Source organism: Nocardia sp. NPDC046763 (genome assembly GCF_040645495.1).
GTDB lineage: Bacteria > Actinomycetota > Actinomycetes > Mycobacteriales > Mycobacteriaceae > Nocardia.
Genome location: NZ_JBEYYI010000003.1, coordinates 284,391 through 340,666 on the forward strand (window position 1 = coordinate 284,391; position 56,276 = coordinate 340,666).

General features: G+C 68.7%; 58 protein-coding genes (1 of these 58 only partly in view). 33 read left to right on the top strand and 25 right to left on the bottom strand.

Annotated elements, in window-relative coordinates; genetic code table 11:
* Window positions 1-307, bottom strand: partial view of a RecB family exonuclease gene (locus tag ABZ909_RS06365; protein ID WP_356996582.1) — the 5' end (the start) only. Its footprint begins 551 nt before the window's first position; only the first 307 of its 858 coding nucleotides appear in the window; the start codon lies at window positions 305-307; its stop codon lies beyond the left edge, outside the window.
* 103 nt (window positions 308-410) lie between these two features.
* Between ABZ909_RS06365 and ABZ909_RS06370 the strand changes: the two genes are divergently transcribed.
* Entirely contained in the window at window positions 411-1,244 is an 834-nt protein-coding gene (locus ABZ909_RS06370; protein ID WP_356996583.1) for a tRNA (adenine-N1)-methyltransferase, read from the top strand.
* Window positions 1,245-1,360: 116 nt separating this feature from the next.
* Here the strand turns inward: ABZ909_RS06370 and ABZ909_RS06375 are convergent, their stop codons facing one another.
* Window positions 1,361-1,786, bottom strand: coding sequence for a hypothetical protein (locus tag ABZ909_RS06375; protein WP_356996584.1), 426 nt, complete (start codon window positions 1,784-1,786; stop codon window positions 1,361-1,363).
* Window positions 1,787-1,820: 34 nt separating this feature from the next.
* A complete protein-coding gene (locus ABZ909_RS06380; protein WP_356996586.1) occupies window positions 1,821-2,267 on the bottom strand; it encodes a hypothetical protein in 447 nt (148 codons plus the stop codon).
* 243 nt (window positions 2,268-2,510) lie between these two features.
* On the opposite strand from ABZ909_RS06380, the gene arc reads away from it, so the two are divergent.
* The gene (arc, locus tag ABZ909_RS06385) at window positions 2,511-4,271 is read left to right on the top strand and encodes a proteasome ATPase (protein WP_356996587.1); all 1,761 of its coding nucleotides are present in this window, start codon (window positions 2,511-2,513) and stop codon (window positions 4,269-4,271) included.
* A 67-nt stretch (window positions 4,272-4,338) separates the two neighbouring features.
* On the opposite strand, the gene ABZ909_RS06390 is transcribed toward arc, so the two are convergent.
* From ABZ909_RS06390 to ABZ909_RS06400, 3 genes are all read right to left on the bottom strand, one after another.
* On the bottom strand, window positions 4,339-4,752 hold the full coding sequence (locus ABZ909_RS06390; protein WP_356996589.1) for a hypothetical protein: 414 nt from the start codon (window positions 4,750-4,752) through the stop codon (window positions 4,339-4,341).
* Window positions 4,753-4,869: 117 nt separating this feature from the next.
* Entirely contained in the window at window positions 4,870-5,310 is a 441-nt protein-coding gene (locus ABZ909_RS06395) for a nuclear transport factor 2 family protein (protein ID WP_356996590.1), read from the bottom strand.
* Between the two features lie 89 nt (window positions 5,311-5,399).
* Window positions 5,400-6,812: an aminotransferase class I/II-fold pyridoxal phosphate-dependent enzyme gene (locus tag ABZ909_RS06400; protein ID WP_356996591.1), complete on the bottom strand. Its 1,413-nt coding sequence runs from the start codon at window positions 6,810-6,812 to the stop codon at window positions 5,400-5,402.
* 124 nt (window positions 6,813-6,936) lie between these two features.
* Between ABZ909_RS06400 and ABZ909_RS06405 the strand changes: the two genes are divergently transcribed.
* The 7 genes from ABZ909_RS06405 to ABZ909_RS06435 are packed head-to-tail and all read left to right on the top strand — an operon-like array spanning window position 6,937 to window position 14,031.
* Window positions 6,937-7,773, top strand: a complete 837-nt coding sequence (locus ABZ909_RS06405; protein ID WP_356996592.1) for a nitrilase-related carbon-nitrogen hydrolase — start codon at window positions 6,937-6,939, stop codon at window positions 7,771-7,773.
* Entirely contained in the window at window positions 7,770-9,191 is a 1,422-nt protein-coding gene (gene hydA, locus ABZ909_RS06410; protein ID WP_356996593.1) for a dihydropyrimidinase, read from the top strand. The genes ABZ909_RS06405 and hydA overlap by 4 nt, the downstream gene beginning before the upstream one ends.
* Before the next feature lie 30 nt (window positions 9,192-9,221).
* The gene (locus tag ABZ909_RS06415) at window positions 9,222-10,259 is read left to right on the top strand and encodes a TIGR03842 family LLM class F420-dependent oxidoreductase (RefSeq protein WP_356996594.1); all 1,038 of its coding nucleotides are present in this window, start codon (window positions 9,222-9,224) and stop codon (window positions 10,257-10,259) included.
* Entirely contained in the window at window positions 10,256-11,224 is a 969-nt protein-coding gene (locus ABZ909_RS06420; RefSeq protein WP_356996595.1) for an ABC transporter permease subunit, read from the top strand. The genes ABZ909_RS06415 and ABZ909_RS06420 overlap by 4 nt, the downstream gene beginning before the upstream one ends.
* A 37-nt stretch (window positions 11,225-11,261) precedes the next feature.
* Window positions 11,262-12,119, top strand: coding sequence for an ABC transporter ATP-binding protein (locus ABZ909_RS06425; RefSeq protein WP_356996596.1), 858 nt, complete (start codon window positions 11,262-11,264; stop codon window positions 12,117-12,119).
* Entirely contained in the window at window positions 12,116-12,889 is a 774-nt protein-coding gene (locus ABZ909_RS06430) for an ABC transporter permease subunit (protein ID WP_356996597.1), read from the top strand. Before ABZ909_RS06425 ends, ABZ909_RS06430 begins: the two co-directional genes overlap by 4 nt.
* Window positions 12,886-14,031 carry an ABC transporter substrate-binding protein gene (locus ABZ909_RS06435; RefSeq protein WP_356996599.1) on the top strand — a complete coding sequence of 382 codons (1,146 nt, stop codon included), beginning with the start codon at window positions 12,886-12,888 and terminating at the stop codon, window positions 14,029-14,031. Before ABZ909_RS06430 ends, ABZ909_RS06435 begins: the two co-directional genes overlap by 4 nt.
* Before the next feature lie 352 nt (window positions 14,032-14,383).
* Here the strand turns inward: ABZ909_RS06435 and ABZ909_RS06440 are convergent, their stop codons facing one another.
* A complete protein-coding gene (locus ABZ909_RS06440; RefSeq protein ID WP_356996601.1) occupies window positions 14,384-14,902 on the bottom strand; it encodes an NUDIX domain-containing protein in 519 nt (172 codons plus the stop codon).
* Between the two features lie 131 nt (window positions 14,903-15,033).
* On the opposite strand from ABZ909_RS06440, the gene ABZ909_RS06445 reads away from it, so the two are divergent.
* Window positions 15,034-15,414, top strand: a complete 381-nt coding sequence (locus ABZ909_RS06445) for a nitroreductase family deazaflavin-dependent oxidoreductase (protein WP_356996603.1) — start codon at window positions 15,034-15,036, stop codon at window positions 15,412-15,414.
* Window positions 15,415-15,439: 25 nt separating this feature from the next.
* Here the strand turns inward: ABZ909_RS06445 and ABZ909_RS06450 are convergent, their stop codons facing one another.
* The gene (locus ABZ909_RS06450) at window positions 15,440-15,943 is read right to left on the bottom strand and encodes a nitroreductase/quinone reductase family protein (RefSeq protein WP_356996604.1); all 504 of its coding nucleotides are present in this window, start codon (window positions 15,941-15,943) and stop codon (window positions 15,440-15,442) included.
* Between the two features lie 153 nt (window positions 15,944-16,096).
* On the opposite strand from ABZ909_RS06450, the gene ABZ909_RS06455 reads away from it, so the two are divergent.
* On the top strand, window positions 16,097-17,641 hold the full coding sequence (locus ABZ909_RS06455) for a glycosyltransferase family 39 protein (protein ID WP_356996863.1): 1,545 nt from the start codon (window positions 16,097-16,099) through the stop codon (window positions 17,639-17,641).
* Window positions 17,642-17,963: 322 nt separating this feature from the next.
* Here ABZ909_RS06455 and ABZ909_RS06460 read toward each other — a convergent pair whose 3' ends face one another.
* Together ABZ909_RS06460 and ABZ909_RS06465 are read right to left on the bottom strand one after the other, a co-directional pair.
* Window positions 17,964-20,012: a CocE/NonD family hydrolase gene (locus tag ABZ909_RS06460; RefSeq protein ID WP_356996605.1), complete on the bottom strand. Its 2,049-nt coding sequence runs from the start codon at window positions 20,010-20,012 to the stop codon at window positions 17,964-17,966.
* A gap of 229 nt (window positions 20,013-20,241) precedes the next feature.
* Window positions 20,242-21,453: a helix-turn-helix domain-containing protein gene (locus ABZ909_RS06465; protein ID WP_356996606.1), complete on the bottom strand. Its 1,212-nt coding sequence runs from the start codon at window positions 21,451-21,453 to the stop codon at window positions 20,242-20,244.
* 337 nt (window positions 21,454-21,790) lie between these two features.
* Between ABZ909_RS06465 and glnA the strand changes: the two genes are divergently transcribed.
* Window positions 21,791-23,227, top strand: a complete 1,437-nt coding sequence (gene glnA, locus ABZ909_RS06470; protein ID WP_356996608.1) for a type I glutamate--ammonia ligase — start codon at window positions 21,791-21,793, stop codon at window positions 23,225-23,227.
* A gap of 110 nt (window positions 23,228-23,337) precedes the next feature.
* On the opposite strand, the gene ABZ909_RS06475 is transcribed toward glnA, so the two are convergent.
* The 6 genes from ABZ909_RS06475 to ABZ909_RS06500 form a co-directional block, all read right to left on the bottom strand.
* Entirely contained in the window at window positions 23,338-23,496 is a 159-nt protein-coding gene (locus ABZ909_RS06475; protein WP_356996609.1) for a hypothetical protein, read from the bottom strand.
* Between the two features lie 19 nt (window positions 23,497-23,515).
* Entirely contained in the window at window positions 23,516-23,842 is a 327-nt protein-coding gene (locus ABZ909_RS06480; RefSeq protein WP_356996610.1) for a DUF3467 domain-containing protein, read from the bottom strand.
* Between the two features lie 98 nt (window positions 23,843-23,940).
* Window positions 23,941-24,453, bottom strand: a complete 513-nt coding sequence (locus tag ABZ909_RS06485; protein WP_356996612.1) for a hypothetical protein — start codon at window positions 24,451-24,453, stop codon at window positions 23,941-23,943.
* A gap of 368 nt (window positions 24,454-24,821) precedes the next feature.
* Complete coding sequence (gene helR / locus ABZ909_RS06490) at window positions 24,822-26,993, bottom strand: RNA polymerase recycling motor ATPase HelR (protein ID WP_356996614.1); 2,172 nt, start codon at window positions 26,991-26,993, stop codon at window positions 24,822-24,824.
* Window positions 26,994-27,202: 209 nt separating this feature from the next.
* Window positions 27,203-27,676, bottom strand: a complete 474-nt coding sequence (locus ABZ909_RS06495) for a nuclear transport factor 2 family protein (RefSeq protein ID WP_356996615.1) — start codon at window positions 27,674-27,676, stop codon at window positions 27,203-27,205.
* A 10-nt stretch (window positions 27,677-27,686) separates the two neighbouring features.
* Window positions 27,687-28,097, bottom strand: coding sequence for a carboxymuconolactone decarboxylase family protein (locus ABZ909_RS06500; protein WP_356996616.1), 411 nt, complete (start codon window positions 28,095-28,097; stop codon window positions 27,687-27,689).
* Window positions 28,098-28,194: 97 nt separating this feature from the next.
* On the opposite strand from ABZ909_RS06500, the gene ABZ909_RS06505 reads away from it, so the two are divergent.
* On the top strand, window positions 28,195-28,974 hold the full coding sequence (locus ABZ909_RS06505) for a helix-turn-helix transcriptional regulator (RefSeq protein ID WP_356996618.1): 780 nt from the start codon (window positions 28,195-28,197) through the stop codon (window positions 28,972-28,974).
* Here ABZ909_RS06505 and ABZ909_RS06510 read toward each other — a convergent pair whose 3' ends face one another.
* A complete protein-coding gene (locus ABZ909_RS06510; protein ID WP_356996619.1) occupies window positions 28,975-29,115 on the bottom strand; it encodes a hypothetical protein in 141 nt (46 codons plus the stop codon).
* Window positions 29,116-29,229: 114 nt separating this feature from the next.
* Window positions 29,230-29,445 carry a hypothetical protein gene (locus ABZ909_RS06515; protein WP_356996621.1) on the bottom strand — a complete coding sequence of 72 codons (216 nt, stop codon included), beginning with the start codon at window positions 29,443-29,445 and terminating at the stop codon, window positions 29,230-29,232.
* A 353-nt stretch (window positions 29,446-29,798) separates the two neighbouring features.
* Between ABZ909_RS06515 and ABZ909_RS06520 the strand changes: the two genes are divergently transcribed.
* Window positions 29,799-31,172, top strand: coding sequence for a hypothetical protein (locus ABZ909_RS06520; RefSeq protein ID WP_356996622.1), 1,374 nt, complete (start codon window positions 29,799-29,801; stop codon window positions 31,170-31,172).
* 46 nt (window positions 31,173-31,218) lie between these two features.
* Window positions 31,219-31,581, top strand: a complete 363-nt coding sequence (locus ABZ909_RS06525; RefSeq protein ID WP_356996623.1) for an arsenate reductase family protein — start codon at window positions 31,219-31,221, stop codon at window positions 31,579-31,581.
* Between the two features lie 3 nt (window positions 31,582-31,584).
* Here ABZ909_RS06525 and ABZ909_RS06530 read toward each other — a convergent pair whose 3' ends face one another.
* Window positions 31,585-32,040: a nitroreductase family deazaflavin-dependent oxidoreductase gene (locus ABZ909_RS06530; RefSeq protein ID WP_356996625.1), complete on the bottom strand. Its 456-nt coding sequence runs from the start codon at window positions 32,038-32,040 to the stop codon at window positions 31,585-31,587.
* 128 nt (window positions 32,041-32,168) lie between these two features.
* On the opposite strand from ABZ909_RS06530, the gene ABZ909_RS06535 reads away from it, so the two are divergent.
* Window positions 32,169-32,858 carry a TetR/AcrR family transcriptional regulator gene (locus tag ABZ909_RS06535; protein ID WP_356996627.1) on the top strand — a complete coding sequence of 230 codons (690 nt, stop codon included), beginning with the start codon at window positions 32,169-32,171 and terminating at the stop codon, window positions 32,856-32,858.
* A gap of 18 nt (window positions 32,859-32,876) precedes the next feature.
* On the opposite strand, the gene ABZ909_RS06540 is transcribed toward ABZ909_RS06535, so the two are convergent.
* Together ABZ909_RS06540 and ABZ909_RS06545 are read right to left on the bottom strand one after the other, a co-directional pair.
* On the bottom strand, window positions 32,877-33,227 hold the full coding sequence (locus ABZ909_RS06540) for a DUF4873 domain-containing protein (protein ID WP_356996629.1): 351 nt from the start codon (window positions 33,225-33,227) through the stop codon (window positions 32,877-32,879).
* The gene (locus tag ABZ909_RS06545) at window positions 33,224-34,144 is read right to left on the bottom strand and encodes a diiron oxygenase (RefSeq protein WP_356996630.1); all 921 of its coding nucleotides are present in this window, start codon (window positions 34,142-34,144) and stop codon (window positions 33,224-33,226) included. Before ABZ909_RS06545 ends, ABZ909_RS06540 begins: the two co-directional genes overlap by 4 nt.
* 94 nt (window positions 34,145-34,238) lie before the next feature.
* On the opposite strand from ABZ909_RS06545, the gene ABZ909_RS06550 reads away from it, so the two are divergent.
* Window positions 34,239-34,970, top strand: coding sequence for a TetR/AcrR family transcriptional regulator (locus ABZ909_RS06550; protein WP_356996631.1), 732 nt, complete (start codon window positions 34,239-34,241; stop codon window positions 34,968-34,970).
* 145 nt (window positions 34,971-35,115) lie between these two features.
* Here the strand turns inward: ABZ909_RS06550 and ABZ909_RS06555 are convergent, their stop codons facing one another.
* Window positions 35,116-36,339 carry a DUF418 domain-containing protein gene (locus ABZ909_RS06555; RefSeq protein WP_356996633.1) on the bottom strand — a complete coding sequence of 408 codons (1,224 nt, stop codon included), beginning with the start codon at window positions 36,337-36,339 and terminating at the stop codon, window positions 35,116-35,118.
* 132 nt (window positions 36,340-36,471) lie between these two features.
* Between ABZ909_RS06555 and dop the strand changes: the two genes are divergently transcribed.
* From dop to ABZ909_RS06620, 13 genes are all read left to right on the top strand, one after another.
* On the top strand, window positions 36,472-37,971 hold the full coding sequence (dop, locus tag ABZ909_RS06560; protein WP_356996635.1) for a depupylase/deamidase Dop: 1,500 nt from the start codon (window positions 36,472-36,474) through the stop codon (window positions 37,969-37,971).
* A 192-nt stretch (window positions 37,972-38,163) separates the two neighbouring features.
* A complete protein-coding gene (locus ABZ909_RS06565) occupies window positions 38,164-38,358 on the top strand; it encodes a ubiquitin-like protein Pup (protein ID WP_040857423.1) in 195 nt (64 codons plus the stop codon).
* Window positions 38,355-39,215, top strand: a complete 861-nt coding sequence (gene prcB, locus ABZ909_RS06570; RefSeq protein WP_356996637.1) for a proteasome subunit beta — start codon at window positions 38,355-38,357, stop codon at window positions 39,213-39,215. Before ABZ909_RS06565 ends, prcB begins: the two co-directional genes overlap by 4 nt.
* Window positions 39,212-39,982: a proteasome subunit alpha gene (gene prcA / locus ABZ909_RS06575; protein WP_356996638.1), complete on the top strand. Its 771-nt coding sequence runs from the start codon at window positions 39,212-39,214 to the stop codon at window positions 39,980-39,982. Before prcB ends, prcA begins: the two co-directional genes overlap by 4 nt.
* Window positions 39,983-40,184: 202 nt before the next feature.
* Window positions 40,185-41,543: a Pup--protein ligase gene (pafA, locus tag ABZ909_RS06580; RefSeq protein WP_354832174.1), complete on the top strand. Its 1,359-nt coding sequence runs from the start codon at window positions 40,185-40,187 to the stop codon at window positions 41,541-41,543.
* Between the two features lie 215 nt (window positions 41,544-41,758).
* Complete coding sequence (locus tag ABZ909_RS06585; RefSeq protein WP_356996641.1) at window positions 41,759-42,751, top strand: YafY family protein; 993 nt, start codon at window positions 41,759-41,761, stop codon at window positions 42,749-42,751.
* Entirely contained in the window at window positions 42,748-43,851 is a 1,104-nt protein-coding gene (locus tag ABZ909_RS06590) for a YafY family protein (protein ID WP_356996643.1), read from the top strand. The genes ABZ909_RS06585 and ABZ909_RS06590 overlap by 4 nt, the downstream gene beginning before the upstream one ends.
* An 8-nt stretch (window positions 43,852-43,859) precedes the next feature.
* Complete coding sequence (locus tag ABZ909_RS06595; RefSeq protein WP_356996645.1) at window positions 43,860-44,879, top strand: 2-dehydropantoate 2-reductase; 1,020 nt, start codon at window positions 43,860-43,862, stop codon at window positions 44,877-44,879.
* A gap of 65 nt (window positions 44,880-44,944) precedes the next feature.
* Complete coding sequence (gene tatA, locus ABZ909_RS06600) at window positions 44,945-45,214, top strand: Sec-independent protein translocase subunit TatA (RefSeq protein WP_354832182.1); 270 nt, start codon at window positions 44,945-44,947, stop codon at window positions 45,212-45,214.
* Between the two features lie 134 nt (window positions 45,215-45,348).
* Window positions 45,349-46,323 carry a twin-arginine translocase subunit TatC gene (gene tatC, locus ABZ909_RS06605; protein WP_356996647.1) on the top strand — a complete coding sequence of 325 codons (975 nt, stop codon included), beginning with the start codon at window positions 45,349-45,351 and terminating at the stop codon, window positions 46,321-46,323.
* A gap of 3 nt (window positions 46,324-46,326) precedes the next feature.
* Window positions 46,327-49,023 (top strand): RNA helicase, encoded by a 2,697-nt coding sequence (locus ABZ909_RS06610; protein WP_356996648.1) that lies wholly within the window; start codon window positions 46,327-46,329, stop codon window positions 49,021-49,023.
* A 112-nt stretch (window positions 49,024-49,135) separates the two neighbouring features.
* Window positions 49,136-49,867 carry a DUF4333 domain-containing protein gene (locus tag ABZ909_RS06615; RefSeq protein WP_356996650.1) on the top strand — a complete coding sequence of 244 codons (732 nt, stop codon included), beginning with the start codon at window positions 49,136-49,138 and terminating at the stop codon, window positions 49,865-49,867.
* 151 nt (window positions 49,868-50,018) lie between these two features.
* The gene (locus ABZ909_RS06620) at window positions 50,019-50,426 is read left to right on the top strand and encodes a hypothetical protein (protein WP_356996652.1); all 408 of its coding nucleotides are present in this window, start codon (window positions 50,019-50,021) and stop codon (window positions 50,424-50,426) included.
* Here the strand turns inward: ABZ909_RS06620 and ABZ909_RS06625 are convergent, their stop codons facing one another.
* Complete coding sequence (locus tag ABZ909_RS06625) at window positions 50,427-51,395, bottom strand: 5'-3' exonuclease (protein ID WP_356996653.1); 969 nt, start codon at window positions 51,393-51,395, stop codon at window positions 50,427-50,429.
* A 281-nt stretch (window positions 51,396-51,676) separates the two neighbouring features.
* Between ABZ909_RS06625 and ABZ909_RS06630 the strand changes: the two genes are divergently transcribed.
* Window positions 51,677-52,804 carry a Xaa-Pro peptidase family protein gene (locus ABZ909_RS06630; RefSeq protein ID WP_356996655.1) on the top strand — a complete coding sequence of 376 codons (1,128 nt, stop codon included), beginning with the start codon at window positions 51,677-51,679 and terminating at the stop codon, window positions 52,802-52,804.
* Between the two features lie 408 nt (window positions 52,805-53,212).
* Here the strand turns inward: ABZ909_RS06630 and ABZ909_RS06635 are convergent, their stop codons facing one another.
* Window positions 53,213-53,635 carry a PPOX class F420-dependent oxidoreductase gene (locus ABZ909_RS06635; RefSeq protein ID WP_356996657.1) on the bottom strand — a complete coding sequence of 141 codons (423 nt, stop codon included), beginning with the start codon at window positions 53,633-53,635 and terminating at the stop codon, window positions 53,213-53,215.
* A gap of 67 nt (window positions 53,636-53,702) precedes the next feature.
* Between ABZ909_RS06635 and ABZ909_RS06640 the strand changes: the two genes are divergently transcribed.
* Together ABZ909_RS06640 and cbiE are read left to right on the top strand one after the other, a co-directional pair.
* A complete protein-coding gene (locus tag ABZ909_RS06640; protein ID WP_356996659.1) occupies window positions 53,703-54,464 on the top strand; it encodes an SDR family NAD(P)-dependent oxidoreductase in 762 nt (253 codons plus the stop codon).
* Window positions 54,461-55,705, top strand: coding sequence for a precorrin-6y C5,15-methyltransferase (decarboxylating) subunit CbiE (cbiE, locus tag ABZ909_RS06645; RefSeq protein ID WP_356996660.1), 1,245 nt, complete (start codon window positions 54,461-54,463; stop codon window positions 55,703-55,705). The genes ABZ909_RS06640 and cbiE overlap by 4 nt, the downstream gene beginning before the upstream one ends.
* On the opposite strand, the gene ABZ909_RS06650 is transcribed toward cbiE, so the two are convergent.
* Complete coding sequence (locus ABZ909_RS06650; RefSeq protein ID WP_356996661.1) at window positions 55,702-56,223, bottom strand: hypothetical protein; 522 nt, start codon at window positions 56,221-56,223, stop codon at window positions 55,702-55,704. The genes cbiE and ABZ909_RS06650 overlap by 4 nt on opposite strands.
* Window positions 56,224-56,276: the final 53 nt, after the last annotated feature.

Here is a 56,276-nt window from a genome sequence, read left to right on the forward strand (position 1 = left end):
CGGCCGGAATCAGCGACTCCACCTCGGGCCGCGACTCGCGCACTCCGGCCCAGGCGGGCTCGACGAGGGCGGCCGCGGCCTCGGCATCCCGCTCGGTGGCGGGCAGCCCGAACAGCACCTCGAGCACCGCGTGCACCACCGTGCCGCGCACCGCCGCCCGCGAGGGCGGTTCCGGAATCTGGTCGATGACCCGCAGCCGGTATTTCAACGGGCACTGTTTGAAATCGATTGCGCGCGAGGGGGACAGGGCGGGCCCACGCGGAGCGAACCGCTCTGTCTCCGGGGTACTGACTACGTCAACCGACATACCTGGCAGGCTAAACGCCGGCACCGACAAGGTGCGCACGAATCCGGCGCAGCACATTCGCGGCGACGCACGACTTCACCACAACCACGCAGAACGGAGATTCATGACGGCCAGACGGACCGGCCCTTTCCAGATCGGTGACCGGGTACAGCTGACCGACGCCAAGGGGCGCAAGTTCACGGTGATCCTGGAGGCGGGCAAGGAATTCCACACCCACGCCGGCCACATCAACCACGACGATCTCATCGGTGCCGACGAGGGCTGCGTGGTGAACTCCGCCAAGGGCACCCCCTACCTGGCCCTGCGCCCGCTGCTGACCGACTACGTGCTGTCCATGCCGCGGGGCGCGGCGGTCATCTACCCCAAGGACTCCGCCCAGATCGTCCACGAGGGCGACATGTTCCCCGGCGCGAAGGTCCTGGAGGCCGGCGCCGGCTCGGGCGCGCTGACCTGTTCGCTGCTGCGCGCGGTCGGCCCCGAGGGCAAGGTCATCTCCTGGGAGATACGTGACGACCACGCCGAGCACGCGGTCAGGAATGTCGAGCGCTTCTTCGGCGAACGCCCCGCCAACTGGGAACTCACCCTCGGCGACGTGGCGGACTACTCCGGCGAACAGGTCGACCGGGTCGTCCTCGACATGCTCAAGCCCTGGGATGCCCTCGAGGCCGTCTCCAAGGCCCTCATCCCCGGCGGCGTCTTCCTCGCCTACGTGGCCACCACGACCCAGCTCTCCGAGGTGGTCGAGGCGCTGCGCCGCCAGGGCTGCTGGACCGAGCCCACCGCCTGGGAATCCATGGTCCGGCCCTGGCACGTGGTCGGCCTCGCGGTGCGCCCCGAACACCGCATGCAGGGCCACACCGCCTTCCTGGTCAAGGCCCGCCGCCTCGCCGACGGCGTCACCGCCCCCAAGCCCCAGCGCCGCCCGTCGAAGGGCTAGGCGCGCCGGGAAGAAGTATCTCGACGCCGGATCCGGCCTCGAAACGAACGCGCCCCCGCCACTGAACGGCGGGGGCGCGTCGTGGTGTCGGCCGATCGCCAACCGGTATCACGGCGTCAGCAGGGCGCCTTGCCCATGGCCAGGATGGTGCAGCCGGTGTTCTCGGACAGCTGCCAGCCCGCGTCGGTGTGCTGCCAGCTCATGGGCACTCCGGGCATGGTGCCGTGCGGGGAGACGATGGCGACCGAGGCATTGGCGTTGTCGCCATTGACCTGCACCCCCGAGACGGTCCAGCCGATGCTGCCGTAGTTGGCCAGGCCCTGGTTCATGGTCTCGATGTTCGAGGTGCGCGCACCGCCGTTGACCATCAGGTTCGCCTTGTCGGCGGCGGGCACGGCCGGGTCGGTGAAGCGGGTCAGCGTCGACTGTAATTCGTCGGCGGAGGGCGCGGGGGCGTCGGCGCCGGCGAGGCCCGCGCCCGAGGTCAGGGCGGCGGCGGCCGCGGCGACGACCAGGGACAGGCGAACGGAACGAGCGGGCATGAACGGACGGGCCTTTCGGGATTCGAGGGGGTGGCTACTGGCAGGCCGCGCGGGCCATGCCGAGGATGGTGCAGGCGCCGGCGTCGGAGAGCTTCCACGCGCCGTCGCTGTACTGGAAGGTCATCGGGACGTCGGGCATGGTGCCGTGCGGCGAGGTCACCGACACCTTCGCGTCCGCCTTTGTCCCGTCCTGCTTGATCTCGCCGACGGTGAACCCGACCTGGTAATGCGCCAGTCCCTGGTTCATGGTGTCGATATTTCCGAGACGTTTGTCGCCGTCGACGACTAGTTTGGCCTTGTCGGCAGCCGGCTTCGCCGGGTCGGCGAAGGCCGTGAGGACGCCCTGCAGGGCGTCCGCGGTCGGCGCGGGCGCGGCGGCGGTGGCCGACACGGTGGTGGTCGAGGACGAAGAACCCTTGTCGTCGGAGCCGCAGCCGGTCACAGTTGCCATAACGGCCGTGAAGGCCGCGACGGTAGCCACGGAAACACGAAGCGTCCGCGTGACGTTGCGCATACCAGGAGTACGACTGGTGGGAAGGAGCATCAACGGCACCTTTCGGCTCGGTCCGGCGATTAACTCACCGGAAACAGGTTAGGGCAGGCTAACATGCTCGTCCGGCCTGGAGGCCGCAGCCTAGATGTGATCACGACGAAACCATGTCGGAAAGCGGGAACGGTTAGAGCCCGGTAGCGTTGATAGACCGGGACTGGGAGGAGCAGCATCATGAGCCCCATCGAACATTCGGATTCGGCCGCCTGGAGGGAACTCGAGGCAGTACGTGCCGAGGCCGCTGCACTCCGGAGGCAACTCGCCGACACGCCGGATCGCACACGGGAATTGGAAGCGCGCGTCGATTCGCTGACGATTCGCAATACCAAACTGATGGACACCTTGAAGGAAGCGCGCCAGCAACTGGTCGCTCTCCGTGAGGAAGTGGATCGCCTCGGCCAGCCACCCTCGGGCTACGGCGTCCTCATCGGCGTGTACGACGATCAGACGGTCGATGTGTTCACTTCCGGGCGCAAGATGCGGCTGACGTGTTCGCCGAATATCGACACCACCACCCTCCACTACGGGCAGACCGTGCGTCTCAACGAGGCGCTGACCGTGGTCGAGGCGACCGGTTTCGATTCCATCGGTGAGATCGGCACGCTGCGTGAGATTCTCGACGACGGGCGCCGCGCGCTGGTCGTCGGGCATGCCGACGAGGAGCGGGTGGTCTGGTTGTCCGGGCCGCTGTCCGCCCTGGTCGACGTGGATGATCTCGAGGATCCGGATCGTCCGATTCGCAAACTGCGGCCGGGTGATTCGCTGCTGGTCGACACCAAGGCGGGATTCGCCTTCGAGCGCATCCCCAAGGCCGAGGTCGAGGACCTGGTGCTCGAAGAAGTGCCGGATGTCGGCTACGAGGACATCGGCGGTCTCTCGCGCCAGATCGAGCAGATCCGCGACGCGGTCGAATTGCCGTTCCTGCACAAGGATCTGTTCCGCGAGTACGCGCTGCGCCCGCCCAAGGGCGTGCTGCTCTACGGTCCGCCCGGTTGCGGTAAGACGTTGATCGCCAAGGCCGTTGCCAACTCGCTCGCCAAGAAGATCGCCGAGGCGCGCGGTGAGGATGCCAAGGAAGCCAAGTCGTTCTTCCTGAACATCAAGGGTCCCGAGCTGCTCAACAAGTTCGTGGGTGAGACCGAGCGCCACATCCGGATCATCTTCCAGCGGGCCCGTGAGAAGGCGTCCGAGGGCACCCCGGTGATCGTGTTCTTCGACGAGATGGACTCGATCTTCCGCACCCGCGGTTCGGGTGTCTCCTCCGATGTGGAGACCACCGTTGTGCCGCAGCTGCTCTCGGAGATCGACGGCGTCGAGGGCCTGGAGAACGTGATCGTGATCGGCGCCTCCAACCGTGAGGACATGATCGATCCCGCGATCCTGCGGCCCGGCCGCCTGGATGTGAAGATCAAGATCGAGCGCCCGGATGCCGAAGCCGCGCAGGACATCTTCTCCAAGTACCTGACGGAGACGCTGCCGCTGCACAGCGAAGATCTGCAGGAGTTCGACGGCGATCGCGGCAAGTGCGTGCAGGCCACCATCGAACGCGTGGTGGACCGCATGTACGCCGAGTCCGAGGACAACCGCTTCCTGGAGGTCACCTACGCCAACGGTGACAAGGAGGTCCTGTACTTCAAGGACTTCAACTCCGGCGCCATGATCCAGAACATCGTGGACCGGGCCAAGAAGTACGCCATCAAGTCCGTTCTGGAAACCGGCAATCCGGGTCTGCGTATCCAGCATCTCTACGATTCGATCGTGGACGAGTTCTCCGAGAACGAGGACCTGCCCAACACCACGAATCCCGATGACTGGGCCCGCATCTCGGGTAAGAAGGGCGAGCGCATCGTCTACATCCGCACCTTGGTGACGGGGAAGAACGCCAGCGCCAGCCGCGCCATCGACACCGAGTCGAACACCGGCCAGTACCTGTAAACCGGAAAGCAGGGGCTCGCATCCTTTCGGATGCGAGCCCTTTCGCGTACGTGGATGCCGGTGCCGGTCAGCTGATCCCGGGGATGAAGCCGGGGTAGACCCAGTGCGAGACACCGCCGCCCGGGGCGCCGGAGCCGCTCACGTTCGGGAAGTTGAACGGCAGCCGCTTCAACGCGTGCGGGTTGCCGTCGGCGTCGGCCTGCACGCAGTTGGTGGTGACGCCGTGGAAGCCGGAGCAGACGATGCGGGTCGTGGTGCCGTACGGCGAGGTCAGGCGGGCACGGTTGACCAGCGGGTTCCAGAAGTCGGGGTCGCTGGGGGTGAGGAAGTCGTGGGCCTCGAAAACGTAGATGGGACTGCCGTCCTGCTGGACCGGCCAGTCGTCGGCGGCGGCGGCGGGGCCCGTGCCGAGGACGAGGGCGGCACCGGTGAGGGCGGCCGCGGTGGCCAGGCCGGTGACGCTACGGGTGATCATGTTCATGTACCCCTCCATGGAACGTCGATTGACAACGAGCATCGATGAGAGCATCGGTTCGTGCCGGGCGACTGTAACGGACTGCATGGTCGCGGTGGGGGCAATCACACGCTGGGACCGTGATCACGGGGTGATGCGCAGCCGCCGATCCTCGGTCCAGTCGACGATGAGCCGGCGCTGCCGGAACCGCCACGCGCCGCCGTCGCGGGCGAAGGTGTCGTCGTAGCGGATGTGCATGACGAAGACCCGGGAGCCGTCGGCATCGTCGTAGACATGGGAAGCGGTGCAATAGGTTTCGCCCCGCACGCCGTCACCGGAGAAGTCGAGCAGCTGGTTGGCGATCACGTGCCGAGTGGCGCGGTAGCGGTCGAGGGGCCGCATGGCCGCCTCGATCTCGGCGCGGCCCCGCACCGTCGTCGTAGGCTGCCTGCCACCCCACTCGATGACCAATGTCCCGTCCTCGGTGAAGAGTTCGGCGATCGCCGCGTCGCGGCGGCGGTCGGCGTGGGAGGCGTAGCGCTCGGTGAGTTCGCGCAGGGCGAGTCGGGTTTCCAGCTTGTTCATGGGGCTCCTCGATAAAACGGGGGTCAGCATCGTTCCTACTGCGCCGGAGCAGGAGTGACCCGCGGTTGCCCACTGGGTGGGATGCGGCGTCAGGCCCGCCGGACCCGGCGGTAGGTCGGCACGGCCACCGCGGCGGTGGCGAGATGCCGTGCCACCTCGGGGATTTCGGAGTCGGTGAGGGCGGCGACGGTGAGGCGCAGGTGGTCGGTGTGAGGGTGGTCGGTCACCTCGAACGGGCCGCCCGGGGCCGCTTTGATCCCGGCGGCGGCCAGGGAGATCATGGCGGCGTTCTCGTCCGCGACGGGGAACCAGAGATTGATCCCGTCGCCGCGGGGGAGGCGGATGTCGTGGTGGGACAGGGATTTTCGCAGGGCGTCGGCGCGTGCGCGGTAGACGCCGCGGGCCGTGGTGACGGTGGTGCGGGCGGCGTCGTCGGTGAGCATGTGCAGCAGCACCCGCTGGAGCAGACGGCTGGTCCAGCCGGGTCCCAGCATGCGTCGTTCGAGGAGCGGGTCGAGCAGGTCGGCGGGGCCGCCGACGGCGGCCAGGCGGAGGTCCGCGCCGTGGGATTTGGAGTAGGAGCGAATGTGCACGGTGCGGGTCGGCAGGCGGGCCGCGAGGGAGCGCAGGGGCGCGTGGGTGATGCCCGAACTGTGGTCGTCCTCGACGATGACGGGCGTGCCGCCCGCGACGACGGCGGCGTCGGCCAGCACGTCGGCCAGTTCGCGCACCCGCCGGGCCGACAGCGAGGCGCCGGTGGGGTTCTGAGCGCGCGGCTGGAGCAGCACGAGGACCGGGGAGCGGGCCGCCAGGGCGGCGGCCAGCCGATCCGGACGCATGCCGGATTCATCGAGGTCGATGGGAACCGGACGCGCCCCGAGCCGGGCCAGCAGGTCGAGAAACGGCGGGAAGCACGGGTTCTCGACCGCCACCGTGTCACCCAGCCGGACGTGGACGGCGAGCAGGCGGTCGACGGCGTCGAGCGCGCCGTCGAGGATGGTGAACCGTTCGGCGCGGGCCGGCCAGTCCGCGCGAACGGCGGTCTCGAGTTCGGGGAGCACGGCCTCGCCGAGGTAGGTGGCCGACAGGTCGTCGATGCGGCCGTCGTCCCCGAGACCGCGCAAGGCGGCGGTGAGGTCGGGCAGCAGCGCCGGATCGGGGGTGCCGCGCGAGAGATCGATGCGGAAAACGCTGTCGGAGTGGGGGTGGAGGCGTTGATAGCGTCCGGCCGCGGGCGCGCGCGGGGCGTGCGGCGCGTCCTGGACGAAGGTGCCCGCCCGGCCGCGCGCCACGATCGCCCCCGCGGCCGCCAGCGCCCGCCACGCCTGGTTGACCGTCACGGGGGAGACCTTCAGCTCCCGGGCCACCTCGCGCACGGTGGGCAGCCGGGTGCCGGGTGCCAGCGCGCCGGACCGGATCCGCTGGCCGATTCCGGCCGCGATCCCGGCCGCGGTGCGGTCGTGTGCGGCGGCGGCCAGGTCGGCGGCGGATTCGGCGGTCACAGACTCAGTGTGCGAGGGAGACGGATGCGGCTCCGACGGGCACGCCGGAGGTTTTACGGTCACGAAATCGTTTCCTTCATCTTGTAACACAAGCGAATTCGTTTCAGGTGCAGTATCACAAACTATGGCGATTGTTCGAGCGGCGCTGGTGCAGACGAGCTGGACCGGCGACAAAGAGTCGATGATCAAAGCGCACGAGGACTACGCGCGGCAGGCGGCTGCGGCCGGGGCGAAGGTGATCTGCTTCCAGGAGCTGTTCTACGGGCCGTACTTCTGCCAGCTCCAGGACACCAAGTTCTACGACTACGCCGAATCGGTGCCGGGTCCCACCGTGGAGCGGTTCGCGGCGCTGGCCCGCGAGCTCGGCCTGGTGATGGTGCTGCCCGTCTACGAGCAGGAGCAGCCGGGGTTGCTGTTCAACACGGCGGCGGTCGTCGACGCCGACGGGACTTACCTCGGTAAGTACCGCAAACACCACATTCCGCAGGTCAACGGGTTCTGGGAGAAGTTCTACTTCCGGCCCGGCAATCTGGGCTGGCCGGTCTTCGATACCGCCGTCGGCAGAATCGGGGTCTACATCTGCTACGACCGGCACTTCCCGGAGGGCTGGCGGGCGCTGGGCCTGGCCGGGGCGGAGATCGTGTTCAACCCCTCCGCCACCTCGCGCGGACTGTCGAGCTATCTGTGGAAGCTGGAGCAGCCCGCCTCGGCGGTGGCCAACGAGTACTTCATCGGGGCCATCAACCGGGTGGGCATCGAGGAGTACGGCGACGACGACTTCTACGGCACCAGCTACTTCGTCGACCCCGAGGGGCAGTTCGTGGGTGAGGTCGCCTCCGACACCGCCCCCGAGCTGGTGGTTCGCGACCTGGACATGGAACTGATCAAGGTAGTGCGCGACCGCTGGGCCTTTTACCGGGACCGGCGTCCGGATGCCTACGGGAAGCTGGTGGAGCCGTGAGCACGACCTTCATCCACGGCGGAATCGTGGTGTCCGCCACCGGATCCCAGCCCCTCGACGTTCTCATCGACGGCGAGACCATCGCCGCGGTGGTGCAGCCGGGATCCACCGCGCTCGGCGCCGACCCGGCCGCCACCGCCGGCACCGTTATCGACGCCACCGGCAAGTACGTGATCCCCGGCGGCGTCGACGGCCACACCCACATGCAGCTGCCCTTCGGCGGCACCGAGGCGTCGGACACCTTCGAGACCGGCACCCGCGCCGCCGCGTGGGGCGGCACCACCACCATCGTCGACTTCGCGGTGCAGAAGCCGGGCGAGCGGGTCCAGGACAGCCTGGCGCTGTGGCACGAGAAGGCGGCCGGAAGGTGCGCGGTCGACTACGGGTTCCACCAGATCGTCGGCTCGGTGGACGCCGAATCCCTCAAGGGCATGAGCGAATTGGTGTCCGAGGGCGTCACCAGTTTCAAACTGTTCATGGCCTACCCGGGCGTCTTCTACTCCGACGACGGCCAGATCCTGCGCGCTATGCAGACCGCGGGCGATCTCGGCGCCCTGCTCATGATGCACGCCGAGAATGGGATCGCCATCGATGTGCTTGTGGAACAGGCGCTTTCGCGGGGCGAGACCGCGCCGTACCACCACGGCGTCACGCGCCCGTGGCAGATGGAGGAGGAGGCCACCCACCGCGCGATCATGCTGGCGCAGTTGACGGGCGCCCCGCTCTACGTCGTCCACGTCTCCGCGAAGCAGGCCCTGGAGCAGATCGCGGAGGCAAGGGGCAAGGGGCAGAACGTCTTCGGTGAGACGTGCCCGCAGTACCTGTACCTCTCGCTCGAGGAGAACCTGGGCGCACCGGGTTTCGAGGGCGCGAAATGGGTGTGCTCGACACCGCTGCGGGCCCGCGCCGAAGGCCATCAGGACGAGCTGTGGCGCTACATCCGCACCGGTGACGTCACCACCGTGGCCACCGACCACTGCCCCTTCTGCATGAAGGACCAGAAGGAACTCGGCCTCGGCGATTTCAGCAAGATTCCCAACGGGATCGGTGGCGTCGAGCACCGCGTGGACCTGATGTTCCAGGGCGTCAAGGACGGCCGCATCTCCCTCGAGAAATGGGTGGAGGTGTGCTGCACCGCCCCGGCCCGCATGTTCGGGCTCTATCCGCGCAAGGGCGTCATCAGCCCCGGCGCGGACGCGGACGTGGTGATCTACGACGCCAACGGGCACACCAGCATCGGCCTGGGCAAGACCCACCACATGAACATGGACCATTCGGCCTACGAGGGCTTCGAGATCGACGGTCATGTGGACACCGTGCTCTCGCGCGGCCGGGTCATCGTCGACGCCGGGCAGTACCTGGGCAGCGCCGGCCACGGCCGGTACGTCAAACGCGGCCTGTCCCAGAACCTCATCTGACGAACCCGAGCTACGAGGGGAGAGTGCCGCATGGACATCGGTGTGGTGCTGCAGTGCACGCCGCCCGCGTCCCGGGTGGTGGAACTGGCGAGAATCGCGGAGACACACGGCTTCTCGCACGTGTGGACCTTCGACTCGCACCTGCTGTGGCAGGAGCCCTACGTCATCTACAGTCAGATCCTCGCCGCGACCCGCAAGGTCATGGTGGGCCCGATGGTGACCAATCCGTCCACCCGCGACTGGACCGTCACCGCCTCCATCTTCGCCACCCTCAACGACATGTTCGGCAACCGCACCATCTGCGGTATCGGCCGCGGTGATTCGGCGGTCCGCACCCTGGGCGGGCGGCCCGCCACGCTGGCGACCCTGCGTGAATCCATCGCCGTGATCAGAGAATTGGGCAACGGCCGTAGTGCGCACATCGGCGACACCACCGTCCGCTTCCCGTGGGCGCAGGCGTCCCGGCTGCCGGTGTGGGTCGCCGGATACGGTCCGCGCGCCCTGGATCTCACCGGCGAGGTGGCCGACGGGTTCATTCTGCAGCTCGCCGACCCGGACATCACCGCCTGGACCATCGCCCGCGTCCGGGCCGCCGCCGAACGTGCGGGCCGCGACCCGCGGGAGGTGGCCATCTGCGTGGCCGCACCCGCCTACATCACCGACGGCACCGTCGGATCGCTGAAACACGCACGGGAGCAATGTCGTTGGTTCGGCGGCATGGTCGGCAATCACGTCGCGGACATTGTCGCCCGCTACGGTTCCGACTCCGAGGTGCCCAAGGCGCTGACCGACTACATCGCCGGGCGGCGCGGCTACGACTACAACGAGCACGGCCGGGCGGGAAACGTGCACGCCGAGTTCGTTCCCGACGACATCGTGGACCGCTTCTGCATTCTCGGCACCCCGGACGAGCACCTCACCCGGCTGCGTGAGCTCGAGGCCATGGGCGTCGATCAGTTCGCGGTCTACCTGCAGCACGACGCCAAGACCTCCACCCTCGAGGCCTACGGCGAATCCGTGCTGCCGCGCCTGGCGCATCCGATCGAGGCGACGGTGACCGGATCGTGAGCGCGACGACGACCGATCCACCGTCCCGGACCAGCACCGAGCCGCCCGAATTCTCGTTCGCCCGCACCGCCCGCACCGCCCGCACCGCCCGCGCAGGCCGGCGCGGATGGCGGCTGCTGTATCCGATCGTGGCCTTCGTGCTGCTCATCGCGATCTGGGAGCTGGTGAAGGCTCTGGTTCCGGCCAATGGCGTGAGCATCGGGAACCAGCGCGTCCTGCCCCGCACCTCCGATGGCGCGCTGCCGCATTCCTGGGCGGTGCTGACCGTACTGGGTGAGCGGGACGGGAAGACCACCGTCGGCGCGACCCTGCTGCGCACGGCGGGCTTCACGCTCGAACTCGCGCTGCTGGCGCTGGCCCTGGGCGCGGTGGTCGGTGTCGCGCTGGCGGTGCTCATGCAGCGGTTCTCGTGGGTCGAGCGTGGGCTGCTGCCGTATGTGATCGTCTCGCAGACCGTGCCGCTGATCGCGCTGGCCCCGCTGGTGGCGGGGTGGGGCGGCAAGATCGTCATCGCGGGCCGGCCGTGGCAGCCGTGGATGAGCATCGTGGTGATCGCGTCCTACCTGGTGTTCTTCCCCGTTGCCATCGGCACGCTGCGCGGATTGCAGTCTCCGGCACGGGCTTCGGTGGAGCTGCTGCACAGCTGTGCGGCGGGCTGGTGGGCCACCCTGATACATCTGCGGTTGCCCGCGGCAGTGCCGCACATCCTGCCCGCTCTGCGGCTCGGCGCCGCCGCCGCGGTGATCGGCTGTGTGGTGGCCGAGATCTCGACCGGCACCGCGGGCGGGATCGGCCGCCAGATCATCGTCTTCTCCCAGCAGTCGACCGGCAATGCGGCGCGGCTGTACGCCGCGGTGATCGCGGCGGCCCTGCTCGGTGTGGTGCTCACCGGACTGGTCTCGCTCGCCGAGGTGCTGCTGCGCCGCTATGCCCGGCCCGGCCACACTGCGGGAGCGGCCCGGTGACCATCGCTCTGCCCGTTCGTTTGTTCGGAGGTACCCCGTGACCGTCGAGACATCCGCGGCCGCACCGGAACCGGCAGTGGCCGCGGCCATGCCCGCCGTCGAGTTGCGCGGCGTCGGCAAGATATTCGCCGCCGGCGCGGTGACCGCGCTCGAGGACGTGAGCCTGCGCGTCGCGGCGGGTGAATTCGTCTCCCTGATCGGCCCGTCCGGGTGCGGCAAGTCGACACTGCTGCGCATCGTGGCCGACCTGGAGCAGCCGAGCTCGGGAACCGTTGTGGTGCACGGGAAGACCGCCGGACAGGCCCGGCTCGATCAGGAGTACGGCATCGCCTTCCAGCAGGCCGGACTGCTGGATTGGCGGACGGTGCAGGAGAACATCGAACTGCCGCTGCAGCTGCACGGCGTGCGCAAGGCCGAAAGGCGCACCCGCAGTGCCGAATTGCTCGAGATCACCGGCCTGACCGAATTCGCGCGGCGCTTCCCGGCGGAACTGTCCGGCGGCATGCAGCAGCGCGTCGCTATCGCCCGCGCGCTCGCCCGCAAACCACCGCTGCTGCTCATGGACGAGCCGTTCGGCGCACTCGACGAGATGACGCGCGAGCGCATGCAGGGCGAACTGCTACGCATCGCCGAAGAGACTGGCGCCGCGGTGGTTTTCGTGACGCACTCGATCCCGGAGGCGGTCTTCCTCTCCGACCGCGTGGTGGTCATGACCCCGCGCCCCGGGCGCATCACCGAGGTGCTGTCCACCGGCGGCCGGGACCGCCACAGCGATGACGAGGTCCGGTCCAGCGAGGAATTCTTCACCGCTGTGGCCGCGGTCCGCGCCGCCCTGCATGAGGGGCACGGCGGCGCAGGCACGCCGAAAAGCGCCGCCGGACGGGACATGCGATGACCCGCGTGCTCCGATCCTGGTTGCCGCCAGTGCTTTTCGGCGTCGCCCTGCTGGTGCTGTGGCAGGTGCTGACCGCCGCGGCGGGCGTCCCGTCGTTCCTGCTGCCCGCGCCCAGCGCCATCGGACAGGCGTTCGCCGACAATCACCACGCCATCCTGGAGGCCGCCCTCGCGACCGGGAAGAACGCGCTGACCGGCCTGCTCGCCGGTGCGGTGCTCGGCATGGCCGCCGCCACGCTGGCCGTGCGCTTCCGGGTGGTCGACGGGGTGCTGGGCGCGCTGGCGGCCGGCGCGGCGGCGGTGCCCATCGTGGCGCTGGCCCCGCTGCTGAACTCCATGTTCTCCACCACCACCGACCTGCCGCGCCGGCTGGTGGCCACCATCGTGGTGTTCTTCCCCGTCTTCGTCAGCACCACACGGGGATTGCGCCAGGTCCCGCGGGTGCACGAAGACCTCATGACCGCCTACGCCGCCACCGGCTGGCAGATCACCCGCACCGTGCGCCTGCCCGCCGCGCTGCCCTACCTGTTCACCGGCCTGCGTATCGCGGCGCCCGGTGCGGTGATCGCGGCGATCATCGCCGAATACTTCGGCGGTCTCCAGCACGGTCTGGGCAGCCGCATCACCTCGGCGGCGGCCAATACCGCCTATCCGCGGGCCTGGGCCTACGTGGTCGCCGCCATGATCCTCGGCCTGGTGTTCCTGGCCGCCGTGCTGCTGCTCGAACAGCTCACCCGCAGACCCCGCACCATCCCTGGGAGATCGAAATGAGAAGTGCCACCCGCAGATTCCGCATCCGGGCCGTGCTGGCCGCCGCCACCCTCACGGTGGCGGCACTGTCCGGATGCAGCACCACCGACAACTCCTCGACCACCGCCGACGGGCTCACCAAGGTCAAGCTGCAACTGCAATGGTTCAAGCAGGGCCAGTTCGCGGGCTACCTGGCCGCACAGTCCCAGGGCTACTACAAGGAGCAGGGCCTCGACGTCCAGATCCTCGACGGCGGCACCGATATCGTGCCCCAGACCGTCCTGGCCCAGGGGCAGGCCGACTACGCCATCGCCTGGGTGCCCAAGGCCCTCGCCTCCCGGGAGGCCGGTGCGGGTATCACCGATGTCGCCCAGATCTTCCAGCGCTCCGGCACCAAACAGGTGTCGTTCAAGAGCGCGGGCATCAACGGCCCCGCCGACCTGAAGGGCAAGAAGGTCGGAAACTGGGGCTACGGCAACGAATTCGAACTCTTCGCCGGCATGACCAAGGCGGGGCTGGACCCCGCCAAGGATGTCACCCTGGTCCAGCAGCAGTTCGATATGAACGCCTTCCTCGCCCACGACATCGACGCCGCCCAGGCCATGTCCTACAACGAGTACGCGCAACTGCTCGAGGTGAAGAACCCCGCCACCGGAAAGCTGTACACGGCAGACGATTTCGCCACCATCGACTGGAACGATCAGGGTGTAGCCATGCTCCAGGACGCTATCTGGGCCAATACCGACAAGCTGAAGGACTCCAAGTACGCCGATCGGACGGTGAAGTTCATCGCCGCCTCGTTGAAGGGCTGGGCCTTCTGCCGCGACAATGTGGACAAGTGCCGCGATCTGACCGTGGCCGCCGGGTCCACCCTCGGCGCGAGTCATCAGCAGTGGCAGATCACCGAGGTGAACAAGCTGATCTGGCCGTCTCCGAGCGGAATCGGGATGATCGACCAGGCGGCGTGGGACCGCACCGTCTCGATCGCGAAGAACACCCGCAACCAGGAGGGCAAGACCGTCCTCACCAAGGACCCCGACGCCGCCGCGTACAGCGTCGAGTACGTCACGAAGGCCCTGGACCAGTTGAAGTCCCAGGGTGTCGATGTCACCGGGAACTCCTACGTCGCACAGCCGGTCACCCTCGCGGAGGGTGGAAAGTAGCGCGTTCCGACCCTATTGTGACGTAAGTCACAATTTTATCGAACCGATATAAACCCTGGTGGAACACGTTCTACCGTGTGGCTCTCGTCGGGTCCGGGAAAAGTTTCCCCGGGAAACGGCTTCTCCTCGAATGTGAACCGTGCATGATTCACATGCCCGACATGTCATTCGAAAGATGAGGAGTACCACGTGTCCGGATCTGCTTCGGATTTCCTGGCTACGGTTCTGATCAAGACCATCCAGGGTCTGTTCAGCGGCAGTGCCGGTGGCACCACGCCGACCGCCTGAACCGCGGTAGCACGACGGCCCATCGAATCGCGCGGGATTCGATGGGCCGTCGGTGTTCGCGGGCTCAGCGCAGCAGATCCGGAATGAGCACGCGGGTGTCGGGCACGAACGGCCACGCCGGGTTCTCCAGATGTGACCGCAGCTCCTCATCGGTCCACCACCAGCCGTCAGCGATCTCCTCCGGCTGATGCCGGATCGGCCCGTCGTAGCGCAGCTCGTAGGCGAACAGATGGCAGCGCATCGGCCGCCCCGCCCACTCGCCGTTCCAGGACGCGCTCGCCAGCGGCAGCGGCCGATCGTCGTGCGGGCCAAGCTCGATGCCCAGTTCCTCGCCCAGCTCCCGCACCGCCGCCGCGGCCGGATCCTCACCCGGATCCAGCACCCCGCCCGCCAGGCAGTCGTGCATGCCGGCGAAAACGGCCTTGGTATCGGTCCGCCTGTGCACGTATACCTTCGACCCGTCGCGCGAGCGCACCAGCACGCCCGCACTGGCGTGCCACAGGCCCTCCGCGTACACCACCGCGCGCTCCTGCGCGCCGATCTCACGACCGGCGGCGTCGTAAACCGCGATCATCTCCGGCATGGACCGGGCTCTCCTTCCTGCCGCGCCGTGGGACCCGGCGCCCTGCTGTGCACAGTAGCGATGCCGCGCGGCCGCCCGGATCCCGGCGTAGCCTCAGGGGCGCAACCGTTTTCGTCAGGGAGGACGAGATCATGCCGCTGCCGCGGGTGCTCGCGAGGATCAATCGGCGGGTCAGCAACCCGGTCCTGGGGGTCGGGGCCCGGGTGACGCCGTACTTCGGGATCGTGATCCACCGCGGTCGTAGGTCCGGGCGTGTCTACCGGTCCCCGGTCATGGTCTTCGAGCGCGACGGCGGCTACCGCATCGCCCTGACCTACGGGCGGGACGTCGACTGGCTGAAGAACATTCGCGCCGCGGGGACCTTCGAGTTCGAGACCCGCGGGCACACGGTGACCCTCACCGATCCAATGGTCGGCCACGACGCCTCCGCCTCGTGGGCCCCGCCGCTGGTGCGTCAGGTGCTGGTGGGCCTGAACGCCGAGGACTACGTCCAGGCCCGGCGCGCCGACTGACGCCCGGCCCGCGTGAGTCGGAGGATCAGCGCACGGTGAGCCGGATGATCACACAGCCCTGCTGCCAGCTCTGGTAGGCATCGGCCAGGTTGGGATTGCCGGCTACGTCGATGCCCATGCCGTTGAACTTGGCCCACTGCATGTTGTCGCGGGCGATGACTTCCGACAGCCGTACCACCGATTCGGCATCGGTGACCACCTCGGCGTCGGCGGTGTGCCTGGGTCCGCCGAAGGACACCTCGATGGGCACACCCTTGCGGATATTGCTCACCCACGGACGCTTGGCGGTGCCGACCAGGATGTCGCCCTCGTGGCGGGTGTAGGCGACGGGCACGCCATAGTGCCTGCCTGATTTGCGGCCCACCACGTGCAGCACGCACAGCCGCTTGCCCACCCGGGTGGACAGCACCGGCACCCGCAGCAGGCCGCGAATGAGGGTATTGAGCAGGTTCTGATAGGACCGGATCGGCTCCGGCCCGGTGGTGGTCGGGGTCCCGTAGGGATTGGTCTCGGGGGTCTGCTCGGTCATGTCGGCCTCCTTCGCTGAAACGCGTTGTGCGGCAGTCACACCGGCGTCGAGTATAGATCGTGTGGCGCCGTGTCCGAAATTTGCTGGAAAGAAGCTGTAGATTCCGGAGTGTTCGCAGCATGACCCGCCGGCGAGGAGTGCGCGTTGACCGATGTGATGAATCGCCCAGCTCGGCCGTACGGTGCCGGACGGCACGCCAAGGCCGAGGAACGCCCGCCCATGGCGTGGTGGACCGTCGCGGCGGTCGCGGTGCCGGCAGCGGTGGTGCTGCTGCTGTCGGCGAGCCGGTACGGGTATTTCGGGGACGAGCTGTACTTCCTGGCCGCGGGCCGGCGGCCGGCGTTCGGATACGCCGATCAGGGCCCGGTGCTGCCGCTGCTGGCGCGGCTGATGGACACCCTCGCGCCCGGATCGTTCTTCGTGCTGCGGCTGCCGTCGGTCGCGCTGACGGTCACCGCCATCGTGCTGTGTGCCGTGCTCGCCCGCGAATTCGACGGCGGCCGGTGGGCGCAGCTGCTCGCCGCGATCGGGTACGCCGGCTCGCCGTTCCTGCTGTTGCAGGGAACCATGCTCACCACCAATGCCGTCGACACCGCGCTGTGGGTGATCATCACGTGGCTGGTGGTGCGCTGGGTGCGGACCCGCGACGACCGGCTGCTGCTGGCCGCCGCCCTGGTCACCGCGGTGGACATGCAGGTGAAGTGGCTGATCCCGTTCTTCTGGATCGCGGTCGCGGCGAGCAGCCTGCTGTGCGGGCCGCGCGAGCTGGTGCGGCGGCCGCTGCTGTGGGCGGGCGGGGCGATCGTGGTGGCCGCGACGGTGCCCGAGCTGATCTGGCAGGCACGTCACTCCTGGCCGCAGCTGAAGATGGGCGGGGTGATCGGGTCCGAGCAGGGGATCCTGGGCGGGCGGTTGCTGTTCGTGCCGATGTCGGTGAGCCTGGCGGGATATCTGGGCGCCCTGCTGCTGTTGTGCGGACTGTGGGTGCTGCTGCGCTGGGATGTGCTGCGGCCCTACCGTTTTCTGGGTGTCACCCTGCTGCTGTTGTACGCGGCGTTCCTGATCGCGGGCGGGCGGATCTACTACGCGGCGGGCATGTACGCGGTGCTGATCGCGGCGGGCGCGGTCGGCGTGGTCGGCACGGCCGAGCGGATCGGACCGGTGTGGCGGCGGGCGGTCACCGCGGGCGTGACCGTGTTGGCGCTGGGCACAACGGTTTTCACGCTCTACTCGACCCCGTGGCGGCCCGCCGACCAGGTGCATTCGCCCCGTGGCGACGCCGAGGCCGCCATCAAAATCGGCGTGTACGGCTCCTTCGGGTGGCACGAACTCGCCGACGAGGTGACCCGCGCTTACCAGGCGCTCACCCCGGCCGAGCGCGCGCACGCGGTCATCGTCACCGACACCTACTGGCAGGCGAGCGCTCTCGACGAGCTCGGCCGCGACCTGCTACCGCCGCTGTACAGCCCCAGCCGCGGCTTCGGCTACTTCGGCGCCCCGCCCGGCGACGCCACCGCGGTGCTGGCCGTCGGAAGCTCCGAGGCGGCGCTGCGCAGCCAGTTCGAGCACGTCGAACCCGTCGGCAAGGTGGACACCCGGCTGGGCTTCGAGGGCAATACCCGGGACGTCACCATCTGGAAGTGCGCGGGCCCGAAGCAGCCGTGGTCACAGGTGTGGCCGAACTGGATGCACCTGTAGCGGTGCACAGCGGGACGACCGTGGGCGCGGGTCCCTCGCCGAGCTGGAAGCGCTCCACCGCGGCCGCCAATTCCGGTAGCGGCGCGGTCGATTCGCCGCGCAGCGGGTCGCGCACACCGAGCTGGCGCAGCAGGCCGGCGGTGGCCGGGATGGCGCGACCGATGGGCGTTGCCGGCGCAGCGCGGCCTCCAACTCGGCGTCGGCGCCGGTGAGCGCCGCATCGCCGATATCGCCCACCAGGGCGGGAACCACGGTCGGGAGCGGCGGGCACGCGCCGAAGTCATCGACGGTACGAGCGGACCTTGCGCCCCGGCTGTCCGGCTCAGTGCGTGAACGAATCCGCCGGTCCGAGCGGAACCACCAGCGCCGACGGATACAGCGCGTTCTGCTGGATCTGCTGCGAGGTGCCCAGCAGCCGGCCCAGATCCGCCGGATTCGGGATCGTCGAGGGGAACGTGCCGCTGCTGATGCGCAGCCGCAGCGCGTGGCCGGGTTCGAGCCGGTGGAAGGCGGGCCGGATCTTGACCTCCATCTTCACCACGTCGCCCGGCGTGAGCAGCTGCTCGTTCTCCTTCAGCACCGTGTGCTCTGGCGCGTAGACGGTGCCGTCGGCGGTCGACCAGGTCTTGCCGTCGTCGAGGGTGCGCTGGCTGGCCAATTGCGAACCGCCCGTAATGTTCACGGCCGTCCCGTCCGGCGCGACATCGTCGAGCCAAACCTGGAACGCGGCGTCGGTGCCGGTGGAGGAGGCGTACAGGGTGACGCTCGACGGCCCGGCCAGCACGGTCGGCTCGGTCACCGGGTCCATGGTGTAGCGCAGGCCCGCCGTCGGATTCTGCACCCATTCGGTGCACGGGTCGGAGACGGTGAAGATCCGGAACACGAAATCGAGCAGGCCCGCCGTGTACTGGCCCAGCGACTCGCGATTGCAGATGTTGTCGATGCCGGTGTAGTTCAGGCGATCGGAGGCGTCGGCGGCCGTCGGTTTGTCCGCGACGAGACGGTCACCGTCGAGATAGCGCTGCTGGACGGCCGCCTGCTCGAACGGATAGCGCGCGGTGTCGGCGGCATTGTTGCCGGCGTCGATGACGTGCAGCGGCGTGCCGGTCTCGTCGACGCCATTGGGGATGTCCTCGAGCCACCGATCGAACCACGCCAGGGTGATCCGATCGGTGTCCATGCGCGAGCCCGGCCCCATCCCCAGGCCGACGTGATACCAAGGGCCCATGAGCAATTGGTAGCGCCCGTCGGCCTGCTGGCCGGGAGCCATGGGCGCGAACTGGTCGCGGCCGGCCGCCAGGTTCTGCAGCTGCGCGTAATTGCGCACCGCGCCTTCCTGATACAGATCCCACCAGCCGTCCACCTGGTACACGGCGATGCCGTTGTCGACCAGGTTGTGCAGGCCGGTCTCGAAACGCCGGTCCTGCCACCAGGAGTTGTCGTACGCGGTGGAGCCGCCGGTGTATGCGTCGAACAGCAGCTTCACCGTGCTGGTGTCCGGACCGACCAGCGCGAGCAGGTGATCACCGAGGGACTTCAGGAACATCTGGGGCGAGACCGCGGCGGTCAGGAACGGCCCGATCAGGCTCAGGTACGGGACCATCAGCGAGATGACCGTGAGCAGCAGCGGGCTCATCATGCCGTCGTGGTCGAGCACCTCGTCGAAGATGTTGTTGGGCACCGCGAACGGCACGATCGCCTTCAATGGCGAACCGGGGCCGACGGTTTCGGCGGTCCGCAGGGCCGACAGGCCCGGGAACGAATAGCCGTACATGCCGACCTTGCCATTGGAGCCGGGCAGCCCCGCGGCCCAGTCCACCAGTTCCGCGCCGTCCTTGCCGTCCTGCTCGGAGGCCGGACTCCAGGCGCCCGTCGAACCGCCGGTGCCGTGCACGTCCGCGGTCACCTCGATATAGCCGTGCCGCACCAGCATGTCCTGCATGGAGGTGGCCTGGTTGATGATGCGGCGGGCGTCCTTCAGCTGATCAGGGAGCTGGATGTGCAGATCGTCGATGACGCCGGTGATGGCGGCGGTGAGCGCGCTGGTCACCGCGCCGTAGGTGGTGAGGTTGACGATGACCGGGAACTCGCCCGCGGCCCGCTGCCCGGTCGCCGGATCGGTCGGGTAGCGCACCTCGGCCTGCAACTGGGTGCCGTCGGAGAGCGGAACGACCTGTCCCAGTTGATAACCCACCCCGTACCGCTCCGGGGTCGGGTGATAGCCGGACGGGAGCCCGAAGTTCACGGGCGCGTCGGGTACCGGCGCGGCCCCGGCGGGGGTGGTGGACGTGACGGTCATGGCCAGCACCGACAAACCGGCCACGGCCCAGGGGGCAAGACGGCAGCGGCGCGGCCGGAAGGAACTACTCAACGATCTACCTCTGCGGATGGTCGGGAGGCCGCGGTCGGGCGCGCCGGATCTCCGGCGCCCCGCGCGACCTCATCGTCGGAGTTCAGCAGACCGCCCAGCGCCCGCGCGCCGCTACCGGCAATCGCCAAGACTGTGGCGCGGGCCATTGTGCACATGTCCAAGCGGAGGGAGCCGGTGAATCATGAAGGCCCGCAACGCGGGCGCGTCGAGGGCCGAACCTGGGCGCGGATTACGGTGCGAAGCAGGCGGTTTCGAGCCGCCGGGCGATGCGGGCTGCCGACAGCGTCATGGCGTCGGTCGGGCGGTGCGGATCCAGGCCCGTCAGTTCCTGCACCCGGGCCAGCCGGTAGGTGACGGTATTGCGGTGGATGGTGAGCAGCCGGGCGGTGGCCAGCTGATTGAAGCCGGTGTCCACGAAGACCTCCAGGGTCTCCGTCAGCAGCGGCTGGGCATCCAGCGGTGCCAGCACGGCCGCCAGCCCCGCGCGGGCGGAACCGCCTGCGGCGATGGTGTATTCGAACAGCAGGTCCGGGCGGCGGCAGACCGGCTGCGGGCGGTCCAGGCAGCGGCCGAGCTCGGCCAGCACCCGGGCCTCGGCGAAGACCTCGGGGACCTCCGCGCGCGATGCGGCGGTGGCGACGCCCACCCAGAACGGTGCGGGCGGTCCCATCCGGGACAGCGGCGCCTCCGGCTGGGCTGCGGGCAGGCCGGGACCGGGCAGCCTGCCGGTCAGCGTGGCAAGTGTGGCGGTTCCGTCGTCGCCGGGTTGCAGTGGCAGCAGCGCGGTCCAGCCGCCGCTGTCCAACCGCAGGAACACACCCGGAATGGCCTCGACGCGATGCCGCAGCTCGCTGGTGTCGGCGCTGCGGGTCGTGCCCAGCCGGAACGCCGCGACCAGGAACGCGTCCGGCACCGTGATGGCCGGTTCGTGCGCCCACTCGATCGGGTCGCGGCCGGTGAGCAGCGCGTCGGCGATGGCGCGGCGGCGTTCCAGCAGCTCCCAGCGCGGGTCGTGCGCGCGCTGCACGCAGGCGGTGGCGATGCGGGTGGTGAGCAGGGTGACATACCGCAGCAGCGACACCGCGGCGTCATTGAGCAGTTCCCGTTCCGGCTCGGTGGCGGTGTCCTTCAGGCGAGACCACAGGTATTCCGCACCCATGCTGTAGCGGCCCAGCACGTCCTCGAGGGATTCGCCGTCGCGGACCCGGCTCAGCGCGATCTGCACGACCTCCTGGGTGTCCTCCGGCGAGGGCGCGCGGCCGGAGCGCACGAACTCGAAGAACAGGTCCACGTTCAGCGTGATGCCGCGGGCGAAACCGCCGGCCACCAGGGATTCGGGCAGGGTGCGGTAGGGCGGCATCGAGGCCGGCACCTCCGCGCGCGCCACGACCGCGCGCCGGTACAGCTCCTCGAGCGCTCGGTCCCGCAATCGCGTGTGCATCACTCTCCTACTACCCGTACAGCGACTCGATAGTAGCGGCGTAGGTGGTAGCTATTGGTTTGCGTCTGAGTTTCCGGACCAGTGGCAATGGCGAAGATCTGCGGCGGCGGATTTGTGCACAGTGACAAATACGGGGGAGTGGAACGCCGAAGTGTTCGGGGAGGGGTCTCGCTCGGCCCGGCGTGGCGCGTGCAAAGTGGCTAATGATCTTGTTACACAGGCTCATTCGCGTCCATCCCCGGATGCCTGCGACGTATCGTGTTAGCACGAGCAGGACCGCCGGACCCCGACCGGGCCGTCCGATCGGGTAGGCGTGCGCAGCCACGAGGAGCGAGCGGTGATCACCCCTACCATCAACGGAGTACAGGACTACATCGACGCCGAGGAAGTCGAATACGTCGACATCCGATTCTGCGACGTCCCCGGCATCCAACAGCATTTCTCGATCCCGGCGAGCATGTTCGGCGCGGATCTGGTCGAGAACGGCATCGCCTTCGACGGTTCGTCGGTGCGCGGCTTCCAGGCCATCCACGAGTCCGACATGCTGCTCCTACCGGATCTGCGCACCGCGCAACTGGATTCGTTCCGTGCCGCCAAGACCCTCAATATCAGCTGCTTCGTCCACGACCCGCACACCCGTGCCGCCTACAGCCGCGATCCCCGCAACGTGGCCCGCAAGGCCGAGGAATACCTGCGGTCCACCGGTATTGCCGACACCGCCTATTTCGGTCCCGAGGCCGAGTTCTACATCTTCGATTCGGTGCGCTACGACACCGCCATGAACGGGGCCTTCTACGAGGTGGATTCGTCGTCGGCCGACTGGAACACCGGCCAGCGGACGAATCCCGACGGCACCCTCAACCGCGGCTACAAGGTCCGGCCCAAGGGGGGCTATTTCCCGGTCGCCCCCTATGACGCCGAGGTGGACCTGCGTGACCGCATGTGCACCCATCTACAGCGCGCCGGATTCGAACTGGAGAAGGGGCATCACGAGGTCGGCACCGCCGGACAGGCGGAGATCAACTACAGGTTCAACACCCTGCTCGCCGCCGCGGACGATCTGATGCTCTACAAGTACATCGTCAAGAACACCGCCTGGGAGTCCGGCAAGACCGTCACCTTCATGCCCAAACCGCTGTTCGGCGACAACGGATCCGGCATGCACGTGCACCAATCCCTGTGGAAGGACGGCTCGCCGCTGTTCTACGACGAAGCCGGCTACGCGGGCCTGTCCGATCTGGCCCGCCACTACATCGGCGGCCTGCTGCACCACGCGCCGTCCCTGCTGGCCTTCACCAACCCGACGGTGAACTCCTACAAGCGCCTGGTGCCCGGATTCGAGGCACCCGTGAATCTGGTCTACAGCCAGCGCAATCGCTCCGCCGCCGTGCGCATTCCGGTGACCGGCACCAGTGCCAGCGCCAAGCGCCTCGAATTCCGCTGCCCCGACTCCTCCGGCAACCCGTATCTGTCCTTCGCCGCCATGATGATGGCCGGGCTCGACGGCATCATGAACAAGATCGAGCCCGCCCTGCCGGTCGACAAGGACCTCTACGAGCTCACCCCGGAGGAGAGCGCCGAGGTCACCCAGACCCCCGGCAGCCTCGAGCAGGTCATCGACCGGCTCGAGGCTGACCACGACTACCTCACGCAGGGCGGGGTTTTCACCGACGACCTGATCGACACCTGGATCCGCCTCAAGCGCGACTCGGAGATCGCCGAGATCAACGTCCGCCCCCACCCGTACGAGTTCGAGCTCTACTTCGATGTGTAAACCCGACCTGCACGAAGTAGTCGGAAAATGAAGCGGCGGTGGCCATCAGTGAGTGATGGCCACCGCCGGTAAAGGTTGCGAGCCCGCAAACAACCTCCTGTCCGTCATGTTCAGGAGGGTTCGGGTTGTGGGTGCGGGGCGGCGGGGGCGACGAGGTAGTGGCGGCCGGGGATTGTCTGGGGCCGGTACCGTACGGCGGGGTCGCAGACGATGGGACGGTCACCCGGGCAGGCGATGAGGGTGATGGGGCTCGATTTCGGGGTCTGCATGTATTTCTCCGTGGGCAGGTTATTCGCCGAGGTGGGTGATGGGGCCGAATTGGCGCTCGTAGTTGCTCATGCTGTCGTTGAGGGTTTGCATGAGCCGGAAGATCAGCGCGGGTGGGAACTTCACGCGGGAGGTGACCTGCACTGGTTGTCGCATCATGGGTTGACCGGCCGGGGTGACAGCGCCCGGCTCGGTGGGCAGGTAGACAAGGCAATCGAGGGTGAAGTCGGTGCGGTTGTACCAGCAGGTGAACCCGTTGGCGTACACCCCGGCGTTGACGGCCTCCGGCACGATGACCTCGACGTGGACATCGGATTCGTCCGCGGGCGGCGGAACTGGGCCGCTCACCGCGAAGCTCCTCGGTAGCAGGGCCGGCGAACCGGCCACACCAGGTGCCCAGTGTGGCCGGCCGCCAGAACTTTGGTCACTGCGTCATCCTCGCCGGGTCAGCGGCCCTGTTGGAGACGGGCCTGCTGGCGGATTTGTTGGAGCTGTATCTCCCACTGACCGGCGCGGTCCTGCGCCCGGTTGGCCTGGTCCTCGGCCTGCTGCGCCAATTGACTGGCCTGGTCGGCCTGGTCTTGGGCGGTGCTGGCCCGTTGCTGGGATTGATTGGCCTCGCCCTGGGCCTGCTGGGCCTGGCTTTGAGCCCGGTCGGCCTCGCTCTGGGCCTGCTGAGCCTGGTTGGTGGCCAGGATCGCCTGCTGGCGGGCCTGCTGTGCCTGCTGGTTGGCCTGGCTGGCGTCCTGCTGCGCGTGCTGGGCCTGATGCTGCACTTGCCGTGCCTGCGCCTGTGCCTGGCGTGCGAGACCCGAGGCCTGCATCGCATACTGGCGGGCGTTCTGTGCCTCTTGTCGGGCTTCGTCCATTCGCAGCCGCAGCAATTCCACTTCCGCCTGCACGTCGATGTCCCCGCGTCGGGCTTCCGCCGTCGCCATACCGCTGGTTTCCTGTGCCATGTTCGAGCTCCCTTTCAACGATGTGTGGATTGAGACACTGAGGTTGTTGCGGGAAGAACTCGTGTGACCGGTGCCATTCTGCCCAATACATCACCGGGAGGCAGTAACTTTTCGGCAACCAGTAGGCAAAGCCGACGAAACATACCCGAACCCGGGTTCGAAGAGATGGACGGGGCCAGCGGGAACAGCAATGGGCGATGAACAGCACGGGGGTGCGGGTCGAGGCGATAGCCGATCCGGTACGCAGCGAGTGCGCAGCGGATTCGGCAACCGCCCCTCTGCCGAACATGACCAACGGGCAATCCGCAGGTAGGTGCGGTATTCCAACGCTCCCATCCGCTACAGAACCCCGGATGGCAGTCCGAGCTCTACCTCGACGTGTAGAGACCGGCGAGGGCCGGCGGGAGCGGGCCCTCGTGCAGGACACCGAGGCGCTGGGTGGCGCGGGTCAGCGCGACGTACAGCTCGGCCGCGCCGCGCGGGCCGTCGGCGAAGATGTGCTCGGGCTCCACCACCAGGACCGCGTCGAATTCGAGGCCCTTGGTCTCGGACGCGGGGACCGTGCCCGGCATGCCGTGCGGGCCGATCACGATGCTGGTGCCCTCGCGGCCCGCCTCGTCGCGGACGAATTCCTCGATGGCCGACGGCATCTCGCCGCGGGTGAGCTGTCGCGCCCACGGCTGCACGCCGCAGGAGCGCACCGACTCCGGCGGCGTCACCTCGGGCGCGAAACCGGCCAGAACGGCGGCGGCCACGGCCATGATCTCGGCCGGGGTGCGGTAGTTCACCGTGAGCGAGCGGTAGACCCAGCGGCCGGGGACGTACGGTTCCAGCATGGCGTCCCAGGAGGTCGCGCCCGCCGCGGACCGGCGCTGAGCGAGATCGCCCACCACGGTGAAGGAATGGCTCGGGCAGCGGCGCATCAGCACCCGCCAGTCCATCGCCGACAGCTCCTGCGCCTCGTCGACCACGATGTGCCGGTAGGTCCAATCCCGGTCCGCGGCAGCACGTTCGGCGAGTTCACGGGTGTCTCGTTCGAGGAAACGCTCGGCCAGGTCCTCGCCGTAGAGCAGGTCGGTGGCGAACAGGTGATCCTCGTCGTCCATGTGGTCGGCGCGGCCGACCAGCAGATCGAGCACGCCTTCGGCGTACGCGGCCTGGGCCTTCCGTTCCCGTTCGGCAGCCGCCTCCTCGGCGGAGGTGTCACGGCCCAGCAGATCGACCAGTTCGTCGAGCAGCGGGACATCGGACACCGTCCACGCCTCGCCGTCCTCGCGCCACAGCGCCTCGTCGGCGCCCGCCGCGCGCAGCCGATCGGTGGACGAAAGCAGGTCCGCCAGCAGCTTTTCCGGTGTCAGCGTGGGCCACAGCTCGTCCATCAGCGCCGTGAATTCCTCGTGCTCGGCGAGTTCGGTGCGCAGATCGGTGCGCATGTTCTCCCAGGCCTCGCGGTCGTCGCGGGTCAGCCAGCCCTCGCCGATCCGCTTGATGGCGCGCTCGGTGAGCGCCCAGGTGAGCACCTCGAGGAAGGTCGCGCGAGCCTGGTTGTGCGGCAACCCGCTACCGCGCGCCTCCTCCCGCGCCCAGCCGGCGATATCCGCGCCGATCCGCACCGTCACATCCGACAGTTCGATCGACACCGGGTCCTGCGGAATCCGCTGACAGTCGGCGATCGCGGCCTTCAATACGTCGAGGATCTGCAGGGAACCCTTGAGCCGCACCGCTTCCGGTCCGTCCTCGGCCGTGATGTTCAGCCCGGGCATGAGATCGCCGGTGGTGGTGAACACCACGTTCGTCTCGCCCAGCGACGGCAGCACCCGCCCGATGTGCCTGAGGAAGGCCGTGTTCGGGCCCACCACCAGCACGCCGTTGCGTTCCATCTGCGCACGCTGCGTGTACAGCAGATACGCGACCCGGTGCAGCGCCACCACGGTCTTGCCGGTGCCCGGCCCGCCCTCGATCACCAGCACGCCCGGGTGATCGAGCCGGATGATCCGGTCCTGCTCGGCCTGAATGGTTGCCACAATGTCCCGCATGCCGTCGCCGCGCGGCGCGTTGACCGCCGCCAGCAGGGCCGCGTCACCGCGCTCGCCGTCACCGGGATGGCCGAACACCTCGTCGGTGAAATCGGCCACCAGCCGCCCGCGCGTGTGGAATTGACGACGACGCCGCATGTTCTCCGGGCTCGCCGCGGTCGCGATATAGAACGCCTGCGACGCCGGCGCGCGCCAATCCAGCAGCAGCGGTTCGAATTCGTTCGCCTCGTCGAAGATCCCGAGGCGCCCGATATACGAGTGCTCGCCGGTCACACTGTCCAGCCGCCCGAAACACAGTCCGTTGTCGGCCACCTCGAGGCGCTTGACCTCCTTGCCCAGCGCCCGCACCTCGGCATCCCGCTCCACCAGGGTGGCGCCGCGCGAGCGCAGCGTCTCGCCGTAGCGCCCCTTCACCCGGGCCCGCTCGGCGTCCAGCCGTGCGTACAGCCCCGTCACATACTGCCGCTCCGCGAGGAGTTCCTTCTCGTACCCCTGATCCGACACCAGCACCACACCTTCCCGCCTAGCCGATCCCCGCTGCCCGCCCGCGCGCCCGTTCGCGCAGGTTGCAGCCCTCGGCCAGCGATTGTGCGCCAATACCGGGGCCTTGCCGCAAGTCCCCCACTGCGTTATATGGTTGAAGGGGAAAGGACGACGATCCTTTCCGTTCCTTTCTCTTTCTCCTTCCGGCCTCTTTTTCCTTCCTGATTCCCCTACGCGGCGTCCGGGCGTTGTCCGCCCGAGGCCAGGGTCAGGATGTCCTTGTTGCCGTCGGCCCACTGGGCGGTCATCACCATCGAATCCACCTTCCACTCGCCCCCGACCGGGTGCAGTCCGATGCGGTAGGTGCCGCCCAGCGTCCACCGTGGCGAACCGAAACGATTGGCCAGGAGGTGGACCGCCTGGAAGACCGCGGTCAGTTCCGCGCGGTCGCCGTCCACGCTGACCAGGTGATTGCCGAGCAGGTGCTGGGTGGCATCGAAGCTGCCGATCAGCTTCTCCCAGTCGGCGCGGATCTGCGCCGGCGTGACGGTCGCGGGCTCGCCGCCCCAGATGCTCGAGTAATCGAGGGTGACCTCGCCGGCGAAGACACCGGGGAAGGCGTCCCAGTCGCGAATGTCGATGAACCAGAACAGACGGGTGGCGGCGTCGATGATGTCGGCACGCTGCTGAGCGGTGGCGGTCATGGCAGATCTCCTACTGTGCAATCGAATCGGTGGTGACGGGGAGCAGATCGCGGCCGGCGAATACGCCGCGGGCCACGCCCATGGCGGAGAGAACGCGCGGAAAACCCGCGTAGGGGAGGGCCTGCAGTATCGCCTCGACGATCTCGCCCGGCGCCACACCGGCATTCAGCGCGGAACCGAGGTGCGCCTCCAGCTGCGGGCGGGTGTCCCCGAGCGCGATGAGCGCACCCAGGATCACCAGCTCGCGCCGCCCGGCATCCAGGCCCGGCCTGGAATGGATGTCGCCATAGGCGAATTCGACGGCGAACCGGTGCAGATCCGGGGCGATATCGGCCAGCTCGTCATAGACCCGGCCGCGCACCCTTCCGCTCCCACCGAGTTCGGCTTGACGGGCCGCACCCCGCCGGAATCTCTCGTTCACGAGACCGACCCTGCTCGCCGCGGCCGGACGTAACCAGTGCACGCCGTGCCTCGTACTCCCGGGGCCACCCACCGCCGCCCCGTGCCAGACTCTGGGCATGGCGGTGCGCGCGGACCTGGCGGAGTTCCTGAAGTCTCGGCGGGCGCGGGTCGATCCGCGAGAGTCGGGCCTGCCGCCGTCCGGCCTGCGCCGGGTGCCCGGTCTGCGCCGCTCCGAACTCGCGCACCTCGCGGGCATCAGCGCCGAGTACTACCAGCGCCTCGAACAGCGCCGCGCCGCCAACCCGTCGACCGAGGTGCTCGACTCCCTGGCCGCCGCGCTGCGGCTCAACTCCGTCGAGACCGAGCACCTGCACGCCCTGGCCCGACCACCCCGCACGACCGAAACCGCCGCTCCCGCACCGCGTCCCGAACTGCTGCGCATGCTCGACCTGATCGACAAGGCGCCCGCCCTGGTCATCACCGACCTGTTCGACGTGCTCGCCGCGAACCCGCTGGCGCACTATGTGTTCGGCCCCATGGCCGACGAGAACATGGCCCGCGCACTGTTCTCCGACCCCGTCGCCCGGGACTTCTACCGCGACTGGGACGATGTCGCCGCCGCGACCGTCGCCCAGCTGCGCCGCGTCGCGGGCCTCTACCCGGCCGATCCCGCCACCATCGCCCTCGTCGACGAACTCTCCACCGGCAGTACGGAATTCGCCGCCCTCTGGCGCGCGGGCGATGTCGAGCGCCGCACCCACGGCGGCAAACTCATCCGCCACCCCCACTCCGGCGACCTCAGCTTCTCCTACGAGAACCTCGAACTCCCCGGCGACCCCCGCCAGCGCATCGTCACCTTCACCCCCGACCCCGGCACCGTCCTCCCCGTCCTCTGATCAACCGGGTCGGTCCGCCGATCCGCGCGGGACCACCCACTGCCGGCGCAGGGTCGGGAAGGCCTCGGCGATGGGGTCGAAATGCTGGTCGTAGTGCAGCACGGTGGCGTCGTAGTGCACCGCGGTCGCCGCGATCAGCACATCGGCGGTCTGGGCCGACCGACCGTGGCCGTGGCCCACAGCTGCCGCCGGATGGTACGGACCAATCGGTCGATCGCGGGGTCCAGATACAGGCGCGGTTCGTGCCGAGGCCCGTCATCGCGGGTGAGCGGGATCGGTCCCTTCGGTCGGTTCGGTGTCGGTCGGGAACGGCACCGCATCGGCGAACCAGGCGATGGCGTCATAATGCTGGCGCTGACGGACCAGCAGTCGCGGGGCGGTGCGGACGGTCTCGGTCTTGGTGGCGCCGCCGGTCACCTTGCGGGCCGGTTCCATGAGGTCGCCCGGAATGTCGATCAGGGTCTTCGTCATCGCCACCTCCCGGGAGATATACGCATCGCGTCGCAGTCTGCCCTCGCCGCGCCGCCACCGCGCCGATGAGTGAATCCAGAAGCCTCGACGCGCCGAGCGTGGTTGCGGGGCGCGTTGGCGTGTTGTCGTTAGATTGGGGTCCGGACGGATCGGCCGCGACGCGAGAGTGGCCCGCAGGGAGGCGGGTTCGCGACGGGGTGCGGGAATATCGTTGTGACACAACGTGCCACGCGAGCGACAACGCGTGGTCATGTGGGGTGGAGTCGAACTATGACCTTGACCTCACTGGCCACGGACTGTGGTGGCGCGGTCATACGATCCGGGGCTGACATATGCGGGAAGGCGAGTAGGCCATGGATCGAAATGCGTTCGTCGAGGTGATGAACGAGGCGAGCGGCATGCTGGACAGCGGCCAGGCCGACGAGGCGCTGGCCCGTTTGTCGGCGTTCGACGACGGGCTCGACGCGACGCCCGATCCCAAGGAGTACGGCTGGATCGTCTCCTACCGCTTCCGATCGGCCTTCGCCGCGGGCGATTACGCGCAGGCCCTGCACCTGGCCGAACACGGCCCGGCCCGCTACCCGGCCGACATCCCGCCCGCCACGCTGGCCACCATGTACTCCATGGCCGTCGAGGCCGCCACCCAGCAGGGTCTGCCCGACAGCGCCGTCGCCATGGCCGACCGCTGCATCGACCTGCGGCGCGCCCACGGCGAGCACGCCGAGGTGCTGATGGCCGCCATGACCGCGTGCACGCTGCTCGGCGATATCGAAAGACACGATCTGGCAAGCAGATATGCGCAGCTGCTGATCACCGAGGGCGTCGGCCACGACGATTACCGCGGCTACGGTTACTACGGCCTGTGCGCCGCCATCGAACAGGGTGTCGGCGGCCATCTCGTCGACACCTTGCGCGCCGGGCGCGAATGGCTGGAAAGTCAGGACAACGAATTCGCCCGGGTGGCACTGGAATACCTGCAAACCGCGCCCAGCCTGCAGGAACCTCTCGCCGTCAACCTGGATATGAGCGACCCGCTGGGCAACGGCGTGCCGCTGTCGGATCCGGTTGCCCCCGATGCCATGCAGACCCAGTTCCTGCGTGTCGGCGACGGCGTGCCGCAGGCGGTCTCCGGCCCGTCCCAGCCGCCGGCCGCGCAGCTCGCCGGCGGCGAGACCGCCGACGCCCTGATGGACGCCAACCGGCCCGGCATCGCCGCGGCCGCCTATCGGGCGCTCATCGACGATGCCCTCTCGAGTGGCCGTCCCGATCCGCTCATCATGGGCAAGTCCACGCTGGGCCTGCTCACCGCGCTCATCTTCGACAACCGGGTCGGCGAGGCGCACTCGGTGTGGATCGACGAGCAGGGGCCGACCTACCTGGGCATCTGGTCGCTCGAGAACGGCCAGACCTCGGTCCACGACGCCATCGCCTACAACCTGGTCGCGGCCTTCCTGCACTCGCTGAGCACCGGCGACCCCAATGCCGCCAACCACGCCGTGGACAGCCTCATGATGCGAAACGTGGAGTGGGCCTACGAGAACGACCAGCAGGCCGTCCCCGCCATGATCAATACCTGGCGGCGTCACCTCTACGAGATCCACGGTGGCGAGCCGGCCCCCGAATACCGCTGGCAGCTCACCCAGGCCGAACAGCGCTGGGGCGCGCCCGTTCCCGAGGGCGGCCTGTACTGGATGCGTCCCTACCGCTGGGTCGTCGACTGGGTCTGATGTGCCGGTGAGCTGTGGCCCGGTCGCCGCCGCCTAGGCTGAACCCATGGCAGCGACCGAAATCTGGCACAACCCGAAGTGCTCCAAGAGCCGTACCGCCAAGGCGGTGCTCGACGACACCGGCACCGACTATGTCGAGCGCCGCTATCTCGACAACCCGCCCTCGGCCACCGAGATCCGCGCCGCCCTGACCAAACTCGGCCTCGAACCGTGGGACATCACCCGCACCGCCGAACCCGAGGCCAAGGAGCTGGGCGTCTCGGCGTGGGGCCGGACCCCCGCCGACCGCGACCGCTGGATCGAGGCCCTGGCCGCGCATCCGCGACTGATTCAGCGCCCCATCGTCTTCACCGCCGACGGCCGCGCCTACCTGGCCCGCGACGAGGAAACCCTCGACGAGCTCCGCTGAGCCTCAGGCCAGCGCGAAAACGGGGAAGCCCGGGGCGATGTCGGCCAATTCTGCGTCGGTGGCGTGCTTGGTGACGCCCTCGAAGAAGCGGCCGACCTCCCAGCCCCAGCGGTCGAGGTAGGCACGCAGCACCGGGATCTTGTCGGCGTCGGAGAGTTCGGTGGCGGTGAAGGTCTGGACCCTGCGGCCCAGGCGCAGTTCGCCGGATCCCGCGACGCGCAGGTTGCGGACCCACTGGGTGTGCCCGCGCGGGGCGACCAGGTAGCGGGCGCCGTCGTCGGTGGTGAGGACATTGACCAGGGTGGTGCGCCACTCGCCGGATTTGCGGCCGCGCACGGCCAGCAGCCGGGAGCCGGCGATGCTGATGCCGAGTTTGGGCAGCAGGTTGAAGAAGCGGTTCATGTAGGGGTCCAGGCCCTTCGGGCCGAGGTAACGGGTGGCGGCGGTGTGGGCGTCCATCGGGCACTTCCTTCAATGTGTGAGAGCGGTGCTCTCTGATGTGATCAGTGTGCGCGCATGACGCTCGGGCTGTCAAGAGCAGTGCTCTCGAAACTTGTCGGTGATCCGATTCGTGGCACACTGTCGGAATGAGCGTGCCCCGTACCGCCCGTGCCCGTGCCCGCGCCGAGATCACCCGCGAGATCACCGACGCCGCGCGCCGCCAGCTCGCCGAATCCGGCGCACCCGCGCTCTCACTGCGGGCCATCGCCCGTGAGCTGGGCATGGTGTCCTCGGCGCTGTACCGGTATTTCCCCAGTCGCGACGAGCTGCTGACCACGCTGATCATCGAGGCCTACAACGCCCTCGGCGATGCGGTCGAGCACGCGGTCGCGACCGAGACCGCCCCCCGTGCCCAGTGGCGGGCCCTGTCGAATGCCGTGCGGGACTGGGCGATCGCGCACCCCCACGAGTACGCGCTGGTGTACGGGTCACCGGTGCCGGGCTATCGCGCCCCGCAGACCACCGTCGCACCCGCGTCGCGCGGACCCCTCGCCGCCCTCGGCATCGTGCACCGGGCCTGGCAGTCCGGCACCCTGGCCACGCCCGCGGAAACCCTCACCCCCGAACTCGAGACCCAATCCGCGTTGATCGCTGCCTTCCTGAACTCCGGCATGCCCGCCGCTGCGGTGGCGCGTGCCATGGTGGGCCTGACCCAGCTGTTCGGCGCGGTCACCTTCGAACTGTTCGGGCAGCTGGACAATACGATGGACCCGGCCGGGCCGTTCTTCGCCTATTCGGTCGAGACCATGGCCGACCTCATCGGGCTCACCGAGTAGCGCTCGAACCTCGGTGCGCTACAGCGGAAACGGTGGCGCGCCGACCCCGGCGATACGCAGATTCCCCCACGGGTCCCGCTCCTGGAGCACGCCGGGCGCGGGCGCACCGCCCGGTACGGTGAGGAACACCTGCCCGCGGCCGGGATCGGGTAATTCGCTCCCGTCGGCCGCGGAAATCCGCCCGTGCCAGTGGAATTGGCCGTCGATCGGATCGAGATGCCCGGTCAATGCCACGCGCACCGCCACCTCCGTGCCGGGCGCGTCCAGCAGTGCGGGCCCCGAATAGTCCGGCGCCGCTTCGGGTTCGGTGGATCCGGGGTGCGGGTCGGGCGGTGCGGGGGAGTCGCGCCGCGCCCGCCGGAATCTCACAGCAGCCCTCGCCGCCGCCAGAGACGCTTGCCGATCGGCCCCATCAGCCCCTGCGTGTCCAGGAACGCACCGAGATTCGCGGCCCCGAGCCCGAGCGCCCGCCTCGAATGCGGGTTGGCGCGGGCCAGCCTGCGGGCCGCCCGCCCCTTCTCGATGCCCGCGCGGGCGTACATGTGCCAGTTGGTCATCAGGTAGACGAACAGGGGAGCGGCGACCGCGACACACAGTCGCGTGTACTGCAATTCGGCCTTCGACATGGTCGGCACCCGGTCTGCCAGGGCCGCGCGCGCGAACCCGATGTGCCGTGCCTCCTCGGTGACGTGAATCCGCATGGCCCGCGCCACGAGTGGCTGCAGCTGTGGATCGTCGAGGGTGCGGCGCTGCAGTGCGTCGAAGATTTCCTCGCCCACCAGCGCGCCCACCCACATCATCGAGCCCCGCAGGAACAGCTGCAGGGCGCTGATCGTCCAGCGCTCGAACCGGTTGGGCCAGTACGGCCGCGTCCCGATCCGTTCGATGAGCTTGCCGAACATCATCATGTGCCGGCATTCGTCGCCCATCTCGGTGAGGGTGTAGTGCGCGTGCCGGGAGGTCGGATCGCCAGCCATGAGCTCGCGTAGCAGCAGCCGGTTGAGCAGGTTCTCGAACCAGATGCCGACCGACAGCACATTGGCCAGCTCCTCGCGGGAGAGCTCGCGGCGCCGGGCGGGCGTCATGGCCTCCCACAGCGGGGTGCCGTAGAGGGAGACGAGCTCGGGCGGCAGGAAGAGTTTGTCCGGATCCAGCGGGGCGTCCCAGTTCATGTCGACCACCGGGTCGTAGGACTTCTTGACCGATCCGGTCAGCAAGCGCTGAGCGAAGGACTCACGCCCGGACAGTGTGGCGGCCGTGGGGGCGGAGACGGCGTTGTCGCCCATGACAGCTCCTGATTTGTTACTGGTACGGGCCGTTACACTCAGATTAGTGCTACATACTGTCTCGGTCAACGGTGAGGTGAGTATCGTGAGGCCCGTGACCGGCACCCGACGCAGCCCCGCGCAGCCCTCCCTTCGGGGCCGAGAGCGTGCGGCCGACGGTCGCAGCACCCGCTGGAACGGTCACAAGGCCCAGCGCCGTGCCGACATGCTCGATGCCGCGCTGGCTGTCATCGAGGAGAACGGCACCGAGATCTCGGTCCAGCAGATCGCGGACCGGCTGCAGGTCCCGCGCCCGGTCGTCTACCGGCACTTCGACGGCCGCGCCGACCTCGACGGCGCCATCCGTCGCCACATCCTGGAATCCCTGACCGCCGAACTGCTGCCGCGCCTGCACCCCGACGGCACCGTCCGCGACCTGGTGCGCGGCGCGGTCGGCAGCTATGTCGGCTGGGTCGAACGCCACCCGGAACTGCACCGCTTCCTGGCCGCCGGCGACCCGCACGGCGAGGCCTCGACCGCCCTGGCCGGCGCCCGCGACCGCATCGGCGGCCGGCTCGCCGACCTGTTCGCCGACGCCCTCGAGCGCTTCGGCATCGACCGGAATCGCGCCCGCCCCATGGCCTTCGGCACCGTCGGCTTCGTCGACGGCGTGGTCAACAGCTGGCGCGCTGCCCCCACCCTGTCCTCCGAGCAAGTCGAGGGCATCCTCACCGAATCGGTCCTGGCGCTGCTCGAGGGCAATGCCCGCAGCCTGGACGTCCCGCTCACCCGCGACACCGTGGTGAGCGAACTGCTGTCCCGCACGGAGGCCGCGCGGGTGGTGTAAACAGCACGACCGAAGGAGGAAGTCATGCGGTTTCGTTCTGCCACATCCGGTTTCGTCCTTGCCGACACCACCGCCGAGCCCGGGTCCGTCACCGTCACCTCCGCCTCGCCCGTCGACGCGACCGGCTCGGGTGGCATACGACCGGTCAGTGGTCTCCGCGCTCGGTGAGCGCGCGGTAGCTGCGGTTCCACAGCCACTCGACCGGCCCGCGGTCGAAGCGGCGCAGCCAGATGTGGGCGAATACCAGCATGAGCGCGCAGACCAGCACATAGATCCCGGCGGTGAACGGCACCCGCGCATTGGCAGACACCAGGCTCGCCAGCCCGAGACCCCAGCCGTAGCAGAGGAATCCCGACACCAGGTTCTGAACGATATAGCAGCTCAACGCCATTCGGCCCACCTCGGCGAAGCGGCGCGCGACGAAGCCGGGGTCCTGGCGGTGCGCGTAGCCCTCCGCGACCAGGGCCAGGATGCCGAGCGAGACCAGCGGCGCGGTGCCATAGCGGGCCAGCAGGATCAGGTCGCCGCCGGCCAGGCCCAGGATCAGATCGATCGGTGCGGCGACCGTGAACCCGATCACCATGAGGCGCTTCCGAATTCGCGCACCTTCGGGCCGGAACACCCCGGCCCGGAACAGTCGCGCGCCCATCAGGAACAGCGCGATCGACATCGGGAAGATGAAGACCGGCTCCAGCCGGAACAGCAGCACGTGATCCCAGCGGAATGCCACCAGATCCCAGAACGACCCGTCCGCATACGGATTCGGGTCCAGCGGCCGGTGTCCGCCGCCCCCGCCCCCTGGGCCCAGTACGATCGCCACGGCGATCAGCGACAGCATGGTGAGGTGGATGGCCGCCGCCACGATCAGCCAGCGCCGTTGCGCCTTCGGGCTCGTCGCCAGGATGAACGCCACCACCAGCCCGGTGACCGCGTACCCCATCAGCACGTCGAACTCGGCGACGAAGAAGAAGTTGACCAGCCCGTCGAGCAGCAGCAGTCCGGCCCGCACCGGATATCCGCCCGGCCAGGACCGGCCACCGCGCACCGCCGATCGCTGCTGGATAGCCAGCCCGATGCCGAACATGATGGTCAGCAGTCCGAGGAACTTTCCCTGCGCGAGTTGTTGCAGCAACCGCTCGGTCCACAGCCAGGCTCCGTGCGGTTCGTGACTGCGCGCGACATAGCCGAGCAGCCCTTCGGCATTGGTGAAGATCCAGATATTGGTGCCCAGCGTCCCCAGGATGGCGATGCCGCGCAGCACGTCCAGTGCCGCCAGCCGACCCGAACGCGGCTGCGCGGAAACGGGATTCGGCTCCTCGGCCGGGGTGGGCGCCAACGCCGGGCGCGGGGCGGAAGCCGATTCGACCATGCCGGTCATTGTGCCGTCGTCGCAGTTCGGCGCGGATCGCCCGGGAGAACGACCCCGACTACGACCAGCGAATGACCCCAACCCGGACAGTCCACCCCCGTCCGGGCGTGCCTTTCGCCTAGGCTCGATCGCATGCAGCGCATCATCGGAATCGAGGTCGAGTACGGCATTTCGACGCCTACCGAGCCGTCGGCCAACCCGATTCTCACGTCCACCCAGGCGGTGCTCGCCTACGCCGCGGCCGAGGGCGTGCCGCGCGCCAAGCGCACACGCTGGGACTATGAGGTGGAATCGCCGTTGCGCGACGCGCGCGGTTTCGATCTCGGCCGGCTCAACGGGCCCGCGCCGGTGATCGACGCCGACGAGGTCGGCGCGGCCAATATGATCCTCACCAACGGAGCCCGCCTCTACGTCGACCACGCCCATCCGGAGTACTCCGCCCCCGAGGTCACCGACCCGCTGGACGCGGTCATCTGGGACAAGGCCGGTGAGCGCGTCATGGAGGCCGCCGCCCGCTACGCCTCCAGCGTCCCCGGCGCCCCGCGCATGCAGCTGTACAAGAACAATGTCGACGGCAAGGGCGCCTCCTACGGCACCCACGAGAACTACCTCATGAGCCGCGAGACCCCGTTCAACCAGATCATCCTGGGCCTGACCCCGTTCTTCGCGTCCCGCCAGGTGATCTGCGGCTCCGGCCGGGTCGGCATCGGCCAGTCCGGTGACCAGCCCGGTTTCCAGCTGTCGCAGCGCGCGGACTACATCGAGGTCGAGGTCGGCCTGGAGACCACCCTCAAGCGCGGCATCATCAACACTCGCGACGAACCGCACGCCGACGCCGACAAGTACCGCCGCCTGCACGTCATCATCGGCGACGCCAACCTCGCCGAATGGTCCACCTACCTCAAGGTCGGCACCACCGCCCTGGTGCTGGACCTGATCGAGGCCGGCGAGGACCTCTCGGATCTGCAGCTTGCCCGCCCGGTCACCGCCGTGCACACCATCAGCCACGACCCGACTCTGCGTGCCACCGTTGCGCTTTCGGACGGCCGCGAACTGACCGGCCTTGCGCTGCAACGCATCTACCTCGACCGGGTCGAGAAGTTCATGGACCGGACCGGAAACGACGACGAGCGCACCAAGGACGTCATCGAGAAGTGGGCCCACGTGCTGGACCTGCTCGAGCGTGACCCCCTCGAAACCGCAGACCTGCTCGACTGGACCGCCAAACTGCGCCTGCTCGAGGGCATGCGCAACCGTGAGGGCCTGTCCTGGGCCGCCCCCAAGCTGCACCTGGTCGACCTGCAGTACTCGGATGTGCGCCTGGACAAGGGCCTCTTCAACCGCCTGGTGGCCCGTGGCTCCATGCAGCGCCTGGTGACCGAGCAGGAGGTCACCGACGCCATGACCAACCCGCCCACCGATACCCGCGCCTACTTCCGTGGCGAGTGCCTGCGCCGCTTCGGCGCGGATATCGCGGCCGCGAGCTGGGATTCGGTCATCTTCGACCTGGGCGGCGACTCCCTGGTCCGCATCCCCACCCTGGAGCCCCGCCGCGGCACCAAGTCCCACGTGGGCAAACTCCTGGACGGCGTGCACACCGCCTCCGAACTGGTCCAGCAGCTGACCCACTAGGCCATGCGAAAGGGGTACGGGAGCTGAACCCCGTGCCCCTTTCTCGTGTCCGCGACATGGCGGCGGGGAGATCGCGGCAACAGCACAATGACGCTTAATCCGGCATGTTGTCCCCGCTGGTGGGTAGTGTTGGGGGACGAGCATCGGATCTTCTCCGGTGCTCGCCGATGATCACAGAGGAGGTCGGCTGCTATGGCACAAGAGCAGACCAAGCGCGCCGGTGGCGGCGACGAGGACGAGGGCCCGATCGGCGACGGTGGGGCGGGACAGGAGCGTCGCGAGAAGCTGGCGGAGGAAACCGACGACCTGCTCGACGAGATCGACGACGTGCTCGAGGAGAACGCGGAGGACTTCGTCCGCGCATACGTGCAGAAGGGCGGCCAGTGACCCAAGGTGACCCCCTGCGGCTCCAGTTGGGGTTCGCCCAATCCTCTTTCTCCGAGTACCTGCGTTTGCACGCTCCGGAACTGTTGCCCGGCAACGGAATCCGACCCGACGGCACGCACCCCAATCCGGGCGTGCCGTCGGACATAGCGCCACACGGCACCACCATCGTCGCGGTCAGCTACCGCGGCGGTGTGCTGATCGCGGGCGATCGCCGCGCCACCCAGGGCAACCTGCTGGCCAGCCGTGACATCGAGAAGGTGTACATCACCGACACCTACTCCGCGGCCGGCATCGCCGGCACCGCGGGTATGGCGATCGAGATGATCCGCCTGTTCGCGGTGGAACTCGAGTACTACGAGAAGATCGAGGGCGTGCCCCTCACCTTCGACGGCAAGTCCAACAAGCTGTCGAAGATGGTGCGCGACAACCTCCCCGCGGCCCTGCAGGGTCTCGCGGTGGTGCCGCTGCTGGTCGGCTTCGACCCGGCCGCGCAGGACCCGGACAAGACCGGGCGCATCGTGTCCTACGACGTGGTCGGCGGCCGCAGCGAAGAGCGTTTCGGGTACACCGCGGTGGGGTCGGGTTCGCTGTTCGCCAAGTCGTCGCTGAAGAAGACCTACGCGCGCGGGATCGATCAGGACCGGGCGCTGCGGATCGCGATCGAATCGCTCTTCGACGCCGCTGACGACGACACCGCCACCGGCGGGCCCGACACGATGCGGAACATCTACCCGACCGCGATCGTGATCGACGCCGAGGGCTCCGAGGAAGTGACCGAGGAGCGCCTGAAGGAGATCACGCGGGCGATGGTGGAGGAGCGGGCCGCGCTGGCGGCAGAGGGGATCGGCGAAGCATGACACTGCCGTATTACGCGTCGGCCGAACAGATCATGCGCGACAAGACCGAACTTGCGCGCAAGGGCATCGCACGGGGCCGCAGTGTCGTGGTGTTGGTGTACGACAAGGGCGTGGTGTTCGTGGCCGAGAACCCCTCGGCCACGCTCCACAAGATCAGTGAACTCTACGACCGGGTCGCGTTCGCCGCGGTCGGCAAGTACAACGAGTTCGAGGCGCTGCGCCGCGGGGGCATCCTGCAGGCGGATCTGCGCGGCTACCAGTTCGACCGCCGCGATGTCACCGGCCGCTTCCTGGCCAACCTCTACGCGCAGAGCCTCGGCACCATCTTCACCGACCAGCTCAAGCCCTACGAGGTGGAGATCTGCGTCGCGGAGGTGGGTTATCCGGAGCAGTCCTCGAACTCGGTGCTCTACCGCATCAACTTCGACGGCTCCATCGTCGACGAGCGTGAATTCGTGGTGATGGGCGGCAACACCGACCCGATCACCACCGCCCTCAAGGCTTCGTACCAGCCCGGCATGGATCTGCATTCGGCCATCTCCACGGCGGTGGCCGCGCTGCAGAAGGCCGTCCCCGAGGGCGACAAGGACAAGCAGCGCACCCTGGGTTCCGCCTCGCTCGAGGTGGCAACCCTGGAGCAGTCCCGGCCGCGGCGGGCGTTCCGCCGCATCCAGGGCGCCGCGCTGCAGGAATTGGTGACCGGCAAGGCGCCGACCGCGAAAGCGGCGGCCGAGGCCGAGAAGCCGTCGAGCGGGGACCCGTCGTAGGGCCCGCGCCGGCGTAGGCAAATCCCGCTATTCGGGATAAGGCTCCTTTGCACTCTCAATAGCAGAGTGCAAAGGAGCCTTGCTTTTTCGCAGGGTAGAGCGCGTGCCACGTTGCATCCCGTGCTAAATCGTTGTGAATACGTTTGCATCAGCTGTCCGACAAGCCCGTTACCGGCGACAACTCCGCTGTAATGTCGATAGGGTGCAGCGACGAATCATGGGGATCGAGACCGAATTCGGGGTGACGTGCACGTTCCACGGTCACCGTCGGTTGAGTCCTGACGAGGTGGCCCGGTATCTGTTTCGCCGGGTAGTTTCCTGGGGCCGTAGCTCGAACGTGTTCCTTCGTAATGGTGCCCGGCTCTACCTCGATGTCGGTTCCCATCCGGAGTACGCCACGGCCGAATGTGACAGCCTGGTGCAGTTGGTCACCCACGACCGCGCCGGCGAGCGGGTTCTGGAGGATCTGCTCATAGACGCCGAGCAGCGGCTCGCGGAGGAGGGTATCGGCGGCGATATCTACCTGTTCAAGAACAACACCGACTCGGCGGGCAACTCCTACGGCTGCCACGAGAACTTCCTCGTGGTCCGCGCCGGCGAGTTCTCCCGGATCTCGGATGTGCTGCTGCCGTTCCTGGTCACCCGCCAGCTGATCTGCGGCGCGGGCAAGGTGCTCCAGACGCCGAAGGCGGCCACCTTCTGCCTGTCGCAGCGGGCCGAGCACATCTGGGAGGGCGTCTCCTCGGCGACCACCCGGTCCCGGCCGATCATCAACACCCGCGACGAGCCGCACGCCGATGCCGAGAAGTACCGGCGCCTGCACGTGATCGTGGGCGACTCGAACATGGCCGAGACCACCACCATGCTCAAGGTGGGCACGGCCTCGCTGGTGCTCGAGATGATCGAGGCGGGTGTCGCGTTCCGAGACTTCGCTCTGGACAACCCGATTCGCGCCATCCGCGAGGTGTCGCATGATCTGACCGGCCGTCGCCCGGTGCGGCTGGCCGGTGGCCGGCAGGCCTCGGCGCTCGACATCCAGCGTGAGTACTACGCCCGCGCCGTCGAGCACCTGCGCAACCGCGACCGCGACCCGCAGGTCGACGCCGTGGTGGATCTCTGGGGCCGCACCCTGGATGCCGTCGAGGCGCAGGACTTCGCCAAGGTGGACACCGAGATCGACTGGATCATCAAGCGCAAACTGTTCCAGCGCTACCAGGACCGCTACAACATGGAGCTGTCCGATCCCAAGATCGCCCAGCTGGATCTGGCCTACCACGACATCAAGCGCGGCCGCGGCGTCTTCGACCTGCTCGCCCGCAAGGGTCTGGCCAAGCGGATCACCGAGGACGAGGCGGTCGACGCGGCGGTGACCACGCCGCCGCAGACCACCCGCGCCAAACTGCGCGGCGATTTCATCACCGCCGCTCAGGAGGCGGGCCGCGACTTCACCGTCGACTGGGTCCACCTCAAGCTCAACGATCAGGCCCAGCGCACGGTGCTCTGCAAGGACCCGTTCCGCTCGGTCGACGAGCGCGTGGATCGCCTCATCGCCTCGATGTGAGCTGGTTTGGTTGATCACGGGCCGCGAACACTCGGATTCTCCGATTTCGGAGGACGCCCGAAGGTTCGCGGCCCGTCTCGTTCCGGACCGAGTGGAGCGGGGGAGTGGAGCGAGGGAAGAACGAGCCTTCACGGCTCCGCCTCCCCGCGCCTGGCCGCGAACCCCGCCGGAGCGCGGCGGAGGCAAATCGAACACAGTCCATTACTCTCTATCGGGTGGCGATATCCAAGGTCGAGCGGTTGATGAATCTGGTTATCGCGCTGCTGTCCACCCGGCAGTTCCTGACCGCGGAGCGCATCCGGGAGTCGGTCGCCGGGTACGAGGAGTCCGCGAGCGACGAGGCGTTCAGCCGGATGTTCGAGCGCGACAAGAACGAGCTGCGCGATCTGGGCATACCCCTGGAAATCGGTCCGGTGAGCCGGTATTCGGGTGTCGAGGGCTATCGCATCAACCGGGATGCGTACGAACTGCCCGATATCGATCTGACCAGCGAGGAGTCCGCCGCGGTCGCGGTCGCGGTGCAGCTGTGGGAGTCCCCGGAGCTGGCCGCGGCCGCCGAGGGCGGTCTGCTCAAGCTGCGCGCGGCCGGTATTCATGTGGAGCCCGATGCCGGGGTGTCGGCGGTGCCCGCGGTCCCGGCCCGCACCCGCGGCTCGGAACCGGTGCTCGGCAAACTGCTCGCGGCCATCGACGCCGGCCGGGCGGTGACGTTCAAACACCGGCAGTCCCACGGGGATCCGGTGGAACGGGACGTGCAGCCCTGGGGTGTGGTCACCCACCACGGCCGCTGGTATCTGGTCGCGCACGACAATGTCCGCGACGCGCAGCGCGTGTTCCGTATCTCCCGTATCGACGAGGACGTCACCGAGTACGGTCCGGCCAATGCCGTGCACAAGCCCGAGGACCTGGACCTGCGGGCCGTGGTCGCCGAGGTCACCGCGCAGACCCCGATCAGTGGCTCGGCCACGGTGTGGGTGGCCGAGGGCCGCGGGCAGGAGATCCGCCGGCTCGGGCCGGTCATGGAGGACCGCGCGCTCGGCGGACGTCCCGGCTCGATCGTGGAGGTGCCCATCCGATCCCGGGACTGGCTGGCCCGGCTCATCACCGGACTCGGCGCGGATGCCCTGGTGCTCGCCCCGGAAGACCTGCGCGAGAATGTGATCGCGCGCCTGAAGTCGGTGCTGGAGCGGACGGAGGTGTCGGCATGAGCGAGGCTGCGTCGCGGAAACGCCGGGGAGACAATGTGATCGACGCCACCGGCGCGCGCCGGGGCGGAACCGGTGACGGCGCACGGGCTTCCGAGGGTGCGAAGGACCGGCGGGGGAGCGCGGCGGCCAGCACCAGCCGGCTGTCGACCCGGCTGGCCCGGCTGCTCAACATGATTCCGTATTTCCAGGCCAATCCGGGTATCAGCGCGGCGGAGGCGGCGGCCGAACTCGGCGTGTCCTCCAAGCAGCTGATGGCCGATCTCAACCAGCTGTGGATGTGCGGCCTACCCGGGTACGGTCCGGGCGATCTCATCGACCTGTCCTTCTCCGAGGAGAGCATCGAGGTCACCTTCTCCGCGGGCATCGACCGCCCGCTGCGGCTCACCTCCCTGGAGGCGACCGCGCTGCTGGTGGCGCTGCGCTCCATCGCGGACCTGCCCGGCATGGTGGACCCGAGCGCGGCGCACGCCGCCATCGCGAAGATCGAATCCGCCATCACCGGGCGGGAATTCGCTGGACCGCCGCTCCCCGTGCCGGTCGAGGCCCCCGCTGTGGCGACCGTCCGGTCCGCGCTGGAGCGGGATCACGCGCTGTGCCTGGTCTATTACTCGGCGAGCCGCGACGTGGTCTCCGAGCGGATCGTGGACCCGATCCGAATCGTGCTGGTGGACAACAACAGCTACCTGCAGGCGTGGTGCCGGCAGGCCGAGGGCGTGCGCCTGTTCCGGCTCGACCGCATCGAGGAGGCCACCGAGCTCGCCGAGCCGGCCCGCCCGCCCGCCGAGGCGGCCGCGGACGAGACCGCCGCCCTAGACCTGTTCGTCGACGATCCCGCGGTCCCGCTGGCGCGCTTGCTGATTCGCCCCGACTACGCCTGGGTGCTCGAGCAGTACCCGATGCATCGGGTCACCGCCCACCCGGACGGCAGCGTCGAGGCCACCATGCGCTTCGCCACCCTGGACTGGATGGCGCGCCTGCTGCTCGGTTTCGGCGCCGGCGTCACCGTGCTCGGCCCGGCCGAACTGGTGACCGCGGTGCGCGAGCGGTCCAGCTCGGCGCTGGCCGCCTACGCCGGGCTCGAGGGGGTCGGTCCCGCTTGAGTTTCCGCGTGACGGTGCTGGGGGCGGGCAGCATCGGCTGCTACGTCGGCGGCCGGCTCGCCGCGGCGGGGGCCGAGGTCACCTTCGTCGGACGGCCGCGCCTGGTGGAGGAACTGCGCACCTTCGGGCTGCAGCTCACCGATCTGGACGGCAATGACGCGCGGGTCGAACCGGATGCCTTCCGTGCGGTCACCGAGCCCGCCGGTGACGCCGATCTGGTGCTGATCACCGTGAAATCCGCGGCCACGGCGACCGCCGCCGCCGAACTGGCCGACCTGGTGCGGCCCGGCACGGTGGTGATCAGCCTGCAGAACGGCATCGGCAACGACGCGGTCATCCGCGAGCTCTTGCCTACCTGCGTGGTGCTGGCCGGGATGGTCATGTTCAATGTCGTCCATCATGGCCAGGGCCGCTTCCACCGCGGCACCGCGGGCGGGGTCGACGTCGCCGACGACCCGGTGCTCGACCGCTTCGGCCCGGTCTTCGCCAATTCCGGTCTGGGCTTCGAACGGTATACCGATCTGCTGCCCATCCAGTGGGCGAAGCTGCTGCTCAACCTCAACAACCCCATCAACGCGCTGTCGGGCCGCCCGCTGCGCGAAGAGCTCGGCACCCGCGACTACCGCCGCTGCCTGGCCCTGGCCCAGCGGGAGGCGCTGGACGTCATGGCGGCGGCCCGCATCCGCCCGGCCCGGCTCACGCCGCTGCCGCCGGAGATCATGGCCCGGCTGCTGACCGTGCCCGATGGCGTCTTCCGACGGGTTGCCGGGAAGGTGCTGGCGGTCGATCCGGTGGCCCGCTCGTCCATGGCCGACGACCTGGCTGCCGGGCGCAAAACCGAAATCCCTTGGCTGTGCGGTGAAATCGTGAGCCTCGGGACCATGGTAGGAATACCCACGCCGGTGAACCAGCAGCTGATCGAACTCGTGTCAGCTGCGGAGAACGGCGACCGGCGCACCTGGTCGGGCCCGGAATTGCTGGAACAGCTCACCAACGCCGCGCGTGACGGCGCGGCGAACAAGGGTTGACAACGAGCTTCGCGATGTGCGGGTCCGGTAGCATCGGACTCACCAGAGTCTTTGGAGGTAATGGAATGACAGGCGCCATCAGCCCGTGGCACTTGCTGATCGTCGTGCTGATCTTCTTGCTGTTCTTCGGTTCGAAGCGCATGCCCGACGCGGCCCGCAGCCTGGGTCGCTCGATGCGCATCTTCAAGACCGAGGTCAGCCAGATGCAGAACGAGGGCAAGACGGGCGAGGCCGCTCCCGAGGCCCAGGCCCAGCCGGTGCAGCCGCCGGCCCAGCTGCCGCCCGCCCAGCCGGTGCAGCCCACGCCGCAGCCGAACGATCAGCAGAAGGCCTGAGACCACGACCATCCGGGATGAGCGCCGCTCATCCCGGATGAGGCGTTGTCCGGGTCCGGTTTCTCCGGATCTTCAGGGGCGTGCAGTCGCGCCCGCGTCTTCTTTGGCCGCAAGGCGGAGGCAGTCACACACACATGCGCATCCCGTTCGATCCCCGGCGCAGTAAGCGCCGCACGAACCCCGACGGCACCATGTCCTTGGTGGAGCACCTCTCGGAGCTCCGCAGGCGCTTGCTCATCGCGCTGGCGTGGGTCGCGATCGGCACCCTGTTCGGGTTCTTCTGGTACTCGCATTCGATCTTCGGGATCGAGAGTCTCGGTGAGATCCTGCGCGGCCCCTACTGTGATCTGCCCGCTTCCTCGCGGGCCAATCTGAGCGCCGACGGCGCCTGCCGATTGCTGGCGACCGCGCCCTTCGAGCAGTTCACGCTGCGTCTGAAGGTCGGCACCACCGCGGGTGTGGTGCTGGCCAGCCCGTTCTGGCTGTATCAGCTGTGGGCATTCATCACGCCCGGCCTGTACGCCAAGGAACGCAAGTACGCGATCTCGTTCGTGGCGGCGGGCGCGGCGCTGTTCGTCACCGGTGCGGTGCTGGCGTACTGGGTGGTCGCCCACGCGCTCAGCTTCCTGATGACCATCGGCAACAACGTGCAGATCACCGCGCTGAGCGGTGCGCAGTACTTCAGCTTCATCATCAAGCTGCTGGTGATCTTCGGTGTCAGCTTCGAAACCCCTTTGCTCATCGTGGGTTTGAACTTCCTCGGGGTGCTGACCTATCAGCGGCTCACCAAGTGGCGGCGCGGACTGATCTTCGGCCTGTTCGTGTTCGCGGCCATCGTGACCCCGCAGGACCCGATCTCCATGCTGTCGCTGGCACTCGCGCTGACGCTGTTGTTCGAGATCGCGGTGCAGTTCGCGCGCCTCAACGACAAGCGCCGGGCCCGCAATGCGGAGGCCTGGGACAAGCTGGCCGACGACGAGGCGTCTCCGCTGGACACCGCGCCCGGCGGCGTCGACGCCCCGACTCCGGTGCCGACCGCGGAACCGGTGGCCGCGACACCGCTCGAGAAAACAACGCGAGGCGTGTCGGATTACTCCGATACTCTCTGAAAAGTGACATCAAGGTCGCTTACTGGCGAACTGGCGGCATTCGCCGCCGAACTGAAATTCGAGCTCGATCCGTTCCAGCGGCAGTCGTGTGCGGCGCTCGAGGGCGGGCACAGTGTGCTCGTCTGCGCGCCCACCGGCGCCGGCAAAACCGTGGTCGGCGAGTTCGCGGTGCACCTGGCGCTGGCCGCGGGCGGGAAGTGTTTCTACACCACGCCCATCAAGGCGCTCTCGAACCAGAAGTTCGCCGATCTCACCGAACGTTATGGTCGTGACGAGGTCGGCTTGCTGACCGGCGACCAGTCCATCAACCCCGGCGCCTCGGTGGTGGTGATGACCACCGAGGTGCTGCGCAACATGCTGTACGCGAGTTCCGATGCGCTGCGCGGGCTTTCGTATGTCGTCATGGACGAGGTGCACTACCTGGCCGACCGCTTCCGCGGCGCGGTGTGGGAGGAGGTCATCCTGCACCTCCCGCCGGAGGTGCGCCTGGTCAGCCTGTCCGCGACGGTCTCCAATGCCGAGGAGTTCGGCGCGTGGATGGAGACCGTGCGCGGCGACACCGCGGTGATCGTGGACGAGACCCGGCCGGTGCCGCTGTGGCAGCACGTCATGGTCGGCAGGCGCATGTTCGACCTGTTCGACCCCAAGTCCAGCGACGCCAAGGTGATCGTGGACGGGGACTTGCAGCGCTACATCAAGCACCGCGAAGCCGTCGACCGGATGGACAATTGGGCGGTGCCCGGGCGCGGTCGTGGCGGGCCGCGGCGCTCGTTCCGGCCCATGCCGCGGCCGGAGGTGATCGCCCGGCTCGACGACGAGGGGCTGCTGCCCGCGATCACGTTCATTTTCAGCCGCGCCGGATGCGATGGGGCACTGGCACAGTGCGTGCGCTCGCGGCTGGATCTCTCGCGTGAGGACGATCGCGAGGCGATCGACGCCATCATCGAGAAGCACACCGGGGACCTGCCGCACAGTGACCTCGAGGTGCTCGGGTACTGGGAGTGGCGCGAGGCGCTGCACCGTGGTTTCGCCGCGCACCACGCGGGCATGCTGCCCGCCTTCCGGCACACGGTCGAGGAACTGTTCGTGCGCGGGCTGGTACGGGCCGTGTTCGCCACGGAGACACTGGCTCTCGGCATCAATATGCCGGCGCGGACCGTGGTGCTCGAGCGGCTGGTGAAGTTCAACGGTGAGAGCCACGCCGAGCTGACGCCGGGGGAGTACACGCAGCTCACCGGGCGGGCCGGGCGGCGCGGCATCGATGTCGAGGGCCACGCGGTGGTGCTGTGGCAACCGGAGGTGGACACCAGCGCGGTGGCGGGTCTGGCATCGACGCGGACCTATCCGCTGCGGTCGTCGTTCCGGCCGGGCTACAACATGTCCATCAATCTGGTCGATCGCATGGGCGCGGTGGAGTCGCGGGCGCTGCTGGAGCGGTCCTTCGCCCAGTTCCAGGCGGACCGGTCGGTCGTGGGCCTGGTGCGGGGCATCGAACGCAACGAGGCCCAGCTACGCAAGCTGCGCTCGCAGCTCGGCGACGAGAGCTTCTTCGAATACATCCAGCTGCGCGAACGCATCCGGGACCGGGAACGGCACCTGGAACGACAGGGCCGCACCGACCGGCGGCAGGCCGCGGTGGCCGCGCTCACCGCACTGCGGCGCGGGGACGTGGTGGCGATTCCGTCCGGACGCCGCCAGGGTCTGGCCGTGATCCTGGAACCCGATGCGACACCGGGCGATCCGCGTCCGCTGGTGCTCACCGAGGACAAATGGGCGGGCCGGGTCTCGGCCGCGGACTTCCCGACCCCGGCCGAATCGCTGGGCCGGCTGCGGCTGCCCAAGCATGTCGACCATCGCACCGCGCGGGTGCGCCGTGACCTGGCCTCCGCGCTGCGCAGCACCGGCATCACCGCGCCCCGGCGCGGGCGGCAGGGCGGCGGCAAGTCCAAGGCCGCCGACGACCGCGACCTGCAGACCCTGCGGCGGGCGTTGCGCAATCATCCGGCGCACTCGCGGCCGGATCGGGAACAGCTGGCGCGTATCGGCGAACGCTACAACCGGGTCGAGCGCGAGACCGAGCACCTGCGCCAGCAGGTGGCGGCCACCACCAACTCCCTGGCGCGCACCTTCGACCGCATCCTCGGGCTGCTCGAGGAGCGTGGCTACGTCGAGCACGGCGAGGTCACCCAGGACGGCCGCCGCCTGGCCCGCATCTATGCCGAGGCGGATCTGGTTGTGGCGGAAAGCCTTCGGCAGGGACTGTGGCGCGGGCTCGGCCCTGCCGAGCTGGCCGCGGTGGTGTCCATCCTGGTTTACGAATCCCGGCAGGAGGGCGGCTACCTGGGCGCTTCGGGCCCGACCGCGCCGATTCGCCGGGCCGTCGACGCCACCATCGAAGTGTGGTCGCAGCTGCGCGCCGACGAGTCCCGGCACCGGGTGCAGCCCACCCGGGAACCTGACCTCGGTTTCGTCACGGGCGTTTACACCTGGGCCCGCGGCGACGACCTCGCCGATGCGCTGCTCGCCAGTGGCGATCGCGGAAACCCGCTCTCCGCAGGCGATTTCGTGCGCTGGTGCCGCCAGGTCATCGATCTGCTGGACCAGATTCACAACACCGCCGACGACGTCGAGGTGGCGGCCACCGCGAGCAAAGCGGTGCGGGCCATCCGCCGGGGTGTCGTAGCCGTGGACGCGGCGTAGTAGATACGACTGTGCTTTGATTCTTGGATGTACCGACCGCAGCGGGAACACGAGCGTGTTCCCGCTCGGGGGGCTAGCGTGAGTACAACGGATTGCTATTGGAGGCAAGCAGATGAGCGGCCCGTACGGACCGAATGACGCCCCTGGCCAAGGGGGAGGCAACGATCCGACGCAGCAGTGGGGCGGTCAGCAGCCCGCGCCCGGCGCCGGACCGACTCAGCAGTGGGGTGGCCAGCAGCCCGCGCAGCCGACCACGCAGTGGGGCGACCCGTCGCAACAGCAGCAGCCGGCCCAGCAGTGGGGGCAGAGCCAGCCGCAGCAACCCGTGCAGCAGCCGTGGGGGCAGTCGCAGCCACAGCAGCCGGTGCAGCAGCCGTGGGGGCAGAGTCAGCCGCAGTGGCAGCAGCCGCAGGGCGACCAGCAGTGGGGGCAGTCGCAGCCGCAGTGGCCGCAGCAGGGTCAGCCTGGTCAGCAGGACTGGAACCAGCAGGCCGGCCAGCAGTGGCCGCAGCCGCAGCAGCCGCCCGCCGGAAAGAAGAAGACCGGTCTGATCATTGGGATCGTGGTCGCCGTCGTGGTGGTGCTGGCCGCGGCGGGCGGCGGTCTGGCCTGGCTGCTGAGCAAGGACCAGCTGGACAACAAGGCCGTGCAGTCCGGGGTGCAGAAGGTGCTCAAGGACTCCTACGGCATCGACGACGTCCAGGATGTGAGCTGCCCGTCGGGTCAGAAGGTCGAGGTCGACAAGACCTTCGACTGCACCCTCAAGGTGGGTGGCGAGAGCAAGAAGGTGACCATCAAGATCACCAAGGATGACGGCACCTACGAGGTCGGCCGCCCCAGCTGATTTTTTCGGGCGGGGGAAGTTGGCAATTGTGTTGGGCCCGGGCGTGATCGGACGATCGCAGCCGGGCCCTCGCGTTTGCCAGGGGTTGGCTAATCGTCGATGACGAGTACAGTGGGCCGAAATCTTCTGGTTGATCGTGATCGGGGGCGAGATGAATTCGACTGTTCGTATCGCGGGCTGGACCGCGACCGTGGTGGCGGTGGCGAGCGCCGGGCTGGCGTCCGTGCCGTTCGCGGGCGCCGAGGCAGCGGGTCCGGTGGTCAACGACTGCATTACCGATAAAGCCGATGTGCAGCCTGCCGGCATGGTGCTGGCGTGTGGCGACGGCGGGCTCAGCATCCGCGACATCACCTGGAGCAGTTGGGGTCCCGACACCGCCGAGGGCGACGGCACCGAGCACCGGCGGGTATGCCAGCCGAGCTGTGCCGCCGGGAAGACCGCCACCGGCACCACCCACATCACCCTGCGCAATCTGCGGGACAGCTATTTCACCGAGGCCGCCATCACCGATCTCGACGGCAAGTCCGAGACCTGGCCCGTGGGCCCGCTACGGCACTGATCAGCGCTTGGCCATGGCGGTGATGAGCCGCTTGACCGGGTTCTCGGCGTTGTAGGCGGTGGCCAGTTCCGCGAGGCGATCCGGGTCCGCCGGAGTGACGGGCAACCGGTCCGGGCCCGAGTGAGCGACGTCGGCATCCCTGACGACCCGGACGACGGGGGCCGCGGCCTTCAGATAGTCGTCGGCGGCAACCAGTTTCGCGCGCACACCCTTGGCGAGATCGGAGTCCGGATCGGCGGCCGCGGCGCGCAGGGCCTCCACCGAGCCGAAACGGGAGATGAGCTGGGCGGCGGACTTGTCGCCGATGCCCGCGACGCCGGGCAGACCGTCGGAGGCGTCACCGCGCAGGGTGGCCATATCGGCGTAGGCGGGGCCCGCATTCTCTTCCGGCACACCGTATTTGGCGGACACCTCGGCGGGGCCCCAGAGCTCCGCCTTGGCCAGTCCGCGGCCGACGTAGAAGACGCGCACCGGGGGTGTCGGGGTGTCGCGGACCAGCTGCAGCAGGTCCCGATCTCCGCTGACGACGATCACCGCGTCGGTGCCTTCCCGGGTGGCCAGGGTGCCGATCACATCATCGGCCTCCAGGCCCTCGGCCCCGGCGGTCGCGATGCCGGCGGCCTCGAGTACCTCCATGATCATGTCGACCTGCGGGGTGAGGGTATCCGGCACTTCCTCGGCCACGACCCCGTCGACCGACTCGCGGGCATCCTCGGCCACCCGATGAGCCTTGTACGACGGCAGCAGGTCCACCCGGAACTGCGGCCGCCAATCCAGGTCCAGGCAGACCACCAAGCGGCTCGGCGCATGCTGCTTGACCAGCGCGGCGACCATGTCGGTGAACCCACGCAACGCATTGACCGGCCGCCCGTCGGGTGCGGTGATCTTCTCCGGGATCGCATAGAACGCCCGGAACCACAGACTGGCCCCATCGAGCAGCAGCAGCGGACCGGCGGCAGGGGTGCTCATAGCGCTCGACCCTACCGGGACCGGCCGACAGGTCCACGCAGCGCGGCGAAGGAGTCGGGCGCAGCGGGAATTCATGTGCTCCGCCCGCCGGGCGATTGCTCATCGGACTCGGCATGGTGGCGTGCTGGTGCGGCCGAAAGACCATGTCATTCGCGGGAGGGTCGAAACGTACTGGGCCGCAGCGGGGTCGGGGTGCCTTCCGGTGGTGGCACAGGGTGCTGGGGGTGCGAAGTTCGGCGGTGGCTGGAGGGTGGCGAGGCTGGGGAGTAGCGTCGGTGGGCATGAGCGCTCATGACGAGTCACGGTTCGCGGCGGAGGTCTACGGGTCACGGATGGAGCGGGCGGCCGAGTTGGCGCGCAACGCTCATCTCGACGCGTTGCTCATTACACCGGGTCCTGACCTGCGGTTCCTCATGGGGTCGCGGGCGCAGTCCTTCGAGCGGCTGACCTGTCTGGTGATCCCGGCCAGCGGGGAGACGCCCTCGGTGGTGATCCCGAAGCTGGAGCTGGCCTCGCTGAAGGGATCGGCGGCCGGTGAGCTGGGGTTGCAGATCGTGGACTGGGTGGACGGGGTGGACCCGTACCGCATTGTCCGGAACGTGCTCAATGCCGGTGCGCGGGTGGCGGTCACCGATGTCATGCCCGCCCTGCACCTGCTGCCCATCGCCGATCAGCTTGGCTCGCTACCGGTTTCGGCCACCCCGCTGCTACGGCGGCTGCGAATGGTCAAGGACCCCAGTGAGATCGAGGCCCTGCGCCGGGCCGGCGCGGCCATCGATCGGGTGCACGCCCGCATGGCCGAGTTCCTGCGTCCCGGCCGCACCGAGGCCGAGGTGGGCGCGGATATCGCGGCCGCCATTGTCGAGGAGGGCCACACCGAGGCCGACTTCGTCATCGTGGGCAGCGGCCCGCACGGCGCGGACCCGCACCACCTGGTATCGGACCGGGTGATCGAGCCGGGCGACGTGGTCGTGATCGATATCGGCGGTCCGGTCGAGCCCGGCTACTTCTCCGATTCCACCCGCACCTACGTGCTGGGCGAGCCGAGCGAGGAGGTGGCCGCGCAGTTCGCCGAACTGGAACGCGCTCAGGCCGCCGCGGTGGCCGCCGTGCGCCCGGGTGTCACCGCCGAATCCATCGATGCCGCCGCCCGCGATGTGCTGGCCGCGGCCGATCTGGCCGACTACTTCGTGCACCGCACCGGGCACGGCATCGGACTGTCGGTGCACGAGGAACCCTACATCGTGGCCGGCAACGACCTGGTCCTCGCTCCGGGCATGGCTTTCAGCATCGAGCCGGGCATCTACTTCCCAGGGGTCTGGGGCGCACGCATCGAGGACATCGTGATCGTCACCGAGGACGGCTGCGAGTCGATGAACAACCGCCCCCACGGACTGACTCGCCTATAGCACCGGCCGCCTTCGGCCTCCACAGGTACGACGGACCGGGCCCGCCCCGGATCGATCACCTGCGCCGCCACGACTTCGCCGCGCGCGAGCACGTCGCCATGCACGCTTGGCACCCCGCCACGCGGCCGGCTTACTCGACATCGGGTCCGCCACTCGAGATGAGCGGCATTGCGGTCAATCCCGGGATTCGGGGATTCCTCCGCCGGTGGCCCGCGCATCGAAAGTGGCCGCGTAGCGCCAGAAGTCGCGCATGGCCTCGTCCGGTATCGGGCTGTCCACGCTCCGACCTGAGTCAGTCGGAGCGTGGATATGGCTCTCCCTCTCTGGTGCGCACTCGAGAGATTGGACGGGCCGTGTGCCGCAAAGTAATCGGTCGCGTTGCCCGAACCCGGATCGCCGGGATCGGCGTCAGTGCCCGGCGGCGTCGCCCTTGAAGACGCTGCTGGCCATCACGCGCTGCACATCGATGGCGATCACGACGCGGGTCGGGTTCTCCCGCGGCTGCCGGTAGCGCCCGGCGTAACGCTCGACCGCGTCGGCCACCGAATCCGGGTCGTCGAGCACGGTGGCGGGACCCTCGAGGGTGATCCAGCGCGGGCCGTCGACCTGGCTCACCGCCGCGTAGCCCGAGCGCCGCACATTGTTGACCTTGACCGACCCGTCATTGGTGATGATGCGCGCGATGCCGGACTCGGGATCCCAGGTGAACCCGACCGCGACCACATGCGGGGTGCCGTTGGCGCGCAGCGTGGAGAGGGTGGCGAGGTGGCGTTCGGTGACGAAGTCGGCGGCGGCGGGCGACAGTTCGGGGCGTGCGGCGGTGGTGGTCATGATCCGACGCTAGCAATCCGGACTCGGACGCACCGGACAGTGGTGCCCGGGTGGCAAACTGTGGGCCATGGGTTTCGGATCGCGGGACGTCGACAAGGGCGTCGTGCTGGTGCTCGGCGGGCGCAGTGAGATCGGGCTGGAGGTGGCGCGACGGCTGTCGCCCGGCCGGGTCGTGATTCTGGCGGCGCGCCGCAGTGACCAGCTACAGGAACAGACGAAGGAATTGCTGATCGCCGAGGCGGCGGCGGTGCACTGCGTCGAGTTCGACGCCGACGACATGGCGTCGCACCAGCCGCTGCTGGAGAAGATCATCGCCGAGCACGGACGCATCGGCGTGGCGGTGGTGGCGTTCGGGATTCTCGGGGATCAGGCTCGGGCCGAGGAGGATCCGGCGCACGCGGTCGAGATCGTGCTGACCGATTTCGTCGCCCAGGTCAACGTGCTCACCAGTCTGGCGAATCTGCTGCGCGAGCAGGGCGACGGTCAGATCGTGGTGTTCAGCTCCATCGCAGGTGTGCGGGTGCGGCGCGGGAACTACGTCTACGGCTCGGCCAAGACCGGCCTGGACGGATTCGCGACCGGGTTGCAGATGGCGTTGCACGGCAGCGGAGTTCATCTGCTCATGGTGCGATCCGGATTCGTCATCGGGCGCATGACGGCCGGGATGGAGCCCGCGCCGCTATCGAGCACACCCGATCAGGTGGCCGACGCGGTGGTGGCGGGGCTGTATCGGCGGGGGCGGGATGTGGCGGTGCCGCGGCGGATTCGGTTGCTGTTCGTGGCCATGCGCTATGTGCCGTACTCGGTGTGGCGTCGGATGCCGCGATGACCGGAACCTCGCGCCCGTTGGTGCCGATTCCGGTGATCGGGATCGGCGCTGACGGCTGGGACGGTCTGGGCGGCGCGGCGCGGCGCGAGATCGCCGCGTGCGAGGTATTGCTCGGCTCCGCACGGCAATTGGTGCTGATCCCCGCGGACGCGGCGAAGGCAGAACGAGTGCCGTGGCCCTCGCCGCTGGTGCCCGCGCTGCCGAGGCTGCTGGAGCGGTACGCGGGTCGGCGGCTCGGTGTGCTGGCCAGCGGCGACCCCATGTTCTTCGGTATCGGCGTGACCTTGACGAAACTGCTTGGGGCGCAGGCCCTGCGGGTGCTGCCCCAGCCGTCGTCGGCGTCGCTGGCGTGCGCGCGGCTGGGCTGGGCGCTCAACGAGACACCGGTGGTGAGCGCGGTCGGGCGGCGGGTGGAGACGGTGCTCCCGGAATTGTCCGGCGGTCGCCGGGTCTTGGTGTTGAGCTCCGACCAGCACACTCCGGCACAGCTCGCGGAGCTGCTGGCGCGCAATGGCTTCGGCAGGTCGGCGCTCACGGTGCTGGAACAGCTCGGCGGGCCGGACGAACGGATCGTGCACGGCACCGCCGCGCAGTGGGACCACCCGGCCGGGGATGCGCTGAACATCGTGGCCATCGACGGTGTCTCCGATCGGGTTTCGCCGCGCCTGACGCGGATGCCGGGCCTGCCCGACGAGGTGTACAGCGGGGACGGTCAGCTCACCAAGGCCGAGGTGCGGGTGCTGACGCTCGCGGCGCTGGCGCCCGCGCCGGGTGAGCTGCTGTGGGATGTCGGGGGCGGTTCGGGCACCATCGCCATCGAGTGGTGCCGCACGAACCCGGCGTGCCGGGCGGTTGCGTTCGAGCGAATGGAGAACCGCCGCAAGCAGATTGCGGCCAATGCCACGGTCCTGGGCGTTCCGGGTGTGGAGGTACGTGGCGCGGCCCCGGAGTCGTTCGCGGAGCTGCCTGCGCCGGACGCACTGTTCATCGGCGGTGGCCTGACCCAGGACGGCATGTTCGACGCCTGCTGGGAGCGGCTGCGCCCGGGCGGCCGGCTGGTCGCGAATGCGGTGACCGCCGAATCCGATGCGCTGCTGCTGCACCTGGCCGAGCGGCACGGCGGTGCCTTGCGCCGCTTCCAGGTCTATCGGGCCGAGCCGCTGGGCGGCTTCACCGCTTGGCGGCCACAGCTGCCGGTGACACAGTGGTCCGCCGTGAAACCCGTTGCGGCAGAGAGTTAATCGGTCGGGGGCAGGGCGAGCGGACCGGGCTCGAACACGGTCACCAGCACGGTGAGGTCGCCGTAGGGCGTGTTCCCGTTGGCGAGGCGGTGCGCGGCCCGGGCGAGGGCGGTGCGCCACCCGTACTTGGCCTCGATCTCGGTCTGTACCCGGGGCACGAAGGTACCCGCGGTGAGGAGGCGGGCGGTGCCCTGGAACTGGCGGGAACCGAGTTTGGGATGGCCGCGCCAGTCGCCGGGCTGCACCAGCACCCGGCCGTCCTCGGCGAGTTGCTCGGCCTCGGTGGAGTACGACGAGGTCCGGAAGGCGAGACCGTTGTCGCCGATGGGGATCACGAGCCGTGGCACGGTGATCAGCTGGCGCGGACCCGCTGCCCGGGTCACCAGTACCGTTTTCGCCTGCTGCCAGACGGCGGCCGGGCCGGAGATTTCGCCGCGCACCGGTATCGGGGCGGGCGCCGCCGCGGGGCGGGCGAACTGGGTGCGCGCGGCCGCCGGGTCGATCATCATGTCGGTCATCACCTTCGATCCTTCCGTGCCGAATTCCACTGCCGGGCTCGGTGCCGGGCGCG

Coding starts and splice junctions, on each gene's coding strand:
- ABZ909_RS06370 (WP_356996583.1), top strand. CDS start 411: ATGACGGCCAGACGGACCGGCCCTTTCCAGATCGGTGACCGGGTACAG.
- ABZ909_RS06375 (WP_356996584.1), bottom strand. CDS start 1,786: ATGCCCGCTCGTTCCGTTCGCCTGTCCCTGGTCGTCGCCGCGGCCGCC.
- arc (WP_356996587.1), top strand. CDS start 2,511: ATGAGCCCCATCGAACATTCGGATTCGGCCGCCTGGAGGGAACTCGAG.
- ABZ909_RS06390 (WP_356996589.1), bottom strand. CDS start 4,752: ATGAACATGATCACCCGTAGCGTCACCGGCCTGGCCACCGCGGCCGCC.
- ABZ909_RS06395 (WP_356996590.1), bottom strand. CDS start 5,310: ATGAACAAGCTGGAAACCCGACTCGCCCTGCGCGAACTCACCGAGCGC.
- ABZ909_RS06405 (WP_356996592.1), top strand. CDS start 6,937: ATGGCGATTGTTCGAGCGGCGCTGGTGCAGACGAGCTGGACCGGCGAC.
- ABZ909_RS06415 (WP_356996594.1), top strand. CDS start 9,222: ATGGACATCGGTGTGGTGCTGCAGTGCACGCCGCCCGCGTCCCGGGTG.
- ABZ909_RS06430 (WP_356996597.1), top strand. CDS start 12,116: ATGACCCGCGTGCTCCGATCCTGGTTGCCGCCAGTGCTTTTCGGCGTC.
- ABZ909_RS06435 (WP_356996599.1), top strand. CDS start 12,886: ATGAGAAGTGCCACCCGCAGATTCCGCATCCGGGCCGTGCTGGCCGCC.
- ABZ909_RS06440 (WP_356996601.1), bottom strand. CDS start 14,902: ATGCCGGAGATGATCGCGGTTTACGACGCCGCCGGTCGTGAGATCGGC.
- ABZ909_RS06445 (WP_356996603.1), top strand. CDS start 15,034: ATGCCGCTGCCGCGGGTGCTCGCGAGGATCAATCGGCGGGTCAGCAAC.
- ABZ909_RS06450 (WP_356996604.1), bottom strand. CDS start 15,943: ATGACCGAGCAGACCCCCGAGACCAATCCCTACGGGACCCCGACCACC.
- ABZ909_RS06465 (WP_356996606.1), bottom strand. CDS start 21,453: ATGCACACGCGATTGCGGGACCGAGCGCTCGAGGAGCTGTACCGGCGC.
- ABZ909_RS06475 (WP_356996609.1), bottom strand. CDS start 23,496: ATGCAGACCCCGAAATCGAGCCCCATCACCCTCATCGCCTGCCCGGGT.
- ABZ909_RS06485 (WP_356996612.1), bottom strand. CDS start 24,453: ATGGCACAGGAAACCAGCGGTATGGCGACGGCGGAAGCCCGACGCGGG.
- ABZ909_RS06495 (WP_356996615.1), bottom strand. CDS start 27,676: ATGACCGCCACCGCTCAGCAGCGTGCCGACATCATCGACGCCGCCACC.
- ABZ909_RS06505 (WP_356996618.1), top strand. CDS start 28,195: ATGGCGGTGCGCGCGGACCTGGCGGAGTTCCTGAAGTCTCGGCGGGCG.
- ABZ909_RS06515 (WP_356996621.1), bottom strand. CDS start 29,445: ATGACGAAGACCCTGATCGACATTCCGGGCGACCTCATGGAACCGGCC.
- ABZ909_RS06520 (WP_356996622.1), top strand. CDS start 29,799: ATGGATCGAAATGCGTTCGTCGAGGTGATGAACGAGGCGAGCGGCATG.
- ABZ909_RS06525 (WP_356996623.1), top strand. CDS start 31,219: ATGGCAGCGACCGAAATCTGGCACAACCCGAAGTGCTCCAAGAGCCGT.
- ABZ909_RS06530 (WP_356996625.1), bottom strand. CDS start 32,040: ATGGACGCCCACACCGCCGCCACCCGTTACCTCGGCCCGAAGGGCCTG.
- ABZ909_RS06535 (WP_356996627.1), top strand. CDS start 32,169: ATGAGCGTGCCCCGTACCGCCCGTGCCCGTGCCCGCGCCGAGATCACC.
- ABZ909_RS06545 (WP_356996630.1), bottom strand. CDS start 34,144: ATGGGCGACAACGCCGTCTCCGCCCCCACGGCCGCCACACTGTCCGGG.
- ABZ909_RS06555 (WP_356996633.1), bottom strand. CDS start 36,339: ATGGTCGAATCGGCTTCCGCCCCGCGCCCGGCGTTGGCGCCCACCCCG.
- dop (WP_356996635.1), top strand. CDS start 36,472: ATGCAGCGCATCATCGGAATCGAGGTCGAGTACGGCATTTCGACGCCT.
- ABZ909_RS06565 (WP_040857423.1), top strand. CDS start 38,164: ATGGCACAAGAGCAGACCAAGCGCGCCGGTGGCGGCGACGAGGACGAG.
- prcA (WP_356996638.1), top strand. CDS start 39,212: ATGACACTGCCGTATTACGCGTCGGCCGAACAGATCATGCGCGACAAG.
- ABZ909_RS06590 (WP_356996643.1), top strand. CDS start 42,748: ATGAGCGAGGCTGCGTCGCGGAAACGCCGGGGAGACAATGTGATCGAC.
- tatA (WP_354832182.1), top strand. CDS start 44,945: ATGACAGGCGCCATCAGCCCGTGGCACTTGCTGATCGTCGTGCTGATC.
- tatC (WP_356996647.1), top strand. CDS start 45,349: ATGCGCATCCCGTTCGATCCCCGGCGCAGTAAGCGCCGCACGAACCCC.
- ABZ909_RS06615 (WP_356996650.1), top strand. CDS start 49,136: ATGAGCGGCCCGTACGGACCGAATGACGCCCCTGGCCAAGGGGGAGGC.
- ABZ909_RS06620 (WP_356996652.1), top strand. CDS start 50,019: ATGAATTCGACTGTTCGTATCGCGGGCTGGACCGCGACCGTGGTGGCG.
- ABZ909_RS06625 (WP_356996653.1), bottom strand. CDS start 51,395: ATGAGCACCCCTGCCGCCGGTCCGCTGCTGCTGCTCGATGGGGCCAGT.
- ABZ909_RS06630 (WP_356996655.1), top strand. CDS start 51,677: ATGAGCGCTCATGACGAGTCACGGTTCGCGGCGGAGGTCTACGGGTCA.
- ABZ909_RS06635 (WP_356996657.1), bottom strand. CDS start 53,635: ATGACCACCACCGCCGCACGCCCCGAACTGTCGCCCGCCGCCGCCGAC.
- ABZ909_RS06640 (WP_356996659.1), top strand. CDS start 53,703: ATGGGTTTCGGATCGCGGGACGTCGACAAGGGCGTCGTGCTGGTGCTC.
- cbiE (WP_356996660.1), top strand. CDS start 54,461: ATGACCGGAACCTCGCGCCCGTTGGTGCCGATTCCGGTGATCGGGATC.
- ABZ909_RS06650 (WP_356996661.1), bottom strand. CDS start 56,223: ATGACCGACATGATGATCGACCCGGCGGCCGCGCGCACCCAGTTCGCC.